The organism is Cryobacterium sp. Y82, from assembly GCF_002929495.1.
Taxonomy (GTDB): Bacteria; Actinomycetota; Actinomycetes; order Actinomycetales; family Microbacteriaceae; genus Cryobacterium; species Cryobacterium serini.
Map to the genome: position 1 here is coordinate 1 of NZ_PJJJ01000020.1, position 57,671 is coordinate 57,671.

Here is a 57,671-nt window from a genome sequence, read left to right on the forward strand (position 1 = left end):
AAATCTGACCAGCACCATTACAACCAACATCGGCATAGCCCCAAGGTCGGCATAGGACATCTAATGCCGACGTCGGCATTAGATGTCGCCGACGAACTTCACTCCGGGACGGTCGGCGGTGAAGTCGCGTTTGACGAGGTCGGGCATGTTCGCGGCCGCCTCGGCATCAGCTTCGGTCGTGATGCGAAAGGGCCGTGGTCGGCAGGCGACGAGGCCGATCTGGCGCATGAGTTGCCGCACCAGCTCGGGCGAGCACCCAGTCTGTTCCGCGGCGAGATCGGCGTGGATTCGGCGGTACCCGTAGGTCCCATCGGACTCCTCGAAGAAGTGTTGTATCCGGGCGATCAGGGCTTCTCGGCGGGCAGAGGTCGCGGACTGCGGCCGGACCGACCAGTGGTAGAAACCGGACGTGGAGACGGCCAGCCAGAGGCACATTTTCACCACCGAATCCCGGTTGGTGAGCTCAGATTTTTGGGAGTCGATGTACTCGTACTTGCTCACTACCGCTGCTCCCGCGCGAAGTAAGCGCTGGCTTTTTTCAAGAATGCGGTTTCCGCTCGCAGCTCTTGAACTTCCCGCTCGAGTTCCTTCAAACGGGCCCGTTCCGACACGGTCAAGTCGGCTTCGGTACCGCCGTTGGCCTCGCGGTATTTGTTGAGCCAGTTCCGGAGAGTCTCGGGGCCGACGCCGTATGCGGTGGCGACGTCCTTGATCGGCTTCGAGGTTTTGATCACCTCGCGGCACAGCTCGTCCTTGAACTCCTGGGTAAATTTTCTCCGCGCTGCGGTCATGCTGAACTCTACTTTCAGTGATCCCTCATTTTAAGAGGGCCCACTGTCCGAGATATCCGCGGCAGGTCATACGGACCTGCTACGTCCCGGTGATTGACTCGCTGGTTGTCATCAGTCGCTCGTCCACATGGAGTCGATAAGGCCGGCATAAGACGATTTAGTGGGATCGGTATCGAATTTGGCTCCTGGATATTCCAAGATAATCCAGTCGGATTGATGGCCGTTCTCCCCAAGGGTTTCCCCGAATTTCTTCGCTTCGTTCGGCGACTCAAAACGGTAAATCGAAATTTCTTCTGACCGTACCGCCGCTATGCAGGCGTCGTTTGTGGCACACGCGTCGGCGGTAATGTCGCGTGGATTCGTCACGGGGAGATCAGTCTGCGCTGTGAAAGCAGCCACCACATCATCGACCCCCATAGTCGACCGAGGCTCAAGCACCGCCTTACACCCGCTAATGGACAAGGCAATCGCAACAACGGTTAAGACTCGAGCTGCTGCGGCTATCCTCATGACTGCATGGTCCCACACCGCTCGGCCGTAGGCTCATCCGCTCCGTGCGTAGTCCAAGACCGGCCTTGATCCATTTCCACAGCGGAACCCCCTGCGCGACGGATCCGCGGCCACTCGGGCCGATTGCCGAGCGCCCAGATTCTGGGTCAGTGGGGGGACCGTAGCTGGTCGCCCGGCTGGAGCGCCGTGCCGGCTGCGCACCCGAACTCTCCGGGCTGAAGCAGAATCTTGGGCACCTGCAACACCTGCACGCCGTCAACGTCTCGTTTCACGAGCAGGCAGTCGTCCCCATCGCCCATCGCGAAGCCGATGTCGCCGTCGCCGTCGACTACCGTCACCTCGGGATCGAACGCGACCTCACGCTCACCGGTCGGCTGCGGCATCCGCTTGACGATCTCGGCGACTATGTCGTCAGCGGATGCCGCGGACGGCGCGTTTGTCAGCACCTCGACGACGAGAGCCTCCGCTCCGTCGGGAACAACGTCAACCAAGCGGGTATCGACCGGAGGGGGGATGCGCTTTGCGTCCGGCGGGCAAGCGATGTCGTGGGCGACCGCTGTGTCGTCGCTCCATTCGCCGGGCTCCTCGGTCGCGACGCCCCAGAAATCAAACTGCGACTCAAAGCAAGCGACGTGCGGCCCTTCGTTCGGGGTGGGCTGCATCGTCGCACGAAACTGCAGCGCTCCAACTGGTTCGCCGTGGATCGCGCCGGGATATGGTTCGTAGCCGATCAACTCGACTACGGTCGATTTCTCGGTGTCGGTGTCAGCCCAGCGGGCATAGTCATCGATCACGTCCGTCCCCTCACGGTAGAGACCCCGAGAGACGTCAGCGACTGCGTTGCGCGCCGACACTTGTGACACCGCGTCCAACGCCGGGACTGCTCCCGCGCAACCAGTGAGCGTGCCGCACACCGCGAGGGACAACCATGCGACGGGGCTCGGATGGTGTCGGTTCGAAACGGAATGGCGCACGTTGTTGATCAAACCACAAGTCGTTGAATCTGCGCCGCGTTGCGGCTGGAACCGATCGCGGTGACTTGCCGACGTCGGCCGTCCCCATTACGGAAGCGCGTCTGCGCCCGGTACCGCCTGCTGCCAAATGCGGTTGTCCAAATCGAGCCGAACGTGTTGATCGGCAGTCGTGGTCGTCCAGCCATGTTCACTCCTTTACTGCGCACGACCCGCATGAGCTCACGCACCTGAGCATGCCGCCTAAGTATCGACCGACTCGCCCGTCGTGCGTCCACGTCAGTACCGAACTCGCGGAGGCGCTTGGTCCCCACAACCGAGGACGATCGAGGTCGCTCGCGGCCACTCGAAATGGATCGAGCACCTTTCGCGTAAACGCCCACAATAAGCAGCTTTTCAGAATAAACGTTGGATAAACGTTGACCGCATCAAATCTCGCCGCACTGCTGACGAAGAAAATAGCCTGATCAGGTGTCTATCCCACAATAAGTGCTGAGACTCGAATCCAGGACCTAAGCCGGATCTTGCGATTTTGACCCCTGAGCAGGCGAACTGAAAGCCTGATCAGATGCTGATTTGACGAGACTCTCGCGATTTGAACCCGGGACCGATGTTCCTATAGTCGAATTACAATGACTTTTGCAAAATGCAATCCCTGATCAAATCTAAATTACAGTAGGGCGGCCGGGACTTGAACCCGGGACCGACGGTTTGCGCCGGGGCCTTGGAGCCGAGACTTGGTACGAAGTCTAAGCTCGACTGAACTCGGCTTATCTCGATCTGATCAGGAGCTTCTTGCGTGAGATGCTGTCACCATTATCTCAACACCTCGGCCCGTCTCGGCGAGTCTTTGCGCAATAAACGGTGAATAAACATGTGTGCGTCAAGTCTCGCATTGTCTTGCCCGCGCACCGCCTCGAGACAAACGTCGTTTGGCAATTTTATCTTGGTCCTGAAGTGACGAGGACCACCGGCCCAGTGCCATCTCCGCCGCGAACGACTTCGCGACCATCGGCGCCGTGGGAGCCGCCACCGCACACGGCCTGCTCGTCGGTCGAGACCTGGCCATCGTGGGCTTCAACGACACCTCCCTCGCCACCCAACTGCCCTCCAGCCTGTCGTCCGAGCGATCTCCTGTGAGCGAAATCGGACGCACCGCCGTGCAGATGCTCCTTGCCGTGATTTACGGCGAAACCGCAGAGTCCGTGCGGCTCGTGCCTACGCTGTGCGTGCGCGAAAGCAGCGCCTTCCAGCAGGTGCAGCCGCTGTCCTCCGATGACGACCCGGGTGGCGGACCGTACCCTGCAGACCTAGTCGATTCTGAAGATCCGACCGGTCTGGGTGCCCTCGACGGACTTCGCGTAGGACTGCGCCACGATCGCCCCGGCCACGGGCACGAAACCCGGGAACGAAGAATGGTAACCGGTCGCCTCCAGCAACACCGTTGGGCTCACGGTATTCAAGCGTATGCCCCGTGGCAGCTCGGTGGCGGCCGAGATGACAAACGACTCCACGGCCCCGTTGGCCATCGCCGCGGCGGCACCGGTCAGGATCGGCTCCCGAGCCAGGATGCCGGTTGTCAGGGTGATCGACCCGCCGTCGCGCAGGTATGGCGTGCCGAGGCGCACCAGGTCCAGCTGACTCAAGACCTTGCCGGTGAACGCCGCGACGTAGTCGTCACGTCCCAGTTCACCGAGTGGCTTGAACGGGACGGAGCCAACGCAGGAGACGATCGCATCCACCTGTCCGATTGCAGTGAAGAAGCCTGCCATCGATTCCGGATCGGTCACGTCGAGCGGGGGCTCGGTGGAGCGGGACGCCGTCACGACCTCGTGTCGCCCCTGGAAGGCACCCACAACCGCGGATCCGACGTGACCGCTGGCCCCGATGACGATGATCTTCATAGTGATGTCCTGTTCCCGATAACCGGTCTCATCATTGATTCATGGTGCACTTTAGAAAGGCAGCCGTTTGCCGCGCAGGTCCATCGCGGCACGCACCCGGGTCTGCGCCAACTTGGTGGCAGCCTCGTGCGTGGTGAGGTCCTGGCGGGCGGCCTCGTCCAATACGGTCAGCGTGTTGGCCCTCAGCTTCGCCGACACGGTCGTGAAGATCTGCTCGGTCTGCGGCCGAAACGCTGAATAGCGGGCATCCATGGCGAACGCAGCGCTCACTACCCCGCCTGCATTCGCAATGAAGTCCGGCACCACCGTGACACCGGCTCGCCGCAACATTTGCTGTGCACCCGCATTCGTCGGAAGGTTCGCGCCCTCCACGAGCAGCGCGCCCCGCACCCGTGACACGTTGGACTCGGTCAGTACGTCCTGCAATGCCGCCGGCACCACGATGTCGGCATCGACGAAGAGTTCGGTGCCGGTCTCAATGGCCAGCTGCGGGAGGTGTGCCACGAGCGAATCCCCCACCTCCGCGCGCAATCGCAACAACACCGGAATGTCCAGCCCGGCTGGGTCGTGAATGGCGCCGTGGGCGGTACTGATGGCCACCACCGTGTAGCCGAGGGCGTGGAGTCGTTCGGCCGTGGCATGGCCGACCGCCCCGAAGCCTTGAATCGCGACGCGCCTGCCCACGAGCCCGAGACTCGCAGCCGCCTCGTCCACCACCTCGGCCACTCCGAACCCGGTCACCCCGAGCTGGTCGTACGGAATGCCGCCCAGGTCGAACGGCGTGCCCACCGCGGCTCCTCTATCCCCCAGCTCGTCGTTGATGATGGCCGCGTCGTTCTCGGTCAGCCCCATGTCCAGCCCGTAGACGTATTCCTGGGGCACCTCATTGCGGAGCGCCCGCACGAAGGCCCGCAGGATCTCCTCCTTATAGGGGGAATGCGGATCCGCGCGGATGCCGGCCTTCGCGCCGCCGAAGAACAGGTCGACAGCCGCCCATTTCCACGTCATCACCCGCGCCAGCCGTGAGATCTCCCCCACGCTCACCGTGGGCTGCATGCGCGTGCCGCCCTTTCCGATGCCGCGCGACGTGTTGTCGATCACCAACACCCCCTTCATGCCGGTCTTGGTGTCACTGACCACCACAACCTTCTCGGGACCCCATTCATCCATCGCGTCAAAGATTGTGGACACAGCAACTTCTCCTTCTTACCGGCGACGCCGATATACAGCTGAGCAATGAATTGCGGGGCCCCGACTTCGAGGCGGATGATGCCGGCATTGCAGGTGATACAGCGCCGCCTAGAGGAACTTCACGCCCTGGGCGAGCGGAAGCAAACCGGAGTAGTTGACGGTGTTCGTGGCTTGACGCATGTACGCCTTCCACGAATCGGAACCGGACTCGCGACCTCCACCGGTCTCCTTTTCCCCGCCGAATGCGCCGCCGATCTCCGCACCCGAGGTGCCGATGTTGACGTTGGCGATTCCGCAGTCCGACCCGCCCACGGAGAGGAAGTGCTCGGCCTCGATCAGGTCGTTGGTGAAGATGGCCGAGGACAGACCCTGCGGCACGCCGTTCTGCAGGGCGAGCGCCTCCTCCAAGGTTGTGTAGGTCATCACAAAGAGGATGGGAGCGAAGGTCTCGTGCTGAACGATGTCCGTTTGGCCGGGCATCCTCACGATCGCGGGTTCTACATAGTAGGCGCCCGGAAACTCGTCTTCCAGCACTCGGGTACCGCCGCAGAGAACCGTTCCGCCCTGCTGTGCGGCCGCCGCGAGCGCGGCCTGCATGGCGTTGAAGCTCCCCTCGTTGATGATCGGACCCACCAGCGTGTCCGCCGCCATCGGGCTGCCGATACGTAGGGTGCCATAGGCGGCAACAAGCTTCTCGGTGAGGGCTCCCACCACGGATTCGTGCACGATCAGGCGCCGCATCGACGTGCAGCGCTGGCCCGCCGTGCCCACGGCGGCGAACACGATGCCGCGCAGGGCCAGGTCGAGGTCGGCAGACGCCGTCACGATGGCGGCGTTGTTTCCGCCGAGCTCCAGCAGGGCGCGCCCGAACCGCTGCGCCACGCGGGGGCCCACCTCACGGCCCATGCGCACGGAGCCGGTCGCCGAGATGAGGGCCACGCGGGGGTCGTCGACGAGCTGCTCGCCGCCGGCCCGGTCGGCGATCAGCAGCTTGTGCACGTTCGTGGGCGCGCCCACATCGGCCACCGCGCGAGCCAACAGGGTGTGCGCGGCGAGGGCGCTGAGGGTCGTCATCTCGGAGGGCTTCCACACCACGGTGTCACCGCAGATCAGGGCCAGGGCCGTGTTCCAGGAATACACGGCAACCGGAAAGTTGAATGCCGAGATGACGCCCACCACGCCGAGCGGATGCCACGTCTCCATCAGACGGTGCCCCGGACGCTCCGACGGCATCGTCTTGCCGTAGAGCTGGCGGGACTGGCCGACCGCGAAGTCGCAGATGTCGATCATTTCCTGCACCTCGCCGAGGGCCTCCGAGGTGACTTTGCCGGCCTCGGCTGTCACGATGGTGGCGAGATCGGCCTTGTGCAGCTGCAGCAGTTCCGCCCACCGCTTCACCAGGTTGCCACGCACGGGTGCGGGCACATCGCGCCAGGCCAGGTAGGCCTCCTGCGCCTCGCCGATGGCCGCGCTGATGTCGGCCTCCGTCGCGAGGGGCAAGGTGACCAGCACCTCGCCGTTGAGGCAGGAGCGTGCTTCGTGCGATCCGCCGAGAGTGGCCAGATCGACCCCGCAGGCCTCGAGAGCCGCTTCGACGGCGGTGATGACGGCTGATCCGGGAAGTGTTGACTGTGGCATGTGCGGGTGTCCTTTACTGGTCGGTGCGGTGGAATGAAAGTGTGTGCGCGCGTTAGCGTTCGATGACGACGTGGAGCTCGGCCGCCAAACGGTCGATCGACGCCTGTTGCTGGCGTCCGTAGAGCGTGTTCGGGTCGAGCACGGTCGTGCCGACGATCTCGGACATCCGCTCGATATCGAAGTCGGTGCCGGTCTGGGCCTCGTCCTTCGTGCCTTGGTCGGTTAGATTGGACTGGAAGATGCCAGCCGCCGAGCGGGGCAGGAAGTCCTCGTACACGATCGGAAGCGGAACGGCGATCCCCGAATCGATCAGCTCTGCGAGGGTCACCGCGGCGGCGAGCGGATGCGCGAGCAGCGCCGCATCATCCATCTGGAAGGTGAAGAACGCGAGGCCCCGCCGGGCGAGCTCCAGCTCCGTGACCGGCAGGCCACGCCGCCAGACCTCGCGGGCGACCTCGACCCGGGTGGCGGTGCCCGGCGCGGCGGCCAGCAACTCGTCGACCTCGGCGACGAGACGGTCGTAGAGGTCGCGACCGGCCGGGGTGAGAGCCAGTCCCCGAGCCTCCACCTCTCCGAAGCGCACGCGCAGGTGCCCCTCGCGCACGCTGCCGTCCGACTGCCGGAAGCTGCGGGTCTCCGCCAGCGCCCGGAAAGACGTCTGCCGCAGCAGCACGTCGGGGCCCTCCCACGCGGGCGGGCCCTGAATCTCGCTGATCATCTCGATGCCGAGCGCCTGCATGCGCCGGTACAGGTCGTCGATGTCGAGCACTCGCGGCGTGAGGTGGTTGATGTGTGTGCTTGTGACGCCGCCGATGTCCGCGGCCACCGCCGAAATGGCCTCGAGGGTCTGGTACCACTCGTAGTCCACCGGTTCCGTCGACAACGAGAACGCCTGCGTGGCGAGGTCGAGCAAGCGCGCGGCATCCGCTGTCGGCAACCCGGCCTGCGCCGTGGCGGAGTCGGCCAGCTCCAGAAGCTGCGGGCTGAACAGCTCCCGGGCATCCAGGAAGTCGGCCAGTCGGTGCTGGAGCTCCGGGGTGAAAAAGCGCGGGTCCTGGGCCGCGAGCATTGAGGTGAACACCCGAAACGGATTGCGTGCGAGTTCTTCGGAATCCAGCGGACGGAAGGCGGTCGCGACCACGGGGACGGCGCTCGACGAGGCATCCCGGAGATCGTAGAACCCGACCGGATACATGCCGAACGCCGCGAAGATGCGTGTGACCTGCCGCATCTCCCGGGGCGAGCCCAGACGGATCGCCCCGTGCCGTTCGGCGGTGACGCGGGAGATGCTGCCGAGTCGCTCGGCGTCGGCGCCGTGCTCCTGCAGAAAATCACGGTTCACGTCGGCAGAGACGTCCACGAGCGTGTTATAGGCCGGCACTTCGTTGCCGTACAGCTCCGACAGCCGACGAGCAAACTCCGCTCGGAGTTCCCACGGTTCCAGGAAGGTCATGACACGGGTCCTTTCGGTGCAGATTCGGTTCGGGTCGGTCGGTTCGCGGCGTTCATTAGATGATGTGAACCTCGTGCAGTTGCTGCGCCAGGCTGAACCGGTCCGCGCTGAAGGCTGTCGGGTCCATGAATGATTCCTGGCCGAGGTAGAGATCCCGCATGAGTTCCCCCACGGCCGGCCCCTGCAGAAAGCCGTGGCCGGAGAAGCCGGTGGCGTAGAAGAATCCGGGCACCTCGTCGGAGGCACCGATGAGGGCGTTGTGGTCGGGAGTGTTCTCGTAGAGGCCGGCCCAGCCGAACTCGAGGTCGGGGTTCACCAGCTCGGGGGCGCACAGGCGAGCCGCGGCGTTGAATTCCGGCAACCATTCGTACGAGAAATCACGGTCAAAGCCCGGTTCCTGCTCGGTGTTGGAGATACCGAGGAGCAGCCCCTTGCGGTAGTTATGGAAGTACAGGGTGGTCGACAGGTCGAGGGTGAACGGCACCGTCGGCAGGGGCTCTGCGCGCTGGCGGGTCATGCCGATCTGGCGGCGAACGGGAGTCACCGGCAAGGACACGCCCACCATGTCGCCGATCGCACGCGACCAGGCCCCGGCGCAGCAGATGACGGCGCTGGTCACGATGACGCCGCGGTTCGTTTCCACGGCGTCGATGCGATCGCCCGTGCGCTCCACGTTGAGCACCTCGGTGTGGCTGAGCATGGTCACGCCGAGTCGGATCGCCGCCTCGGCGTACGCCTCGACTACCTTGGTCGGTTCGGCGAATCCGTCCCGGGGAGAGAACGACGCACCGAGCAGCGCGTCTTGGGCGATGAGCGGATTGTGCGCCCGGGCTTCGGCCGGGGAGATCATGCGACTGTTGCTACCGTGGTCGTTCTGAATCACCGTGCTGCGTTCACAGTCGGCGACTTCACCCGCGCTGCGGCAGAGGAACAGGTAACCCACCTGCTGGAGGCCGATGTCGGTTCCGAATCTCTCGGTGAATCCTTCGTAGGCCGTGAGGCTGCGCTTTCCGAGGATCACGTTGCCTGCATCGGAAAACGTTGCTCGCACTCCGCCGAGTGGCTTCGCCGAGGAGCCGGTGCCCAGATCGCTGCGCTCGATCAGAACAATGTTCGTCACGCCGGCCTCGGCGAGATGGAAGGCGATGCTCGTGCCCATGATGCCGCCTCCGATGATCACCACATCCGCCCGATCGGGCTGGGTGGTGCCGGTAGGGAGCCCGAGCGAAACAACCTGATTTACCATGTGCGCCCCTTGGTCTATGCGGTTCCCGACGCCGTACGCGTGGGGAGCGATTTCTTCTACTGTCGATAATATATAACACGCAACCAGAAAGATCTAGAGATGAGGTGAAATCCCGCTTTCCTTCCTGGGAGCTATGGCGACAAGGCCCGTTGAGGACTCAGAAAAGCCAGCTCCGGAGAGGGGGCTCCGCCTAGAATCTCGCGGGCGATAGTTTCTCCAACGCCGGGAGCGATCTTGAAGCCCCGCCCGGAAAAGCCCGTCGCCACATAAACTCCGGGCATTTCGTCGACCCATCCGACAAGCGGCGCGTCGTCAGGTGAATAAAGCTCCGGGTAGCTGTCTGCCCGCACTGGCGCAGGATGAAGTCCAGGCAGGAACCGTGAGACGGCGTCTATCGCAGCCATATTCTCAACATCGGACAGATCTCGTACGAGCTGGTCGGGATCCTCTATCCTCGTGTGGGGTGTCATGCCCGAGACTTTGACCGTGGCCCCGTCCACCGTCGGTGCGCCATAGATGTGCACTCCGCCCGACTCTCGAATGAAGATGGGAAACCGCTCAGGCAGGTAATCGGCCGCATCCCGGGCCAGGAACCAACTCAGTGATAGCCGGGCTGCGTAAACTCCTAATCGCACGCGCTCGGGCAAGAGGTCGGATGACCATGCCCCACCCGCAATCACCACCGAGGCGAAATGCCATCGCTCAGATTCAGATGAAATCTCGACGTGGTCCCTGTGGGACACCACCGATCGAATGCGGGTATGACTTTTCACGACAGCCCCGGCCTGTTTGGCCAGTTCGACGGCAGTCAGCACGGCCTGGTCTGTTCGAATTGCGCCGGCGTGCGGATCGAAGATTCCGAAATCATTCGGGAGGAGCTGATGCTGCGGATACCGGGCCCCGAGCTCGTCGTGTTCGAGAACAGAATGCTCGGCTGCCGTCTCGCGGATACTTACGCCCAGCGCAGACATGTAGCTCCCGCCGCGTGCACCGATGGACAGCCCGCCGCAGGGAATAAAGGCGGTCCCTCCAGAGTCGTTGAGTTCGAGAAACAGTCTCTCCGACTCGGCGAGGAGGCCTGAATATTTCGCGCCCTCCTGATAAGCCCGGCGAAAAAGCCGAGTATCACCTCCGACGGCCGTTCGGTCGGACGCCGAGTGGGCGGCCTCAAAACCGACCACATCACGCGAGCGCAGGGCCGTGCGCCACAAGGCCATGCTGCCGACGGACCCCACTCCGATGACAGCAACCTGTCCATCGAGCTGCATCAGAGCACCATGCTCAAAAAGTCCTTCGTACGCCGGTGTTGAGGATCCGCAATCATCTCTCGGGGATTGCCGGATTCCACGACCTGACCCTTATCCATGAATGTCAGGGAATCAGCAACCTCCCGTGCGAATCCAATCTCGTGGGTGACGACGACCATGGTCATCCCCTCCTGTGCAAGGTCTTGCATAACGGTCAGCACTTCATTCACAAGTTCCGGGTCGAGAGCGGAGGTCGGTTCATCAAAGAGCAAGACCTTGGGCTCCATGGCCAAGGCACGTGCGATGGCGATTCGCTGCTGTTGGCCTCCCGACAGCTGGGCAGGATAGTGGTTAGCGTGATCGCTGAGACCAACACGGTCCAATAGTCTGCGGGCCCGCTCCTCCACAACGGCTCGTGGTTCATTCTTGACCGCCATCGGTGCCTTCATAATGTTCATAAGAGCCGTCATGTGCGGAAAGAGGTTGAACTCTTGAAAGACCATGCCGACTTTTGCGCGCTGACGTGCCAATGCACCCGGCGAGAGTTCGACATAGCCGTTCTTCGTGGCTCGCCAGCCAATCATCTCGTCGTCAATCCAAACTTCGCCCGAGGTAAGTTTTTCCAGGGCGTTCAAACAACGCAGCAGGGTGGATTTGCCGGAACCACTTGCACCGACGATGCAAGAAACTTCCCCTGATCGGACGGAGAAATCGATTCCCTTCAGCACCACGTGGTCTCCGAAGCGCTTGACGATCTTCGTGGCGTTGATGAGCGGTGTCGATGCGACCGTCTGATTCATGAAGCAGTCCTCGTCTGTAGTGACGGTCCGTCCGTCGGCTGTGGAAGAAGGCCCGTGTCGACGGACTCGGATTCCGGAATCAATCCGCGTCGACTGGACGACCGGTCTGATTTCTTGAACTTTCGCTCGACCAGGAATTGAATCCCGGATAGCAGCGTCGTCATTACCAAATACCAGATGCAGGCGACCACGAGAAGCGGGATCGTTTCGTAATTGCGGGAGTAAATGATCTGAGCGCTATGCAGAAGTTCGGAAACAGCGAGAACACTGACCAACGAAGTGTTCTTGAGCATGCCGAGGGTTTGGTTCCCGGTCGGAGGAATGATGATCCTGAGCGCTTGGGGCAGCACAACGACCATCATCAATTTGAGGGGCTTCATGCCCAGTGCCTGTGCAGCCTCGGTTTGTCCTTTTCCCACTCCAAGCAATCCTCCGCGGATGACCTCGGCCATGTACGCTCCCTCGTTCAGAGAAAGCCCGAGCACTGCGGCAAAGAACGGCGTAATGAGAGCGTTCGGATCGATGCTGAAGAGCTCAGGGCCAAACGGCACACTCACCGACAGGTCGGGGAACAAGGCTGACAGGTTGAACCAAAAGATCAACTGGATGAGGAGCGGAGTCCCACGAAAAAACCACACGAACGCCGCCGCCACGGCACGCACCGGCATGGCATTGCTCTGCCCCATCGCGGCAAGAACAATACCGATTCCGATTCCGATCACCATGCAGACGACAGTGAGCTGCAGCGTCACCAGAATCCCCTTGAGAATGACGGGCGCCGTCAGGTAAAGCGCCACGACATCCCACCCGAAGTTGGGATTCCGCATCACCGATTGAAGCATGCCGATGGCACAAATTGTGATGAGGACGCCGAAAATGATACTTGCCTTACTCCGGTACGGATACCGTCGCAGGGACTCAGGCTTGGGCGTTGCAAGTGAGATCGACATGTATCACCCTCATTGGCTGGAAAAACAGGGAATTTTCGAAGTACACCCGGCCCTGATTACTCGACATGAAGCGTTGCTTCTGAGATCGCGGCTGTATCGATTCCCCACTTGCTCAAAGCCTCCGTGTACTCGGGAAGAGTCAGCACGTGCTGCATGGCTGACTGCACAGCGGCAGTCAGCTCGCTGTTCTTCTTCGTAGCCAGAGAAACCGTGCTTGGATTAATTTCGGCGATCACCTCGAATCGATCGGGCTGCTGCACGGTCGCGTAGCTGAGCACCGGACCATCGGCAATGACGCCGACCACTCGTCCCGCGGTGAGCTGGATAAGCGCATCCTGCTGACTCGGGAGAATCACCATGTTGATTGCGGGCTTGCCCAGATCTTCGCAGGCAGCCTTGGAGAGCGTCGGGATGGTCGTCGACTCCTGGTAGGACCCCATTTGCACTGCGATGTTCTGACCGCAGAGATTGTCCAGAGTAAGTTCATCGGGATTGCCAGACGCGGCGGCAAGCGCACTCCCCCAGCTCGCGTAGTCGATCATGTCGAGCACGCTGATGCGCTCCGGCGACGTCGCCATACTGGAGACGGCCAGTTGATATCGTTCTCCCTCGAGTGCGGGAATGATTCCGTCGAACTGCACGTCGTTGATTTCGACGTCGAGACCAAGAGTCTTGCCGATCAAGCGCGAGATATCTGCGTTCAGGCCGACGATCGTCGAGTTGTCCTCGGCATAGAACTTCGTCGGTGCCGACGAAACGTTCATGACAACGGTCAGCTTGCCGCCGTCGATGACACTCGCCGGGAGGAGATCAACTGCTGCTGCGAATTCCGCTACATCGCCGAACTCCGCGAAATCGGCTCGTTCACTCGTGCCTGCTCCACTCGCGACAGGAGCTGACGCGGGCGGAGTGCTTGCGCACCCCACGAGAACAAGTGCGAGTGCGGCAACCGTGCACGCAAGGGCGGGACGGCCTATTTTGCGTCTCGAAGCGGAAAAAAGTACATGGATCATGACAAACCCTCCAGTGTCAATCACGGACAGCCCCGGCGAGGCAACCGCACATCAGAAACGACGCAATCGAGTTCGATGGTGGTGCGTTATATATAATCGATTGTTAATTACGACTGTGGAGGGTGTTCAGGAAAGTGTCAAGTCTCTACACACAGTTGTTACACAGCAGACACATTGAGTACGCAATCCGGAAGAAGCGAAACTGCCTCAGGCAGTCCAGATTCTGGCCCTAGGAAATGAGACCAATTCCCCAGCCCAGGACGTCGGCCCAGATCGCGCGGGCCGCGGCGACATCGCCCTCGCCAATGCCCGATTCCCCAGCCCCGTGCACGGCGCACGCCTGTTGGATCAGCAGCAGAGCGGTATGCGTGAGGTGCGCGCGCATCGCCTCCTGCGCCGGCAGCGTCTGACCAGCCTCGATCGCGGCCACAATGGGCTCGTGCTCCCGCTCGATGTCGGCCAGCGAGCGGGTCTGACCCGCCGTGTACGGGCCGAGTATCCGGATCGTTTCGCGCAGCTCCGCCACAATACGCCGCGCCCGGTCATTGCCCGCTGCGGCGAGGATTCCGTCGTGCATCAGGAAGTCGTGGCGAAAGAACTCTTCCTCGTCGCCACGCGTCGCAGCCCCGTGCGACTCTGAAATGGCCAACCGCAGGCGGGCGCCGAGCTCCGGGTTCGCCACCCGGGACACCCGCTCGACCGCGGCGACTTCGAGCGCCAGCCGCACGGCGAAGATCTCGGCGATCTCCCGGGGGTGGGGCCGCACCACGACGAAGCCGCGATTGCGCACAATGCGCACGATGCCGGTCTCGGCCATGCGCAGAAGCGCCTCACGCACCGGACTGCGCGACACCTCCAGCTGCTCGGCGACCTGGGCAATCGAGTAGATCGTGCCGGGATCGAGGGCTCCGGTGTGGATCGCCGACCGCAGCAGCTGGAAGACCTGGCTAGCGAGGGATTCCGGCGGCGTCCGCGGAGCGAAGACCGGCGGGGCGTCGTCGACTGTCACGGCTTCGAGTAGTCGAGGTGTTCGGTCATCAGCCTTTCGGCACGAAGGCGATCGCTGGCAAGAATGGCTTCCAGTATCGACCCGTGTTCGGCCGCACTGTGCTGAAGCCTGCCGTGCTCCAACAGCCGGTAGGTGTCATTAATGCGGCTTTGGTCTCGCAGATTCTCGATGATGGCCAGCAACCGACTGTTGTGCAGCATCTCGATGAGGCTGAGGTGGAAGTGCTGGTCGGATTCGAGGAACTCGAGCATGTTGTGCGGATCGGCCTTGGTGACCGTCGCCTGCGCTAAATCGCGCAGCCGCCTGGCATCCGGCTCCGCAAACGACAACTCCGCAAGACGGCCAATCGACCGCACCTCAATGAGCAGCCGGAGGTCATAGACCTCGAGCTGATCCTGCACCGTCATCTCGACAACGCGAAACCCGCGATTGGGCACGACCTCCAGCAGACCTTTGGCGCTCAGAGCCATCATCGCCTCACGCACCGGGCTGTTCGACACACCGAGCTGAACCGCGAGCGAATTGGCGGAGTAGATCTTGCCGGGCTCCATTTCACCCGCCATCAGCGCACGGCGCACGATCGAGATGGCCTCGTCCTTGAGTGTTCCCCGAACGAGCTTGACACCGGACAAGCCCCCGACGAGGGGCGATGATTCGCGCATGAGTCTCCTTGGGACTGGTCAATCAGGATAAGTCACGTCACCGGCATCGGGCGTGAAGTCCGAGCACCTGTCGTGTTTCGGGCCGGATAATTCTTGCGGCTCTTCTTGACAAATACATTACGAGCAGTGCAGATTAGTGATCTACAAGCAGTTGTATATAACACATTATATCCCGGCATCGTCCTCAACCAGTGTTTTCTAGGAGACCTCTCGTGAAGCTGAACAAAGTATTCGCATCTGCAGCCTCAGTCGCATTCCTCGCCGCAGCCCTGGCGGGGTGCTCATCAGATTCCGGTCAGGGAGCAGGCGCAGATGGATGCACTCCGGAGTCCGTGTTCTCCACCCTGACGGAGGGAACCCTCACCGTGTCGGTTCCCGAGTTCCCCCCGTTCTCCTCGGCGAGCGACGGTGTGATGAGCGGTGTGGACGCCGAGATTCTCAACAGCTTCGCAGAACGCAACTGCCTTACTGTCACCACGCAGAGCACCTCCTACGCCGGCACCATCCCCGCCGTGCAGAGCGACCGCGCCGACGTGGCCATCGGTTGTTACTACCGCACGGCCGCCCGCGAAGAGATCGTGGGCCTGTCCGATCCCATTTACACCGACCAGATGGCGTCCATCAGCGCCGATGGCGTTGTGGATGTCAGCGCTATGGAAGCCCTCAAGGTCGGCACCGTCGACGGCTACCTCTGGGTGCCTAACATGAAGACAGTCATGGGTGACAACCTCACGATCTACCCGAGCGCGGTCGAGATGAAGGCCGACTATGAGGCCGGTCGAATTCAGGTGGGTCTCGACGGATACGGCTCCGCAGCCCTCATGTACGACGGTGCAGCCGACGCAACCGTCCAAGCGGTCGCCGCTGACAGCCGCGTCATCGCGTCGCAGGAACCAGCGCAGATCGGCTTCCCGCACACCAAGAGCAATACCGAGCTGACGGATGCCCTCAACACGGCCATCGGCGCCATGCAGACCGATGGTTCCATCGAAAGCATCCTCGTGGCCAACGGGCTTCCGGCAACCTCCGGCGAAACCGGTGAACCGCGCCTCGTGCAGTAGTCGAACCGGCTCCCGTCAACCCGCGCATTCTTCCCCAGCGAAAGGCCGGCCACTCCATGAGTGCCACCAGTACCCTCCCCACGATCAGCGCAGGGCCTCTGTTCGTCGATGGACCGACCATTGATGAATCAATGTCCACCACCCAGGCCGTCAACACGCTCGAAGCGGTCCTGCTTTCCGGCTTCGACCCCGAGCAGGATTCACCGCGATCGCGCGTGGACACCACCTCGGGGCTGCTGATGCAGATGCCGTCCACCCTGGGCGATTACGTGGGAAGCAAACTCCTCACGATCACGCCGGGCAACGCCGACGTGGGAAGCCCCGTCATCCAGGGGCTCTATGTGCTCTTCGGCGGCGGCGACCAGCGCCCGCTGGCCGTCATGGACGGCACGACCCTGACCGGAATGCGCACCGCGGCGGTATCGGCTTTCGGAGCCCTGCAGCTCGCCATCCCCGGACCGAAACGCCTCGTCGTCTTCGGCACGGGGATGCAAGCCTGGGAACATATCCGCGCCTTCACCGCCGTTTTCGAAGTCACCTCCGTGGAGATCATCGGGCGGTCGGGGGAACGCGCGGAAGCGCTGGCCGAGCGAGCCCGATCGCAGGGCATCGAGGCCTGCACGGCCGGCTTCGATGCCGTTCGTCACGCCGACCTGATCGTGTGCAGCACCAGTGCTGCCGAACCGCTCTTCGACGGCGGGCTGGTGGCCGACTCGGCCGTGGTCGTGGCCATGGGATCGCACGTTCCGGGGGAACGAGAACTCGATGACGCCCTGATGAAGCGCGCCACGGTCTGCGTCGAATCCCTCGACAGTGCCCTGCGCGAAGCCGGCGACGTCGTGATGGCCCTCGCCTCCGGAGCCATCGCGACACCGACGGAATTGGTCACCGTGGCGGACCTCGTGCAAGGTCGCGTCACCATCGATCACAGCCGACCAGCCGTGTTCAAGACCACGGGCATGCCGTGGGAAGACCTCGCGATCGCCACGGCCATCTACACCGCCCTCACGACGGATGCCCCGGCCACCTTGAGCCCGCAGGTTTCCGCATGACCCTGCAGCCGGTCACTGTGACGAAGCCAGTCGTCGAGGTGCGCCACCTGGCCAAGGCCTACAGTGACACCGTCGTGCTTCGCGATGTCTGCCTGTCCATCCCAGCCGGAACCGTGACAGCGATGATCGGCCCCAGCGGCGCCGGCAAGAGCACCCTGCTGCGCTGCCTCAACCTTCTCGAACAGCCCGACAGCGGCGAAATAGTGATCGACGGACACCGTCTTACGGCCGGGGAGCGGGTGAACCCCAAGGATCTCGCCGCGCTCCGACGCAGCGCCGGCATGGTGTTCCAGCATTTCAACCTGTTTCCCCATCTCACCGTGCTGCGCAACGTCAGCCTGCCCCAGGAGCGCGTGCTGAAGAAGAGCCGGGCCGAGGCCAACGCTAAATCCATGGAGCTCCTCACCCGTATGGGCCTGGCCGACAAGGCCGACCAGTACCCCTCGCGGTGTTCAGGCGGACAGCAGCAACGCATCGCTATCGCCCGGGCGCTGGCGCTCGACCCGCGGGTGATGCTTTTCGATGAGCCCACGTCGTCGCTCGACCCCGAGGTGGGCGTGGAGGTGCTCGAGGTCATGAAGGAACTCGCCGCCGAAGGGATGACCATGATCGTCGTTACGCACGAAATGGCCTTTGCGGCCAACGTGGCCGACGAACTGGTCGTGATGGCCGACGGCGGCATCATCGAGAGCGGCCCCCCGCGACAGATTCTGCAGGACCCGCAGCACGAACGCACCCGTCGGTTCCTGCGGGCCGTTCTGGACCGGTGAATCATGGACATGTTGCTGGCCATTCTGATCGGCCTGCCGATGACCATCCTCGTGACGGTGCTCGCCCTCCTGATCGGTTCCGTTCTAGCCTTGCCGCTCGTAGCCGGGCTCCGAAGCCACAACCGATTCGTGTGGCTGCTCTGCCGTGGCCTCGTCGACCTCCTGCGGGGCATACCGCCGGTGGTCTGGCTCTTCATCCTGTACTACGGAATCTCCGTCGGAGTCATTCGACTGACCTCCCTGCAGGCCGGAGTGCTGGGCCTGGGCCTGGTGGCCGCGGCTTACCTCGCGGAGATCTATCGCGGCGCCCTCACCGCCGTGCATGCCGGACAGTGGGAGGCCAGCTCGGCGCTGGGTCTTGACCGCGCCACCATCTGGGCGCGCATCATCGCTCCGCAGGCCTGGCGGGCAGCGATTCCCGCGTACACGACCTTCGCCATCGGCCTCCTCAAGGACTCCTCGATCGCGTCCACCATCGGCGTGGCCGAAATCGTGTTCATGTCCAATCACTACGCCCGGCAATCCGGCGGCAGCATCACGGTGTATTTCGTCGCCGCCGCCGTGTACATCGTGCTGAGCGTTCCGTTGGGAATGCTGTCACGCAAGATTGACATCCGCATGAGAAAAACGGTGACGCGATGAATACGTTCTTCGAAGATTTCGCCACCTTCGCTCCCGCTTTGGTGGGCGGCCTCCGCATCAGCCTTTTGCTCACCGGAGCCAGCCTCTTGTTCGGGCTGCCGATCGGCCTGATCTTCGCCTTCGGGGTCACGGCGAAGAACAAGATCTTGCGCTTCGTGTCGGTCTTCTTCGTGGAAGTGGGCCGCGGTGCCCCCGCCCTAGTGCTGCTTCAGCTGATGTACTACGGCCTGCCGAATGCGAACATCACCCTGAGCTCCCTCGCTTCGGCATGCCTCGCGCTCACCTGGACCACCGCGGCCTACTCCGGGGAACTCATCCGCGGCGGTCTGCAGGCCGTGCCTGAAGGCGAAATAGAAGGGTCGGAGGCGCTCGGCATGAGCCGCGCGGACACGATGCGTTTCGTTATCATCCCGCAAGGAATGCGCATCGCACTACCGTCCCTGATGGGCTTCGCCGTTCTGCTGTTCCAGACGACGTCGCTGGCGTACTCCGTGGCGGTACCCGAGTTGATGAGCCAGGCCTATTCCACCGGTTCCTCCACCTTCAAGTACCTCACGGTCTTCATCGCCGCGGGCCTGCTCTACGCGGCCATCTCGATCCCGGCCACCTGGTTGTCCGTGTGGCTGGAAAAATCCATGAGCAAGCACCTCTAGACAGGACGCACGCATGACCACCTCTGCACCAGAGTCCATCCTCGTCGTCGGCGCCGGCATCATCGGCCTGTCACTCGCGTGGCATCTGCAGGAGCAGGGCGCCCGGGTGACCGTGCTCGATCGGGGAATCGTCGGGCAGGGGGCGAGCTGGGGAAACGCGGGCTGGGTCTCCCCGGGCCTCGTCACCCCGCTCGCCGAGCCCGGTGCCTGGCGCCACGCGCTCAAGGGCCTGGTCGACCGCGACGCACCCCTATCCATCCCCGCACGGCTGGACCCGAAGCTTCTCCGGTTTCTGTTGAGATTCAGCCACAACATGACGGCCGCGCGGTGGCTGAAGACGCTGACTGCCCTGCAGCCCCTCACCCACCTCGCGGAACAGGGCTTTGCGGAGCTGATCGCCGCGGGTGTGCATGCCACGCTGACGCCGGCCCCGATCAACCTCGGATTCACCAGTGCGTCGGCGGCGCAGGCCTACACGACCGAGCTGGCACACCTCCGGCACCTCGGCCAGGACCTGTCTTTCACAACGACCAGCGACCCGAACGACACAGCGCTCTTCGCCCCCGCCATCATGCACGCCGTGCGCGTCGACGGCCAGAGCTACATCGACCCGGGCGCATTCGTGCTGGCCCTCGCTCAGTCCGTTCGGGACCGCGGCGGACAGATCGTCGAGAACTGTGCCGTGACAGACGTTCAGGACGATGCGGTTTCCGCATCGGTGCTGACGGCTGCCGGAGAAACCATGAGAGCGGATGCCGTTGCTCTCGCCACGGGCGCGTGGTTGCCCCGCCTGTCGCGCCGCCTCGGCGTCAAGGTGGGTGTGCAGTCGGGGCGGGGGTATTCGTTCACCGTGGACACGGCCCGCCAACCGACCGGGGCACTCTATTTTCCGACCCAGCGCGTGGTGGGCACGCCCTACCGGGGCGCGCTGCGCATCGCCGGCACAATGGAGTTTCAACACCCCGACACTCCCCTCAACTCCCGGCGGGCGAACTCGGTGCGCAATGCGGTGCATCCGCTCATGACCGGTGTCGACTGGTCCAGCATGCGGGACGTGTGGGTGGGCGCACGACCGGTGACACCGGACGGGCTTCCCTTGATCGGTCGCACCCATTCCAGCCGCGTTTTCGCATCCGGGGGGCACGGCATGTGGGGCGTCGTGCTCGGACCGGTGAGCGGGCGTCTGCTCGCGCAGCAGATCATGACGGGAAGCGCACCCGACGAGCTCACGCACTTCGATCCCACGAGGCGATAATGTCCTCCCCGATGCCTCACGAGAGACCCACTATTCATGCCCGTTGACGTAGCCCTCCCCCGCTCACTCGCTTCCGCCCTGCACACCGAAGGCGTGCAGGACCTGCGCGCGGATGCCACCACCCGCGCCGCGTATTCGAGTGACGCCTCCCTCTACCGCGTGGTGCCGTCACTAGTGGTCTTCCCGCACGACGCAGACGAGGTTCTCGCGACGCTCGCGGTGTGCCGCAGCCGAGGGATCGCACTGACCAGCCGCGGCGCCGGCACATCCGTGGCCGGCAACGCGATCGGCACCGGGGTGATCCTGGACTTCAGCCGCCACATGAACCGGGTGCTCAGCCTCGACGTCGAGGGCAAGACCGCCGTCGTGCAGCCAGGAACCGTGCACGCCACCCTGCAGAAGGCTGCCATGGCGAACGGCCTTCGCTTCGGCCCCGATCCGTCGACCCACACCCGCTGCACCATCGGCGGAATGATCGGCAACAACGCCTGCGGGTCGCGCACTCTCGCCTACGGGCGCACGGCCGACAATGTGACCCACCTGGACGTCGTCACGGGCGGCGGCCAGCGACTGCTTCTCGGCGCCGGCGCTCCCCCGGAAACCCCGCTGACCGAGGCGCTCCGGGCCCTCGTGCGCTCGGAGCTCGCGACGATTCGCACCGAGCTCGGAAGTTTCGGCCGCCAGATGTCAGGGTACGCCCTCGAACATCTGCTGCCGGAGAACGATTTCGACCTCCGGCGCGCCCTCGTGGGCAGCGAAGGCACCCTCGCGGTGGTGCTGGAGGCAGGGGTGAGCCTCGTCGTCGACGCCCCACACAAGCTCTTGGTCGTGCTCGGGTTCGCCGATATCGGCTCGGCCGGTGACGCAGTCATGCAGATTCTTCCGCTCACCCCCACGGCCTGCGAGGGACTCGATTCCCGGATCGTCGACGTGGTTCGCGCCCGCCGGGGGCCCGCCGCGGTGCCGGACCTGCCCGCCGGCAACGCGTGGCTGTTCGTGGAGGTGTCCGGAAGCGACGCCGCCGAGGTCGCGAGCCGGGCCGAGAAACTCAGCCGTCTGGCATCCGCGGGTCGCACCCGGATCGTGACGGACGCCCGTGAGGCGAGCGCGCTCTGGAAGATCCGTGAAGACGGCGCCGGCCTCTCCGGGCGATCGCCCGCCGGCGCACCGGCGCACTCCGGGTGGGAAGACGCGGCTGTGCCGCCCGACCGCCTCGGGGATTATCTGCGAGCCTTCGACCTGCTGCTAATCACGCACGGGCTGACCGGTTTCCCCTATGGCCACTTCGGCGACGGATGCGTGCACGTGCGTCTCGACATTCCCTTCGTTCGGGCCGACGGTACCGCGGTGTTCCGCGCCTTCGTGACCGAGGCCGCGAGGCTCGTGGCGTCTTTCGGGGGGTCGCTCTCGGGCGAGCACGGCGACGGCCGGGCGCGCAGCGAACTGCTGCCGGCTATGTATTCCCCCGACGCCATCACCCTGTTCGGCAAGGTCAAGGGACTGCTGGACCCGGACAACATCCTCAACCCCGGCATCGTGGTTGAACCTCGACCGCTGGACGCCGACATCCGCGTGGCCCAGGCTTCCCCCCTGAAATCAGGACTGGCACTGAGCTACGCCCACGACGGCGGGGATTTCAGCCAGGCCGTGCACCGCTGCACCGGTGTGGGCCTCTGCCGCGCGGAGAACACCGGGAACAGCGTGATGTGCCCGTCGTACTTGGCTACCCGGGACGAAAAGGACTCAACCCGTGGCCGCGCCCGGGTGCTGCAGGAGATGATCAATCAGGGCGGCACGAACTGGCGATCACCCGAGGTGCACGACGCGCTCGACCTGTGCCTGTCGTGCAAGGGCTGCGCCTCGGACTGCCCCACCGGCGTGGACATGGCCGCGTACAAGGCCGAGGTGCTGCACCAGAGCTTCAAGAGACGCCTACGGCCGCTCACCCACTACTCGCTTGGCTGGCTGCCGCGATGGGCCCGGCTCGCCGCAGTGGCACCCCGGCTACTGAACCGCCTGGTGACGTTGCCGGGCATCGACCGTCTCGCCCTGCGACTGGCCGGGGTGGACCACCGCCGCAGCATTCCCCGCTTCACCGAGCAGACCTTCCATAATTGGTTCGCCGCCCGATCGACGAGGCCGCCACGCCCCGGTACATCACCGGTGCTGCTGTGGGTCGACTCCTTCACGAACTCGTTCAACCCCGAGGTGGGGAAATCTGCCGTGAGGGTGCTCGAATCGGCGGGATTCGACGTGCGTGTTCCCCAACAGCCGCTCTGCTGCGGCTTGACGTGGATTTCCACCGGGCAGCTCGACGGTGCCCGCCGGATTCTGGGAAAGACCGTGGACACCCTGACCGAGACGGCGGCGGCAGGCATCCCGATCGTCGGCCTCGAGCCCTCCTGCACGGGAGTATTGCGTTCGGACGCCCTCGAACTTCTCGGCGAAGCGCGAGCCCGCCCGGTCGCGCGCGCCGTGCATACGCTGGCCGAGCTCCTGGCCACCCAGCCGAATTACACCCCGCCCTCCCTGGCGGGAACGACCGTTGTCGCGCAGCCGCACTGCCACCACCACGCGGTAATGGGGTGGAGCCCCGATGCGGCCCTGCTGAAGGCGGCCGGCGCCGACGTGCAACAGCTGGGCGGATGTTGCGGCCTCGCCGGAAACTTCGGCGTGGAACGCGGGCACTACGACATCTCTGTCGCCGTTGCTGAGCAGCAGCTGCTGCCAGCCGTGAGGGCTGCAGCTGCCGATGCGATCGTGCTGGCTGACGGCTTCTCCTGCCGAACCCAGCTCGAAGATCTGAGCGACCGCCACGGCGTTCATCTCGCCCAGCTGCTCGACACGCGTCTGGACGCCAAACGGGACTAGACGATATGAATACGGCCTGACCTCTTGAGGCTGGGGCCTCTGTTCGAGTAGGCGTGGGTTACCAGCCCCTCAAGGTTGGCCTATCCACAGTCGAAATTGGGAGGCCCCAGTTGATTTTACATCGTAGTTTTGTTGGCCTGGATGTGTGCACTCGCACGCCCCAGGGCTGCCTTATCGATGCTGACACCGGCGAGGTTCTGCATCGAAATTGTCGGCCAGCACGCCCGACATTGTCGCGTGGGTGGCGTCGCTACCGGGCCCGCATTTGGTGACGTATGAGCCTGGCCCGACCGGGTTCAGTCTCTACCGACATCTCATGTCCGCCGGAATCGAGTGCCAAGTTGCGGCACCGTCAAAGCTGCAACGCCCCGCCGGTGACCGGGTGAAGACCGATGCCAGAGACGCGGAATACCTCGCCAAACTGCTGCGGTTAGGCCAGATTGTGGTGGTGACGGTTCCATCGGCACAGGCCGAGACTGTCCGCGATGTGGTCCGCGCCGGAGAGGACACCCGCCAAGTATTTATGAGCAACCGACACCAGCTGTCAAAACTATTGCTGTGCCACGGGCATGTCTATGACTGCGGAGAAGCCTGGACAGGTAAACACGACCGGTGGCTGCGGGACCACCAAACTTCTGGGGACACGGCGTTCACCCCTTGATTTGATGCCGACTACGCGGCCGTCACCCAGACCGTCGAACGCAGGGACCGGCTCGACAACGTCATTGAAGACCTGGCCGCTCACTCCGACTTCACCCCGATGGTCAACAGACTCGGCTGCCTGCGCGGGGTGTCCGCGCTGACCAGGTTGGCGTTGGCGGTGGAGATTGGCGATTGGCGATTGGCATCGTTTCACCGGAAAAACCATCGGATCGTTCGTCGGTCTGGTGCCGTCCGGATACTCATCCGGGCAATCCCGCGTTCAAGGCGGCATCACTAAAACGGGCAACAGTCACGTCCGTCGTCTTCTGGTCGAGGCCGCCTGGCAGCACCGGTGATGCAGCAACGCTGGGACCGCGCCCCGATGGACGCACGGCTGCGCGGACAAGCCGGCAACACACGCCCTCATGACCAGTGGATCGCGTTCACCGCCCGCCGGAAACGCCCCGTCGTGGCCAATACCGCCATCACCCGCGAACTCGCCGGCTGGTGCTGGTCCCTGGCCGTGATGGACGACTAACCCAGACCGCTGGTTGTCCGGCGTGAGATGTCGGCGAACACGTGGAGTGACCCGCTATACAGCTATGAGCAGCACTCGCAACACGGTGCTACGCCCGATTTCTAGACCTGCGGCACCGCTCCAACTCGAACACTTCGCCCTGCGGTAAACCAACCCGCTTGTATCAGCCTGACCGTGAACATTGATACGACACGTTCGACACCTCACCGCCCAACAACCAGCAGAAGCGGCGCCCGGGAACGATCATCCCGAGCGCCGCTTCACCCTGCTCACTTGACAAAACAACTACACATCAGCTGTTCACGGCCCAGTGAGCGCCATGAACGCGAGGGGAAACGCATCAGAGGTCGGTACATTCGAACCCGGAGGGCATGGACGCCTCACGAGCTCAATCAGACGCCCGGCATGGTTCCTGCCTATAACAGCAGCGGCAGATGGAAGAGCCCGGTTTGCTCGGTTCTTTGGTCGCTATCGACTACGAGAGCGCCCGTCGATACAACGATTTGTCGACCACGTCGCGAGATTCGAGCGAACTCGCGATGTGCAGGCCCGCGATGCGGAGGGCGGTCCGAGCATCCGCTTTGGTCAACCTGCTCGTGGGCACGCGCTCGATGACGTCCTGCAGCGCAAGCTGCACCACCAACGACTTGGCCGGCACTCGCGGCATCCCACGATGTGCCCGCGCCCGGTTCTCTACCTCTGCCTCGGCGTCCAATCGCCCACTGTCTTGGTGAAAATGCACCACGATAGCCTTCACAAGTTGATCGAACTGCTGTTGGCGGCCCACCCGCTGAACCTCGGCTTTCGTGCTTCGCAGGCCGCGGCGACCTCGCGGCCCGTTAGCAGGTCGACCCGGCGCATCCGCTCTGCGACGATCTCGACAGCTCGGGCATAGACGATGTCATCCGCCGACACCGGCGGAAGCCCGATGCGCGCCCGTGACGAGACGTACGCCTCGGCGAACTCGCGCATGCGGGAGCCATTCTTGAGCATGTGCTCGGTCAGCGACTCGGCGAACACAGTCACTGCCGCAGATGCTCCGGCCGCGAGGGGTCGTTGAAATAGGCGTCGGCCTCCCGCTCATTGGCCCGGCGCTCAGCCGCAGTCGCCACATAAATCCGCTTGGGCGGAAGACCTGTCCGACTCAGGCTGCGCTTCAGCCGTCTCGCCGCCGCGTTGGCCTCCAGCTCGGACTTATAGATCTCCGGATCGCTGCGCCGGTTGCGCTGCAGCTCGGCACGGCGCTCCTTGTTGCGCTCGGCCCACTGCCGGGTGATCTGCTTCGTGCGCTCGGGGTCCGCGTCCCGTCTGGCTGCCGCCCGGGCGTTCACCTCGTCGCGATGCGCCTCGTAGTAGCGGTTGTAGTACTCGCGAACCTTCTCGCGATTCTCCGCCACTCACCGCTGCTGATACTCACGCCTGCGCTCCGGATGCTCCACTCGCCAGCGCTTCGCACGCTCCCTCCCCCGCGCACGCACCTCCGCCTCGCGATGCCGGCTGGCCGCGGCGCGACGCATCGAATCCCGATTGAGCTCCCGGGTCCGGTCGAGGTGCTCTGCACGCCAGAGACGGTTCAGCTCGCGGATCCGGTCGCGGTTCGCCGCCACATACTGGCGCCGCTTCTCCGCCGCGTCATCACCAGACGGATGCTCCGCCAGCGTCTTCCGCGCCGCGGCGGCTTCCTCAGATGGGTCGTTCATGATCGTGGCTACGCGGCCGGCGGCGGGGCCAGCTCGATGACCAAAGCAAGCAGGTCAGAGCGATGCGCCGTCGGATTCGTGATCACACGCCCGACCACGACACGGAGCCGCTCGGCATCCTCGTCTCCGATCCCGGCGACGGCCTCCAAGCAGTACGCGATGTCATTCTGCAGGTTGCCGCCGTCGTCGTCGACGGCGACCTCCGGATAGTAGAACAGCGCAGCGCGCGCGGTGCGGTTAAGTAGGTCGTCGAACTGCTCCTGCGGGATCGTCATAGTGAAGCCTCCTGTGCGCGGACGTGTGTGAGCTAATCATGCCGCTACCAGGGAGGTACCCCAGCCGAAACGTACCGTCAGTGGCGCGTCGATACGAGTACGGGCTCGTCCAAGCGCTCGACGCCATCAGCGCGCAGCACCCGCGTCATTCGTCGACGACTGACGCCTTCACGAACGCGCACCGCGATCAACTTCAGCAGGCTGATGGGCCCAACCAAAACAAACTTGAGTGTGTTCCAGAGAAACAGCAGCACGAGCAGGTTTAACCAACCAGGGCCACCGGCTTCGATCTGCCCTCGGCAATACACCGCAGCAATCGCATACGGAACGGCGAGCAGCATCGCCGGCACACCCCACTTCAGCCCACGCCGCGTATTGATTGCGTCGATCACGATGGCGGTCGGCATGAACCGGCGCAGTAAGAAGTAGCTGCTGCGGGCGGTGGCGGCCAGAATGAACTCGAACATGTTGAGGCCTTTCAGATGTTCGGCAACAAGAACCTGAAGGGACTGGAAGTCATACTTAACAATGGAACGACAACGCCTTGCGCGTTGTCGTTCCACAGCAGAGCAGTTCATCAGCGTCAGCGCTACCGTGTTCCCGGAATCCTGCTACCGGGTGCCTGGACTAGCGCTACCTTCAAGGGCTACTCGCCATTTTGCTTACAGGGCCGCACGCCGATCCTCCTCACAGGCATGTGTCAGGGATTCGAGCGTTTCCGGCGCGGACGAAGGCAACGCGATTGGAGCGATACTGCTCATAGGCCTTGAAATTCCCAGGGAGAGTTGGCGTTGAGAAGTTGTCGAACGTAGTGAAGAATTCGACGGTCGAGCATCTCTGTAGAGAGTGAAGTCCGCGTATCGTGCGAGTGCTTCAATGAGCTGGCTGAGTTCGCCGTGGTAACAGCGGCGGATGCATTCAAGGGTCAAATCAAATCGGTCGCGAATCCGCGGATGCACACCGCGCGGACCGTTGATCGTCAGCTTTCCCCCTAGCCGATTACCCGTAAGTAATATCGTGCCGCCGATCGTGCGCCCGATTCTATGAAAGCCGCCCGGTCCTCCTCCTCCACCTGATCGATAATTTCCGCCAACCGAATCCAAGATGCGAACGTGTGAATAATCGTGTCGCTCGCCAGAAAGAATTCTTAGACGCCGGGACTATGGCGCAGGTAGGAGCCCGCAGTGGACATGTCCAAAGTAAACAAGGCGCCGCCAGGCAGTTGCTTGCTCCATAGGAGCTGGTGATCACGCCGCAACGTTGGGCTGTGTTGGTCGGGGTCACGTCCGCCAGCATCCGATCGCACGTCGAAGCCAGTGTCGATCTGGCAATGTTGTGTCATGACGTCGAGCCGAGAAGAATGGCCCTAGAGCGACGTTGCACGCCCTGTTTTGAATTCCCAGGTCGCCGTGTGCCGATAATCGCGACCTCATTCACCCGACTCGAGTCAGAACAGTTCACTTGTCCGTTTGCTTGACGTCGTCGCTTGCCACGAGTTGTGCTGACGCAACATCAGCGTCGACATTCAGTACGTTTTCCTCACCGTCAAGTTGAGCGAGGAGCACTGCCGCGTTTTCCGCAAGTCGCCTGGCAGACTTCCACCTCAAGTCGACCGGATCTCCGTCAATGCCGAGGATGACATCCGTGGCAATCGAAAAATGAACTTCGCCTCCAACAGAAAGATGACGGACCAATTCCTTGTGAATGCGGCGACTCGTACGTTGACTTGAACGATCCGACTTCGCGTTTCGGTAATCTCTACTCCGCCGGGCGAGACTAACGGACTCACCGATGTAGACAGTGCCGCGCCCACTCGAATCGAGCGGCAAAAACGTGAAGCGGTAAAGCCCCGGCTCCTGAGGAAGAGGTGGAAAGACTGGCCAGCCCTCACCGTCCAGGATAACCCCGCCAGCGTAAAGCCACGTGAAGCTCGTCGTGGCCGAGACCGAACCAGCTTCACCTAGCAGACTGGCATCGAAAGTGCGTGAGCCGCCAGCGGACGATATGGGCAGGATGGCAGAAGCGGATTGCACGGAATCGGTCCGGTAACCCAGTCTTCGCAGTTGACGCCGCGCGACTTGAGAAGTGAAATCGCTGTGAGGCAAGCCAACCGCAATGCCAAACGCCTGTTTGACGGGCCAGGTCTGTCCATCGATATCAACCGAGTACTCGAAGATGCGATCCGGTGTGTGTCCGCGGAGGCGAGCGCTTACTTCGAGCGCAGTTAGGTCACGCCGAGACCCGTTGACAATAAACTCCACGCGCGCATTCCCCCACTGATAGTTCAGAGATGAGACTATCCCGCCCATTCGGATTCGACGAACGCGAGGACGCTGCTCAGCGGTAGTTCGTCCGTCGCATCGGCTGACATCAGAGGGAATCACACGTAGCGCTAATCGACCCGGCCATCGGAAGCACCTCATCTATCACTACGTTGTTTCGAGTTAAACGGCAACCCACGATGTCGCCGTCTTGGGTGTAGGACGCGCCTCCTGAGAGATAGGGATTTCCAGATATCGCACTTGGCCCGCTATTCAAAACAACTTCGTAGGGCAGAGTGACGACTTCTTGGATGATCTGGGACCCATCGCGAACGTAAACGATGTTGGCCGATCCTTCCCCTAGAAACTCATACTTGGTTACGAACGTTACGGCAATAGGGTCCGGCTCCGCGGTGGGTTCTTCAGCCTCCGGTATGGGAGTCGTCGGCGTCGTTGGAACATCGGTTCTGGTGTCAGACGGCGTTGATAAAACCGGTCTTGGCTCGGCGGCACCGGCACATCCGGTTAGGAAGAGCGAGGCTGCACAGAAAAGAGCCAGAAACACCGTTCGATGAATGGTTTGCATAGTCTCATGATGCTTCGTTGGCCTGTCCTGAAGCAAAAGCACCGGCCTAAACCGTTGCACTTTTTCCTCACGTCGGTGGCGCCAGCCGCTGCATCACCTCCGCCGGCTCCGACTTCACGGTACGGTCCGGCTCGGCGTAGTGCGCCTTCGTCGTCGACGTTGACGTGTGTCCGAGCATGTCGGCGGCCGCCTGCATTCCGAGCTCGTTGGCAAGCAGAGTCGCCCCGGTGCGTCGGAAGGAGTGCGGAGTGATGTCCATCCCCTCGAGCCCGGCATTCCGCAGTATCCCCCTGAACGTGCGCCGAACGTTGTACGGGGTGAGCGGAGTGCCCACCCGGGAGTAGAACAGCAGATGCTCCGCATCCTCCGGGTCGAGCAGTGCCAAGCGCTGGCGAATCACGTCGGCCGCGAACGGCGGAATGCCAATGACCCGGTTCGACTCATGGGTCTTGGGGTGCTCCTGCCGGTGAACGCCGGCTTTGTTGTGCACGACGAGGGTGCCGCTGATGTTCACCTGTGGCGGGTTGGCATCCAGGTCGATGTCGCACTGCCGGAGCGCCAGCACTTCGCCAATGCGCGTCGCCGTGCCGAGCATCACCTCGATGATGTCTCGCGCCTGGCCGTCTGACTGCGGCCCCATCCTGCCCGCTTCAGTGCGCCACTCTCGGGCGGCGAGCCGGATGGCTGCGATCTGATCGCTCGTGAGCGCCTTCGGCGTGTGCGAGGGCCTCTTCATGCGCGACGTTTCCTTCATAGGATTTCGCGGAATGATCTCCCGCCGCGTTGCGAACGCCAGGATCATGCCGAGGATTGTTCGAGAGTGCTTCGCTCGCGTAAACGACTGCGCGCGCTGCTGCCTGAGGAAGAGCTCGATACGACCGACGGTCACCTCGCGAATCGTGAAGTTCTCGAAGTAGGGCAAGACCAGCACGCGCACCTGGCGCTGGTACGTATCTTTCGTTCCTTGAGCGCGGTCGACATCGAGCATCACATCCTCCAGCCATGCCTCCGCGAGCAGCAGAAACGGTGAGCTCGCGGTGAGTGAGTCGCCGCTGCCGCCGGCTCTCAGGCGGGCCGCTAGTTCTGCCTTGAGCGATGCCTGCGCAGCGTTACGACTCGGTCCGGTCGCCGTCACTCTCCGCGTTTGACCATCCCAGTCCCGGAAGCGAGTAATCGCCCGGAAGATCCCTGGACCGACCTGTTGAGTCGTGATGGCACCGAACGTGCTGACTGGCAGTCGGGGTCGCCCGGCCATCAGCGTTTGGCCTCGTGGTCGATGACCGGGGTCTCTGGCTCGTGGAGCCCGTCGAGCCATCGCACCACGTCGGAAACGCGGTAGCGGATCTCTCGGCCTACTCTGATGCCGGAGGGGCCACGGCCGCCGGCACGCAGGTCGTAGATCGCCTGTGCTTGCACGCCAAGATATTCGGCGAGCTCGCTTGTCGTTAAAACGGGCTCAAGGCCGAGCCCGAAGTGTCGTTCGCTGTCCATAACCCATAGGTAATCGAGGTCACTCCAGATGACTCGAACTGGGTCGCGCACCTTCTCTACGAACACCCGGAGAAGGCGGAAATTTTTGAATAAACGGTTAATAAACGGATAGTGCGTCAAGTCTTGCCCTTTCGGTGAAGACAAGAAACCCTGATCAGATCAAATTTACAGTAGGGCGGCCGGGACTTGAACCCGGGACCGACGGATTATGAGTCCGCTGCTCTAACCAGCTGAGCTACCGCCCCAAAAGGGAACGACCGAACGGTCGCACCCACAATTACGTGACTATTCCGGCGTCTGCGAGGAGGCCCCGTTGGTGACCAGATCGCTCACCGGCTCCCCACGATACAGGCATTCGAACGTATTTAAAGTGCGCTTGATATCGTGCGCGGCGATGAGCTTGAGTGACTCCCGCTTAAGTGCCTCCAGGCGTTCGGGGGTAGCCGTCAGTACCACGGTCAGTTTGTCCGCCAGATTCTGCGCGTCGCTCGGCTTGAACAGGTACCCGTTGGCCTGGTCATGCACGAGGTGTGGAAGTGCCATGGCATCGGCGGCCACAATCGGCAATCCCGACGCCATGGCCTCCATCGTGGCGATACTCTGCAGCTCGGCAATGGACGGCATGGCGAAAACCGTAGCCCGTGAGTAGGCCGCGCGCAGCTCGTCATCCGTCACATAACCGGTGAACGTGACACGCGAGCGGATGCCGAGGGTGTCGGCAAGGTGCTCCAGGTTGCGTTTCTGGTCGCCCCCACCGACTATCTCGATCCGTGCGTCGAGGTCGGGTGACAGCAGCGCTGCCGCCTGCAGGAGCACGTCGATCTGCTTCTCTCCGGTGACTCGACCGACGAAGAGGATGCGGTTCTCTGTGCGCGGCTCGAAGTTCGGTGCGTAGTTGTCAGCGTCGATTCCGCAGGAGATCGCGTGGACACCGGTGAGACCGGTGTATTTCTCCAGGAACTGTGCGGCACGTCTGGTCGGGGTGGTGACGGCTGCGGCACGGCCGAACGTGCGCCGGGCAGCGCGCCAGGCCGCTTTAATGACGCGATCCTGTAGGCCGACCGGCACGAGGGAAAACTTCACCATGTTCTCAGGCATAAAGTGATTTGTGCCGACCAGACGAATGTTGCGCTTGGCCGCCTCGATCGATACGCCGCGGCCAACGTTGATGTGGGATTGAAAGTGCACGACGTCGGGATGAAAAGAGTCGAGAATGCGCCGGCTTTCACCGCGAACCAGCCAGGGCAGGGCGAAGCGTAACCAGTCGTGCGGGTACCAGCGCCAGCTGTGTAGGCGATGCACGACCATCGGCTGTCCCTCGTGCATTTCGGTGCCACTGCCGTGCTTGCGCGACGGCGCCGGGGCCATGATCTGGACCTCGTGGCCGCGTGCCACCAGGCCTGAGGCCAGTCGCTCGGCAAAGCGAGCAGCACCGTTCACATCGGGTGCAAAGGTGTCGGCGGCGATGAGAACACGAATCCGCGGCTTTTGGCCCGGCGCACCCCCGTCGCGCTCGGGCGCATTGCCCGGGATTGGGCTGCTCAGCGAGTCGGTCGAATCTGACAAGTGGAGTAGTCCCTACGTTGTTGGGCCGGGGATCATCACCCGGCAGGAAATCTTGGGTGCACATGCTGATAATGACGCGTTGCACTCGAACCCTATTCTAAACCGTGCCCACAACGCGGTGTCCCGCACCGTGGCGACCCAAAATTTTTCGCGAGTCAGCGGTCGAGTTGGGGATGGTAGCGCGCGAGCAGGAAAACGCCCCAAATGGCGATCGCCCCGGCCACAACGAACGCGATCGCCGCTGCCGGCGGTGCCTGGCTGGCTTCGCCCAGCACGACGATTCCAATGCCTACAGCGACGAGCGGGTCAACCACGGTGAGCCCGGCAATCACGAGATCCGGTGGTCCCGAGGCGTAGGCGTTCTGCACGAAGTACGCCCCCAGCACAGCGGCGAGCAGTAGACCGAGCACACACGTTAGAGTGAGCCACTCGAAGTTTGCGTTCTGGGTGCGATTGATGACGACCTTGGCCAACGTCGCGACGAATCCGTAGAGCACGCCGGCACCAAGAATGTAGAAAATTGCCTGCGACCGGCGGCGCAGAAACCCGAAGGCAAGCGCAAAGGCCAGCAGCACGACCGCGAGAACGATGAGAATTGTCACCAGGTTTTGATCGGTGACCGGCTTGTCGACAGCGGTGAACGCGGCCACGGTCACGAACAGGCCTACCCCGCCCACGCACATGGAGATGGCGATAACGCTCGCACGATTGAGCTTGACCTTACTGACTCGGGCGTTCAAAACAGCGGTGATGACAAGGGCGACGGCCCCGAGCGGCTGCACGACAATGATGGGCGCGAAGGCAAGGCTGGTCAGTTGGAACACAACGGCCAAGCCGAGCATAAGCGAGCCAAATACCCAGGACGGTCGGGCCAGCAGCCGGGTCAGCTGGCGCACACTGAGCCCGCCGGTGACCGCTCCGGTGAGCGCCTCGACCTTATTCACGCCGCGATGCTGAAATTGAGCACCGAGGGAGAGAAAGACGGCGCCGACCAAGGCCAGCGGAATCCCGATGGCCTGCCGCGGATCAATGGCAATTTCAGTTGCCAGATCGGTTAGGTCAGAGGTCACTCGACGACCCTATCGACAAGCTTGACGATATTCTGGAGAAATGGCCGTACGCGCGATAGTAATTTCAGGTGACCCCGTTCTCCACTCCCCCGCCGCTCCCGTCGTCGATTTCGACGATGATTTGCGCGAGTTGGTGCGAGACATGTTCGAGACGATGGATGCTGCGCCGGGAGTCGGGCTCGCCGCCACGCAGGTGGGAGTCGGGCTGCGCATCTTCACCTACAGCTACCAGGACGACGATGACGTGTCATGGCGGGGCGTCGCGATCAACCCGGAACTTTGGATCACACCGGTGTCGGCCGAGCCCGTGGACGACGAAGATGTCGACGAAGACGAAGGATGCCTGTCATTTCCGGGTGAGCGGTTTCCGCTAAAGCGAGCAGAGTCGGCCATTTTGCGCGCCGTCGACGCCGAACAACATCCATTTGAGATTCGAGCGGACGGCTGGCTCGCCCGTATCTTTCAGCACGAGTTCGACCACCTCGACGGCACCCTGTATGTTGATCGCCTCGAGCACGTCTACGCGAAGGTAGCCGCCAAAGTCGAACGTAAGAAAAGTTGGGGCGTGCCCGGCCTGAGCTGGACCCCCGGCGTCGACAACCTCGAGGGTTGACAGCCCAGCGCGAGTCTAGGTAAGCGCGCGCAGGCCAGCGGCAACCAGCGCCGCGACCAGCACCACGACAATGAACGGTGTTTTGATCGCAAATAGCCCGGCTGCCACGATAACGGCCGGGATGCGCGCGTCAACGGTGAGTGCCTGCCCGCTGCCCAGTGTTTGCACGGCAATGAGCGCCGCCAGCAAAGCCACCGTCAAAAGGTCGGCGATGCGGGAGGGCGTCGGTCTCTGCAGCAGGGCTGGCGGCACCAGGTAGCCGGCCAGCTTAAGCGCGAGTACGGCGATCGACGCCAAAATGATGATCTGCCAGACGGTCATGGGCCCAGCCCCGATCGAGCGGATGCCGCACTCGTATCGGTCGAACCGCCCAGCCAGTTGAACAGGCCGACTACCACCGCGACGAGGGCTGCAACCAGCACGGGCAGTCCCGGCATGAGTATGGGGGTCAGCGTCGCGGCGACGACCGCAGCCGCGACGGCCACCGCGACTGCCTGCATCCGCTTGAGGCGAGGCCAGAGTAGACCTACAAAGGCCGCTGCCGCGGCAGCATCGAGCCCATACGCCCGAGTGTCGCCGAGGGCATCACCGATTACCGCTCCGACTAACGTGGTGATGTTCCAGCCAATGAAGACGGCCAGGCCGGTAACCCAGAATCCGACGCGTCGGCTGCGTGGGGTCGGTTGGGCGAGGGCGACCGCGGTGGATTCGTCAATGGTGATCCAGCTCGCAGCCAGGCGCTTCCAGGCGCCTTGGCCGATAATCGGTGCGGTGCGCATGCCGTAGATGCCGTTGCGCACGCCGAGCAGCGCCGCGCTGGCGATGGCCGCCGGGCCGGCAGCTACGCCGCCAGCGGCGAGCACACCGACGAGGGCGAATTGGGAGCCTCCGGAGAACATGACGATGCTGATGAAGCTGGTTTGCCAGATATCTAAACCCGCTGCGACCGACAGCGCCCCGAATGACACACCGTAGGCGGCGGTGGCGAGCCCAACGGCAGCACCTTCACGAATGGCCAGGCGTTGCTGAACCGCCTCGTCGTCGGGATGGGTCGCTGGCACTGCGAGCGATGCCGAAGTCACCGACTGAGGTCTACGCCGTGCACGCCGTTGTGAAAGCGCAGGGACGGGAACACGGCCGACACCGAGAAGCCCAGCCCGGGCACCGTTCCGGCGTTGAAGATACCGCCGAAGAGCTGCGCGCGCTCCCGCATCTGCGTGATGCCGGGGCCGGCGATGCTCTCGCTGAGGGCCTTGAGGTCGTCCTCGATCGTGTACGGGGTGCGTGCGGCTTGTTCGCCGGCTTCCTTGCCGTCCCGACGGGCTGCCGCGCGGATACCGTCATCGTCGACGAGCAGCTGCAGGCCGTCCCTGGTCCAGGTGAACGATACGCGCGCTTCGGTACCGACGCCGCCGTGCTTGAGCGCGTTTGACAGGGCGCTCTGCAGAATTCGGAAGATGGCCAGCTCGGCACCCGCCTTGAGCGCGAATCGTTCGCCCAATTCGATGAAGCTGACCACGAGCCCGGCGTCGCGCATGACGCGAAACAGGTCGCGCGTTGACTGCGGGCCTGGCTGCAAGGCTCCAACGGTTTCGCCTTCGCGCACGATCGTCAGCACGCGGCGCATGTCAGCGAGGGCCACCCGGCCATCGTCAACGAGCGCTGTGGCGGCACGCACGGCCGTCGAGGGATCGCTCTCGGCCGTGTAGCGGGCGCCCTCGGCCCGCGTGACGAGGCGGGCGATGGTGAGCACTGCGCCATCCTGCAATTCCCGAATGATGGCCAGGCGTCCCTGTTGCTCGGCGAGGGAGAGTTCCAGTTCGATACGCACACGTTCAGCGGCATTGCGATCGAAGATGACCCGACGTGAGCGCAGCAATGAGATGGTCCACAACACGAGCAGCGCTCCGGAGAGTACGCCGAGTGCCGGTACCAGAAGTTGCGAGAAATCCATTGCTGACCGCCGTTTCTTGTGTCGAAACCATGGCGCACTTTATGAACCAGGAGAGAATCTTCTGTCGAATCAAAACGTGCCGACAAAAAAGGCCACCCGGGGTGGAGCCCTGAGTGGCCTTTCGCTCCCCGACTTGGACTCGAACCAAGAACCTGCGCATTAACAGTGCGCTGCTCTGCCAATTGAGCTATCGAGGAATACTGGAACAGCGTTGTTACTTTACCAAGGTTTCTTGCTGTGCCAAAACCACGACGACTGCCGATCGACTCTGACTGTGCATTTTGCGCCATCGAAAAGCCTGTGAAAGCCTCAAAACGTGGGCCATCGGCAACAATTGAGCAGTCTGGTGCGCCAAAAGCCGGTCGGGCGTGTCGGACCGGTCGCGACCGATCACGCTTCACAGCGGATGCGACCGGTCGCGACACGGATCACTTCACGGCCCCGGGCCCCGTTTCATCGCTGATATTGCCAATCTTCACGCTGGCCACATCATCGACCACGGCAGTGTCTGCGGGAGGCTGCAAAGCTGCGGCAAGTCCACGGACGTACGGGTGCCAGGGATCTCGAAAGACGTCGTCGATGGTGCCAAGACCCACCAGTACGCCCTGGTGCATGACCCCGATACGACTGGTGACGCGCTGCAGCACGGCCAGGTCATGGCTGATCACCAGGGCGGAGAAGGACCGTTCCTGCTGCAACTCGCTGATCAGGTCGATCACAGCATCACGCACCAGTACATCAACGCCCGCTGTGGGCTCGTCAGCGATCAACAGCGCCGGGCCGAAAACGAGCGCCCGGGCCAGCGCCACTCGCTGCCGCTGACCGCTGGAGAGCTGATACGGATATTGGCCGAGAACGGCCAACGGCAGGCGCACCGCGTCGATCATGGTGGCCACCCGTGCACCAAGCGCGCGACGGTTGTAGCGCCGATCCCGTTCGAGCACCGGCTCGGCCACGATTTCGGCTACCGTCATGGTCGACGGCAGGGTGTCTGCGGCGTCCTGAGCCAGCAGTCCGACCCCGAAAGTGAGCCGCCCCAGCTTGCGCTTGCTGATGCGGCGCAGACCGAACCCCAGCACGGTCGCTTCTCCCCCGGTGATTTGCGGTCGGATACCGGCGGCATCACTGACGAAGGCATCACCGGAAAGCACCCGGGCCAGCGTGCTCTTGCCCGAACCGCTCTCGCCGAGCAGCCCCACCACCTCGCCCGGCGCGATGCGCAGGGTAAAGCCGTGCACCGCGACAAAGGCCGGGCTCGCCCCGTGCGGCGGGTATTCAATGGTCAGATCGCTCGTTTGGATCGGGAAAACGGATGCCGCGCCATGCCTCATAAGGTCTATCCTGCCGCACGCAGAATGCGGAGTTCATCCCTCCGCAAAGCCTGCGCCGCCGGATCCGGAACCGGCAGCGAGGCGAGCAGCCGCTGGGTGTAAGCATCCTTCGGCGCACCGAGCACCTCGGCACCGGTACCCTCCTCGACCAGCTTGCCCTTGTACAGTACGGCAATGCGGTCAGCGAGAATATCAACGACGGCGAGATCGTGGCTGATGAACAGCGCCGCGAAACCGAACTCTTTCTGCAACTCGGCGAAGAGCTCGAGCACCTTGGCCTGCACCGACACGTCGAGAGCGCTGGTCGGTTCGTCCGCGATGAGCAGGCTCGGCTCCAGCGCGAGTCCGCGGGCCAGGCTCGCGCGCTGACGCTGGCCACCGCTGAGCTCGTGCGGGAACCGATCACCGAACGCGCGCGGCAACTGCACCGCCTCGAGCAGCTCATTGACGCGTTTGCGGGCAGCCCGGGGATTGGCCGCTCGCCCGTGAACAACGAGCGGCTCGGCCACGCATTCAGCGATCGTGAGCAGCGGGTTGAAGCTCGACGCCGGGTCCTGAAAGACGAAACCGATGTCACTGCGCACCTTCTTGAAGGCGCGTTCCTTGAATCCGTGCATCTCGTGACCGAGAACGGTGAGGGATCCCCCGGTCACCCGGGTCAATCCGGCCATGGCGCGGCCGATCGTGGTCTTGCCCGATCCACTCTCTCCGACCAGGCCGAGTACCTCGCCGTGACGGATGTTGAAACTCACGCCGTCGACGGCGGTGAAGCCGGGCTTGCCGAGCCGACCCGGATACTGAATTTTCAGGTTGTCGGCGACAACGGCCGGCATGGCCGCTGCCCAGTCGGCCTCGCGAGCCTCGAGCCGCGCGGTAGCCCGCGCCGTGCCCTGACCGACGTGCGGCACCGAGCCGAGCAGTCGTTTGGTGTAGTCGTGCTGCGGATTCGAGAACAGGGCCTGGGCGGGGGCCTCTTCAACAATCTTGCCCTCGTACATGACGACCACTCGATCGGCGAGGTCGGCGACCACACCCATGTTGTGGGTAATCAGCACAATCGCAGTGCCGAACTCGTCGCGGCAGCGCCGCAGCAGGTCGAGAATCTCGGCCTGAACCGTTACGTCGAGGGCTGTCGTCGGTTCATCGGCGACGATCAGCCCTGGGTCGAGCACTAGGGCCATGGCGATGACGACTCGCTGTTTCTGACCGCCGGAGAACTGGTGCGGGTAGTAGTCGACACGGCTTTCCGGGTCGGGGATGCCGACCCGGCCCAGAATTTCGATCGCCTTGGCGCGTGCCTGCTTCTTGGTGAATTCACCGTGGGCTCGAATGCCCTCGGCGATCTGCCAGCCGACGGTGAAGACGGGGTTCAGGGCCGTGGACGGCTCCTGGAACACCATGGAAACATCTGTTCCACGCAGCTGGCGCAGCCTCTGCTTACTGACGGCGAGAACGTCGTTGGAGTCGGCGCCGTCTTTGCTGCTCAGGATGACGGCGCCGTGGGCGATCGCGGTCTCCGGGAGCAGGCCCAGAATGGTCTTGGCGGTCACGGTCTTACCGCTGCCGCTCTCCCCCACGATGGCGAGCACCTCACCGGGAGCAACGCGCAGCGTGACCCCATCGACGGCTTTCACCGCGCCGCTATCGGTGGCAAAGGTCACATTAAGGTTGTCGATGCGTACGACGTCGGGCAGGGAGCTCATTATTTGGCCTCGAATGGGTCGTCGTTCGGGTGTTGGTCGGGAGCCAAAGAGCTGGCCTCGAGCCCGTCGATGCCGCCGGGGCCGGCCGTCAGGGTTCCGCCAGGGACCACGCTCGTCGCGGCGACACCGGCGGTCTTACCCGGGGCGCGCCGGCTGCGCAGGCGCGGGTCGGCGAGGTCATTGAGGCTTTCACCGACGAGGGTGATTCCGAGCACCACGAGCACGATGGCGAGGCCCGGGAACAGGCTGGTCCACCAGATTCCACTCGTGACGTCGGAGAGAGACTTATTAAGGTCGTAGCCCCACTCGGCTGCCGACGAGGGTTCGATGCCAAAGCCGATGAACCCAAGCCCGGCCAGGGTAAGCAGTGCCTCGGACGCGTTGAGCGTGAAGATGAGGGGCAGGGTGCGGGTCGCATTACGCAGCACGTGGCGGAACATGATGCGTCCATTGCTGGCACCGAGCACCCGAGCCGACTCCACATAGGCCTCAGCCTTGATGCGCACGGTCTCGGCGCGAATGACCCGAAAGTACTGCGGAATGAAAACGACAGTGATCGAGATCGCGGCAGCGAAGATTCCGCCCCACAGGCCGGAGCGTCCGCCGGAGATGACGATACCCATGACGATCGCGAGGAGCAGCGCCGGAAAGGCGTAGACGGCATCGCAGATGACGACGAGCACCCGGTCAAGCCAGCCGCCGAAGTAGCCGGAGACGAGTCCCAGTGCCACGCCAGCGAAAATCGACAGGACGACGGCGATGACCATCACGGTGATGGCGGTCTGCGAGCCCCAAATGACGCGGGAGAGCACGTCGTAGCCGCCGACGGTGGTGCCAAGCAGATGCTCCCCGCCGGGCGCCTGCTGGGCGCCGAAGGTGCCACTGTCGCCGCGCAGCTGGCTGTAGCCGTAGGGCGCCAGGAGTGGAGCGAAGATTGCAGTCAGGATGAAGATGCCGGTGATGACGAGGCCGACCACGAGCATTCCGCGTTGCAGGCCGATGCTCTGGCGGACTTGATGCACGACGGGCAGTCGGGTCCAGAGCGGAGCTTTATAGGCGTGGGTGGTTTCAACAGTCATGGCTAGTACCGCACTCTCGGGTCGATGAGCGCGGCGATGATGTCCACAATGAAGTTGGAGAGGGCCACGATGACGGCGAGCAGCGCGACAATGCCCTGCACCGCCACGAAGTCGCGGGCCTTGATGAATTCGATGAGCATAAAGCCGAGGCCCTTCCACTCGAAGGTGGTCTCGGTGAGCACGGCACCGCCGAGTAGCAGTGCCACCTGCAATCCGATGACGGTGATGATGGGGATGAGCGCTGGTCGGTAGGCGTGCTTGCTGACCAGGCGGAACTCGTTGACACCGCGCGAGCGGGCAGCGGTGACGTACTCGGTTCCCAGCGTGCCGATGACGTTCGTGCGCACGAGGCGCAGAAACACGCCGGCCGTGAGAAGTCCGAGTGCCAACGCGGGAAGTACTGCGTGCAGTAGGACATCCCCGAACACCGCAGGATTACCGGTCTTCAACGCATCGATGAAGTAGATGCCGGTCTTATCCGGCAGAAACTGCATCTCCAATTCCGAACCGACCGTCGCGCGGCCAGCCACCGGCAGAACCTTGAGCCAGACCGCGAAAACGAGCTTGAGCAGTAACCCGGCGAAGAACACCGGCGTGGCGTAGCAGAGGATTGCGAAGACGCGCAGGAAGGCATCCGGTGCCTTGTCCCGCCAGTACGCTGCGACCATGCCGAGCGGAATACCGACGATGAAGGCCACGATGAGGGCGTAGAAGACGAGTTCAGCCGTCGCCAAGCCGTAGGTGAGCAGCACTTCGGACACGGGACGATTGGTGCTGATGGTCGTGCCAAAGTTGCCGGTGAAGACTTGCCCAAGGTACTCGAAGTACTGAACAAAGATCGGCCGATCATAGCCGGCCTCATGGATAAGAACGGCCAGCTGATCCGGGCCCAGCTTGCCGCCGAGGGCAGCGGTGATCGGGTCACCCGTCGTGCGCATGAGCCAGAACACCATCGACACCAGAATGAAAATAGTGGGGAAGATGAGCAGGAATCGTATAAGGAGGTAACGGCCTATGCCACCGCCCGGGCTGGCTTTCTTCTTGGGACTACGCCCGGCCGCCGGTGCGGGCGGCTTCATCGCCACAGTGGTCATTACTACCTCACAATTGCACAAAGAATCGGGGGCATTCAGCGATCGTGTCGCTGAACACCCCCGGTGATCAAACTAGAAAAAATTCTAGTCGCTGTCCGGTCTAGCCCTTGGCCAGCGCGCCGTAGCGAAACTTGAAGGACGCGTCGAGCGTGTCCTGGGTTCCCGTGATGTCTGTTCCGGTGATGGCAACCTGGGCGCCCTGGAGCAGCGGCACGGTCGACAGCTGGGCCGCCACCTTGTCCTGGATTTCTTCGATGAGCGCGGTACGCTCCGCGGGGTCGGTGGTGACGGCCTGCTTCTGGATCAGGGCAGTAACGTCGGCATCGTCGAAGTGGTTCTTGAGGAAGTTACCCTCGGCGAAGAACGGTGCCAGGTAGTTGTCAGCGTCGGAGTAGTCCGGGAACCAGCCGAGCTGGTAAGCGGGATACACGTCGGCGACGCGGTCCTTGGAGTACTGCACCCATTCGGTGGACTGCAGGCTGACGGTGAACAGGCCGGAGGCATCCAGCTGGTCCTTGACCAGCGCGTATTCGTCGCTCGAGCCGGGGCCGTAGTGGTCGGCGTTGTACTGCAGGTTGAGTGCGATCGGTGTGGTCACGCCGGCTGCGGCGAGGTCAGCCTTGGCCTTCTCGACGTCCGGCCCGCCCTGGCCGTCTCCGTAGAGACCCTTGAGCGACTCGGTTGCACCGGTCATTCCGGCGGGAACGTAGGAGTACAGCGGGGTGTATGTGCCCTTGTAGACCTGATCGGCCAGCTCGGCGCGATCAACAACGTCGGCAACTGCCGCACGAACGGCGAGGGCCTTGGCCGGGTCGGCGTCAGCGGTTGTCATGCCGAAGGGCTGCGTGTTGAAGTTGAAGGTGATGTAGCGAATTTCTCCACCGGGGCCGTCAACGACCTTGACCGCGTCGTTGCCGCGCAGGTCGTCGATGTCGGTCGCGGAGAGGCTACGCCACGCGACGTCAATGATCCCTTCCTGCACTTCGAGCTTCAGGTTCGAGGCGTCGGTGTAGTACTTCACGTTGATGACATCCGTCTTGGGCGCGCCGAGCAGGCCTTCGTAGCCCTCGTACGCCTTGTAGGAGAGGAGGTTGTTGAAGTCGTAACTTGCCAGCACGTACTGGCCCGCGAAGGCTTCAGCGGCAACGATGTCATCGTCGGACGTGACCTCGGTAGCAGAGAAAGAGTCTTCATCCACGATGACTCCAGCGGGGCTGGACAGAATTTGCGGGAAGATCTGGTCGTTCCCGGCCTTGAGCGTGAAGACAACCGTGGTGTCGTCCACGACAGCCGTGCTGTCGAGGTTGTAGAGCAGCGACGACGGGCCGGTATCGGACGCGATGGCGAGCTGACGGTCGAAGCTGAACTTGACGTCAGAGGCGGTGAGCGCATTGCCGTTGGCCCATTTCAGGTCTGGCTTGAGTACTACGGTATACTCCGTCGGCGAGCTGAACTCGGCGCTGACTGCGATGTCGGGTTCGACATCCGCTGTGCCATATTTGCTGCTCATGAGGAATGGGAAGACCTGGGTCTGCACAGAAAAGGAGCCGTTGTCGTAGGAGCCAGCCGGGTCGAGGGTGGTGACCTTGTCGGTGGTTCCGATGAGGATCGGGCCACCCGTGGATGCGGCGTCGTCGCCGCCGCCGGCGGCGCACCCGGAAAGTACCAGTGCTGCGACCGCGAGGCCGGCTGTGGCAACGAGAGCGCGCTTGCCGTTAGTGAATGCGGATGTCATATCCGTCGTCCTCTTCCTATAGAAGTCCTATGATCAGGAGCACTCGAAAAGAGCGCAGCTGTTCATTGCTGTTAGCCAAGAGTTAGCACAGAATTCGCAGATAGCAACGATCAGCCGCAGCTTCTTTACAGATCTGCAACAAACTCGGGCTCAGGTGTTGCAGTGTGACCTTCGCGGTTCAGATGTTGCCGGCGCTGATACGAAAAATACCGGTTACAGAGTTATTCCTCGCGGAGGGCGCGGCGCTCGGCCTCGACCCGCACGAGTTCCTTCTGGAGGGTGCGGTACATTTCGGTGTCGGCGGCATCCGCTCGCTGGAGGCGCCCGAGCAATTCGGCCTTGAGCCTGAGCAGGTCTTTGTCAATGAGCACGATCGTGATGTCCCGTACGTAACGGGCGACATCTTTCTCGGTGCGCTCGGGAAGATTTGCCATGGCGAGTTCCTGCACGAGGTTCTTGAAGGTGTCAGGCACCTCGGCGACCACCCGATCGAGCCAGTCGGTTGCTTCGAAATGAGCGAGATTCGCGGCGATGGCGTCGCGCACGACCGCGAGCGAGGTATTCGCAAAGGATGTCTGCACCGCGCTGTCGAGAATGTCCCGCCCGATCAGTGTCGGTCGCTGGAGCATCGCCATGAGGCCGTCACGCTCGAGCCGGGTGACCGGGTCACCGGGCAATTCGACCAGCGAGAACGGGCGCTCAGGCAGGACTTCGATCGCGCCGGCGTGGCGCGGCGCGTTCGGTCCGCCGCTCGCCGAGGCGCGTGCCCCGGACTGGGCGTTCGTGACCGCCCTGGCCACTTCGCCCATGTCGACTCCCAGCATGCGGGAGAGTTCGCGGGTATAGCCGGGGCGCAGCACGGGGTCGCGAATATCGCCGACCACGGGGGCCGCTGCGCGCAGGGCTGCCGTTCGTCCCTCGACGGTGTCGAGATTGTACTGCGAGAGAATCTGCCGAATCATGAACTCGAACATGGGCTTCTTGGAGTCGACCAGCCGCCGTACGGCATCGTCACCGCGTTGCAGCCGCAGGTCGCAGGGGTCGAGTCCTTCCGGGCCGACGGCCACATAGGTCTGGGCGGAGAACCGCTGTTCCTCGCTGAAGGCGCGCATCGCGGCCTTCTGGCCGGCGGCGTCCGGGTCGAATGTGAAGACGACCTCGCCAACACCGGAATCATCACCGAGCACACGGCGCAGCACCTTGATGTGGTCGACACCGAATGAGGTACCGCAGGTAGCGACAGCCGTGGTGATTCCGGCCAAGTGGCAGGCCATGACGTCGGTGTAGCCTTCGACGACCACGACCTGGTGACTGCGCGAGATGTCGCGTTTGGCCAGGTCGAGGCCGTACAGCACCTGGGCCTTGTGGTACACGGGAGACTCGGGCGTATTGAGGTACTTGGGGCCCTTATCGTCGTCGAGCAGTTTGCGGGCGCCAAAGCCAATGGTCTGCCCGGTGATGTCGCGAATGGGCCAGACCAGGCGACCACGGAAGCGGTCGTAGATGCCGCGGTCGCCACTGGAGACCAAGCCGGACAGGGTGAGTTCTTCGCTGGTAAAGCCGCGATCACGCAGGTGATTGGTCAGTTCGTCCCAACTTTTCGGGGCGAACCCCACCCCGAATCGAGTTGCGGCGTTGGCGTCGAATCCGCGCTGACCCAGGAAGGCGCGGCCGACCTCAGCACCCGCGCTGCCGAGCTGTTCGATGAAGAAATCGGATGCGGCCTGATTGGCAGCGAGCAGCCGCGCACGATTACCGTGGTCGGGTGCTGCGCCAGAACCGTCTTCGTAGTGCAGGTCGAGGCCAACCCGGCCGGCCAGGCGTTCGACGGCCTCACTGAAGCTGACGTGGTCCATCTTCTGCAGAAAGGAGTAGACGTCACCGCTCTCACCACAGCCGAAGCAGTGGTAGAAACCGACCTGGGGACGCACGTGAAAGCTCGGGCTGCGTTCGTCGTGAAACGGGCAGAGACCCTTCATCGAGCCGACACCGGCGGACTTCAGGGTGACGTAATCACCGACGATGTCGGCGATATTGGTGCGGGCCTTGACCTCTTCGATGTCACTTTGTCGAATCAGTCCAGCCATGCCTAAATTCTATCGTCCCGGGGCGGCGGGCTTCGTCGCGCGGCCCCGGGGCCCATGTTCGGAAACCGGGCCCATGATCTATCGTGGGCCCAGTTTCCGGGCCCGGGCCCGGAGAGTGGAGGGGCTCGTTAGCCCTGCACGAGGCGCTCGTACCAGGCCAGGGCTGACTGGTCGGTGAGGCTGGCGACCTGATCGACGATGACACGCTTACGGGCGGCATCATCGGCGGCAGCCTGCCAGTCTTCGCGAAAACCAGGGTCGAGATGTTCGTCGCCAGACTGGTGCAGGGTGTCAGCCAGCAGGGTGAGCACCTGACGCTGCTGCACGTAGATGGGCTTGCGGGTGTTACGGGTCATCACGAAGGCCGCCACGATGCCTTTGAGTACAGCAATTTCGGCCTGGATCTCGCGGGGCACGATCACGTTGGCCCCGAAGCGCAGCATATTTGCGCCCGGGTGCGCCTCCTTGGTGGCGTGCACGGCTGCTCCACTGAAGCGGCCGATGAGTTGGCTCGTGAGGTTCTTGAGGCGACCCTGGTCACGGCGCCCGGCGGTCCAGGAGCCCATCCAGCCATCCAAAGAGTCGAGGCGATTGAAGGCCGTGGCGAGGTCGTCGGCGCTGGTTGCGTCGCCGATCCACTCCGACATGGTGGCGAGGAGTTCGTCGTGGTTGGTGCGGCTGCTCAGGGCGGCGACGTCGACGTAGCCGTTGACGATTGCGTCTTCAAAGTCGTGCACGCTGTAGGCGATGTCGTCGGAGAGATCCATCACCTGCGCTTCGATGCAGAGCTGGCGGTCGGGCGCTCCGTCACGCAGCCACTCGAACGCGGCGATGTCATCCTGGTAAAACCCGAATTTGGCGCGCCCACTCGGGTCGAAAACCGACGAGCCCTCGGGCCAGGGATATTTGCAGCTCGCGTCGAGGCTGGCCCGGGTGAGGTTCAGGCCATAGCTGTGACCATCGGGCCCGAACACCTTGGGCTCCAGCCTGGTGAGCAGGCGCAGGGTCTGGGCATTGCCTTCGAAACCGCCGATGTCTTCGGACCACAGGCTGAGTGCCTTCTCGCCGTTGTGCCCAAAGGGCGGATGCCCGATGTCGTGTGCCAAGCAGGCCGTATCGACGATGTCGGGGTCGACGTTGAGGCGCGATGCGATCTCTCGCCCGACCTGAGCGACCTCGAGCGAGTGGGTGAGCCGATTTCGAGCGAAGTCGAGCCCCGCCGTAGGACTGAGCACCTGCGTCTTGGCCGCGAGGCGGCGTAGCGCGCTCGAGTGCAGCAGGCGTGCCCGGTCGCGGGCGAAGTCGCTGCGCCGCGAATAATGCTCTTCGGGAAGCCAACGCGCCTCGTCGGTCTCGCTGTATCCGGTTTTGTTAGCCACCGCTGGTGTCCCCTTCGCCTTCGGTCAGATTCAGTCGTTGCGCACCGACGAGATCCTGCGACTCGAGCCAGTACTCGGGCAATGAAGGCTTCTTCGGTGTTCCCGCGCGACCACGCGGTCCCTCGACATCGGCGCCCGGGTAGGGCAATGAGGCGTCGAGGGTGCCGAGCAGGTCGTCGAGCTGCGCGAGGGATTGCACCATGGCAAGGCTGGCTCGCAGGTCGCCGCCCACCGGGTAACCCTTGAAGTACCAGGCAACGTGTTTGCGAATGTCGCGGCAGGCGCGGTCTTCGCTGTCGAAGTATTCGGTGAGCAGTTCCGCATGGCGGCGGAAGGCGTTGATGACCTGGCCGAGGCCGGGTTCAGCTTTGAGTTCCTGGCCGCGGAACGCCGCAGCGAGGTCACCGAACAGCCACGGACGGCCCAGGCACCCGCGCCCGACAACGACACCATCGCATCCGGTCTCACGAACCATGCGCAGGGCGTCGTCGGCCGACCAAATATCGCCGTTACCGAGCACCGGCACGTCGCTGATGGCATTCTTGAGCTTTTCGATGGCCGACCAGTCGGCCTGGCCGGAATAGAACTCGGCTGCTGTGCGCCCGTGCAACGCGATAGACGATACGCCCGCTCCTGCAGCGGCCTTGCCGGCTTCGATATAGGTGAGATGGTCGGCGTCGATGCCCTTGCGCATTTTCACGGTGAGGGGAATTGGGCCGGCCGCGGTGACGGCGGCTTCGACGATCTGGCGGAACAGGCCGATCTTCCAAGGCAGCGCCGCTCCCCCGCCCTTGCGCGTGACCTTGGGTACCGGGCAGCCGAAATTGAGGTCGATGTGGTCGGCGCGATCCTCCGCGACGAGCATGGTCACGGCCTCGGAGACGGTTTTCGGATCGACGCCGTACAACTGAATGGAGCGGGTGGTTTCGCTCTCGTGGTGGGTAATCAGCCGCATCGTCTCGGTATTGCGTTCGACGAGCGCGCGGGAGGTGATCATTTCGCTGACGAACAGTCCGGCGCCGTATTCGCGGCAGAGCCGACGGAACGCCGTGTTGGTGATACCGGCCATCGGCGCCAGCACCACGGGCACGTCGAGCGTGAGTGGACCGATTCTCAGCGGTTCGAGCGCCGGCGGCGCCGGTTCACCGATTATGGGGGTGCGTAAAGTCATGTTGAGTCAATTCTCCCAGAAAGCGCAGGATCCGCGAATCGATGGCGGCGGCAGGCCAGACGGCGCACAAAAGCGCAGCTGCCGCACGGAATGGACCGTGCGACGGCTGCGCCTGGGTGAGATGCGTTTAGATCAGCTGCAGCAGCCGCCACCGCAGCAGGAACCGGCGGCCTCGTCGGTTGTCGCGTCGGTAAGCCCTTGGAGTTGGATGGTGGGTCGACCGGCTGCATCGGTGTACACCGGCGGGATGATGGTGGTGTTGGTGTCGCTCATGCGATTTTCTCCTCTGATCTTTCGGTGAGTATCTGGTTGAAAGCCTGGGTAAAAGTAGCAGGATCCTGCGCGCCGGAGATGCCGTACTTGCCATCGATGACGAAGAATGGAACGCCCTGGATGCCGTATTCATTGGCCTGCGCGACATCCGCCTTGACATCGGCCAGAAAGTCATGCGCGGTCAGCGCCCGCACCACGTCCGCACGATCCAGGCCGATTTCTGCGGCCAGGTCGGCCAGATCCTCGATCCGGCCGACGTGACGCCCATCGATGAAGTAGGCCTTCAGCAGACGCTCCTTCATGTCGAGTTGGCGACCGTGTGCCTTGGCGTAGTGCAGCAACTCATGGGAGATGACCGTATTGGTCTGGTGCACCGAATCGTAGTCGTAGTGCAGGCCCACGCTCTCGGCGATGCCGGTGACGCGCTCGAGCATCTCGGCGACCTGCCCGGGAGACATGCCTTTTGCTTCGCTCAGGTACTCAGACGGCGTGCCGGCGTAGTCGACCGGGGTGTCGGGCGCGAGCTCGAAGCTGTGATATTCCACCTCGACGGTACCGTCGAATTGGGCTGCGCCGGCCTCGAACTTGCGTTTGCCGATGTAGCACCAGGGGCACTGCACATCAGACCAGATATCGACCTTGATCGGGTCGGAATTTCGGGGTGCAGTCGCTGCGGTCGTATTCGTATCAGTCACCTTCGTCACAACGGAGGGCAGTGTCTGTGTATTCCCCGCTCGGAATATCGGCAGGCGGTATTCAGACCGTTGGAGTATCGACGGCGCCGCCATAGCGGCGGTTGCGTGAAGCGTAGAGCTCGATAGCGTGCCAGAGGTCGACGCGGGTGAAATCCGGCCACAGCGTGTCGAGAAAGACCATCTCGGCGTAGGCGCTCTGCCAGAGCAGAAAGTTGCTCGTACGCTGCTCCCCCGAGCTGCGCACGAACAGGTCGACGTCGGGCAGCTCCGGCACGTACAGCTGCCTGGCGATGGCCTTCTCGGTGATACCGGACGGCTTCAGCCGGCCAGCGGCGATATCCTCGGCCAGCGCCCGCACGGCATCCGTTATTTCGGTGCGACCGCCGTAGTTCACGCACATGGTGAGGGTGAGCACATCGTTGCCGGCGGTGAGCCGCTCGGCGAACTGCAGTTCGTTGATAACGGATGCCCACAGCTTCGGTTTGCGCCCGGCCCACTTGATACGTACGCCCCAGTCGTTGAGTTGATCACGGCGGCGGTGCAGTACGTCGCGGTTGAAGCCCATGAGAAAACGCACTTCCTCGGGCGAACGCTTCCAGTTCTCGGTGGAGAAGGCGTACACACTGAGCTGCTTGACGCCAATCTGGATAGCGCCGGCGACGATGTCGAGCAGGGCTGCCTCGCCGGCCTTGTGTCCCTCAATGCGGGTCAGGCCCTGGCCGTTGGCCCAGCGGCCGTTTCCGTCCATGACGACGGCGACGTGCTCCGGTACGACCTTGCGGGGCAGTTCGGGCGGATACAGACCAGTCCAGTCAAGCGGTTTGAACGCGACGGCGTCGCGGTGAGTGAACGGGGCGTGCGATGAACCTTTGAGACCGAACAGACTCGCCATCATCGAGCGACGTGTTCCAGCGAGCGAAGCCCGCGGCCCAGGTGCCACTGGGTGTAGGCGGCAACGACGCCGGCCGCCTGACTCTGGGTGCGTTCGGGCGATTCGGCAGCGTGCTCCCAGTCGCCGGTCAGCAGCGCACTGAGCAGGTCGATGGTCGCCGCATCCAGCCGGGGCGATCCGGGTGCGGCGCACTCGTCGCAGACGATGCCGCCCATCTGCACGACCATGGCGCTGTGTCGACCACCCGCGCTGAGCTCGCCGCGCGCGCCGCACCGGGCGCAGTCCTGAAAGCTCGGTGCCCAGCCAGCCATTGACACGGCGCGCAGCAGGTAGGAGTTGAGAGTGAGGTGGGAACCGTGTTCCTGTCGGGACAGTGATCGCAGCGCGCCGACGAGCAGCAGGTATTGCTGCAACGACCCCTCGGATTCGGTGAGTTTGTCGGCGGTCTCGACCATCACGCTCGCGGCGGTGTAGCTGCCGTAGTCGGCGGTGATCAGGGCGCCGTACGAGCCGAGCGACTCCGCCTGGGTAATGATATCGAGGCTGCGGCCCTCATAGAGCTGCACGTCGGCGACCATGAACGGCTCGAGCCTGGCCCCGAATTTGGAGCCGGTGCGGCGCACACCCTTGGCGACTGCACGCACCTTGCCGTGTTGCCGCGTGAGCATGGTGACGATGCGGTCGGCTTCACCCAGCTTGTGGGTGCGCAGCACGACGGCTTCATCTCGATAGACAGGCACACACAATTATCCCACTCTGCCGCTGGGAGTGCGGCCACGGCGCGGGTACCCGCAGAACGAATGCCGCGCTTCACCGATTTTTTATCACTAGTCGCTGCTGGCTATGGATTTTCGGACCGGACGGGGGGAGACTTGTTGGCATATAGTCCCCGTGGTATGGAGGTTTTCATGAAACCAGTCCAGGGCAGCCTGCCCGACATTATGCCTGTGCTTTCGCGTGGCAAACATCGCTCTCCCAAAAGTGGTGGATGCTTCATGGAATTCGCTTCCTACCTCGCTGGCGAGTCCTGGAGCGACCACCCCGCGTGCACCCACCCGGAACTCGCCTCGCTGGCGCGAATGGTCAACGACTGCAGTTCAGACGAGGCCAGGTCGCGCCTCGCGCTGCTCATTCCGTCGGTCATCGGCCTGGCCGGATCCGACAAGAGGATCGAAGTCGTGGTCGCGCTGCGGGCCGGCTGCGAAGCGCTTCCGGTGGCCAGCCTGGAACGCCAGCGCGCGCTCGCGGTGGGCGTGCTCACCTGTGAGCGCACCGCATCCGTTCTCGATCCGGCGCTGGCCGAGCGGATGCGCCCTCTCATTCGGGCCGCCCTCGATGAAGCGACCGATGCCGAGCGCTGGGCTCGCGGCTTCATCGGCAGTGTGCATTCGTGGTCGCGCACCAAGTTCACTCCGCGTACCGCCGACACGATCATTCGCGTCGCCGTGCAGGGTATCGGAGAGGCCTGTATCGGCGACCCGGACGCCCGGTTGTATACCCTGCTTGATCACGCGATCAACGATTGCAGGGAGCTGCTGGGAACGCGCCGCCCGAACCGAACGGTGTATCTGCCCGCGCTGGCCTGATCACCCGCTCACCGCCCGCATCTAGATGGTGCTACAAAAGCCCAGACCCGCACCGACGGGACTGGGCTTTCGTGTGTGCAAAAAGCGGATGCTGCGGTGTCAGACGGCGGCCAGCTCCAGGTCGCCGACCTCGGCACGGATGCCGCGGTTGACGGCGGAGACAACCGACTTGAGCGACGCGGTGGAGATGTCCGCGTCGATGCCGACGCCCCAGTACCGCTTGCCGTTCACGTCGAGCTCGACGTAGGCGGCCGCCTGCGCGTCGCCGCCCGCCGAGAGGGCGTGCTCAACGTAGTCGTACAGCGTGATCGCGATGCCGCGCTCGGCCATTACCCCAAGGAACGCGTTGATCGGGCCGTTACCGTAACCGGTGGCCTGCGCCACGGTGTCACCGTCGCGCAGTTCGACCGAGAGATCAACAGTGCCGGAGAGGTCGCTTGAGGTGCGGGTGGAGTGCAGTTCGAACCTGCCCCACTTGGCTTCGGGATTCTTAATCGTGGCCGGCAGATACTCGTCGTTGAAGATATCCCAGATCTGCTCGCTCGTCACCTCGCCGCCCTCGGCATCGGTTTTGGCCTGCACAACGCCGGAGAATTCGATCTGCAACTTGCGGGGCAGGTCGAGGGCGTGGTCGGTCTTCAGCAGATATGCAACGCCGCCCTTGCCGGACTGCGAGTTGACCCGGATCACGGCTTCGTAGCTGCGTCCGAGATCCTTCGGGTCGATCGGCAGGTAGGGAACGGCCCAGACCAGGTCGTTGACGGTGCAGCCCCGCTTGGCCGCGTCGGCATCCATCGCTTCGAAGCCTTTTTTGATGGCGTCCTGGTGCGATCCGCTAAAGGCGGTGAAGACCAAATCGCCAGCCCACGGGTTGCGCTCCGGTACCGGCAGCTGGTTGCAATACTCGGCCGTACGTTTGATCTCATCGATGTTGCTGAAGTCGATCTGCGGGTCGATGCCCTGCGTGAACAGGTTGATGCCCAGGGCGACGAGGTCGACGTTTCCGGTGCGCTCTCCGTTGCCGAACAGGCAACCTTCGATGCGGTCGGCGCCGGCCAGGTAGCCGAGTTCGGCGGCGGCGATGGCGGTGCCGCGGTCATTGTGCGGGTGCAGCGAGATGAGGATGTTCTCGCGCTGGGTCAGATGACGGCTCATCCACTCAATGGAGTCGGCGTACACGTTGGGGGTGGCCATCTCCACGGTGGCCGGCAGGTTGACGATGACCTTGCGATCCGGGGTGGGCGCGAGAATCTCGACGACCTGGTTCGTAATGTCCACGGCGAAATCGAGTTCGGTGCCGGTAAAGCTCTCCGGGGAGTACTCGTAGTAGATGGTCGTGCCGGGAATGGTGGCTTCCATCTGCTTGCAGAGACGAGCTCCGAACAGGGCCAGGTCGATGATGCCCTGCTTGTCTTCGCGAAAAACGACATCCCGCTGCAAAATGCTGGTCGAATTGTAGAAGTGCACGATGGCCTGTTTGGCACCCGTGATGGACTCGTAGGTGCGCTTGATCAAGTGCTCGCGTGCCTGGGTGAGCACCTGGATAGTGACGTCGTCGGGAATGGCGTTCTCGTCGATGAGGCTGCGCACGAAGTCGAAGTCGGTCTGGCTCGCCGAAGGAAAGCCCACCTCGATCTCCTTGTAGCCCATGCGCACGAGCAGATCGAACATGATGCGCTTGCGCTCGGGGCTCATCGGATCGATCAGCGACTGGTTGCCGTCACGCAGGTCGACCGCGCACCAGCGCGGGGCAGCCGTGATGTGTTGGCTCGGCCAGGTACGATCGCTCAGTTCGACGGCGAACTGCTCGTGGTACGGGCGGTAGCGGTGGATCGGCAGGGTGGATGCGGTCTGATTGTTCTTCATGATCCTGTTCCTCGTGGTGTCGTACAGCCAACGACAAACGCCGCGACGAGGGAGGCCTTTAGATTAGGACTCGTCGCGGCAGCTAAGGAGGAGCGACCCGTTCAACACATTTTTTAGGCTAGCACCGTTTGGCGTGGTTGCGACCACGTGCCGAATATGGCTCCGGCGAGCGGATGCTATTGGCCGAGTCCGCGCACCAGGGTCACCACTTCTCGCACCGACAGACTGGGCAGGTAGGCCCGAACCAGCGCGAGACCGATCTCGGGCAGAGCCACCGGGTCGGGGTACGCCATGAAGACCGGCGCAAACTCTGGCTGGAACTTGCTCTTGAACGCCAGGAGAGATCGAAACCCGTACACGGGCTCGAGTGTGCGACCGAGGTACTGGAGCAGACCGGCGGCGATGCCGCCCTGTCGCGGGTCGGACGATGGGGCGAGCGGCGCTACCGACAGGCTGAGAAACTCAATCTCCGGGCGTTCCTGCATACGCTGCGCAGTTTGGGCGATCAGAAATTCCATGACGCCGTTGATGCTGTCGGGACGGCGACGCATGAAGTCGAGTGTCCAGCCGACTATCGCGCCGTCCCGGTAGGTCGGCAACCAGCTGGTCACGGCGTGCACGCGGTCTGCGCTGTCAACGGCGAGCATGAGACTCACGGCGGGGTCCCGCAGTTCGTCGAGGCCGCCGAGTGTGAACCCCAGTTCGGGGAGTTCCTTCTCCTGGACCCACTGCTCCGAGATCTCCGCGATTTGTGTCATCACCGCTAGCGACAAGGCCGGGTAGCTGGTCCAGAGCGCCCGTACCCCGGCACGGTCAGCGCGATTGATCGACGAGCGGATGTCCTGCCATTTCTTTCCTGTCGTGCTCCAGCTGCTCGGCCGCAACAGCGTCTCCTCCCCCACTTGCATGGTCGGCCAGCCCATCGAGGCGAAAACGGCCTGCCAGCTCTCGTGCACGCTGTAAAAAACCGGAACCCAGCCGTTGTCGTCGCACATGCGAGCAAAGAAAGCGACGGCCTCAGCGGCCTCGGAGCGCGGTCCGATCGGCTCGGAGGTCGTGATGGCGATGCCGTTGACTACCCGGTAGGCGATGGCCGTGCGTCCGCTCGCGGTGAACCATAGCGAATTGCCGGTCCAGGTGGTCATGTAGCCGAGCGATCCGCCGCCAAAGGTGTTGAGCACGCTGCGCAGTCGTTCCGACGCGTCGGCGGTGGATCCGGTCACGACGCTGCGTAGGCAGACGATTGCGCCAACGAAGACGACGATCCAGAACATGGCGCCGACGCTGTCGTAGAGGGCGGCGGCCACCGAATCAATCGGGAGAAAAGAGACCCGTTCGAGCCGCAGAAAACCGACCGGAATAAACCGCTCCGGAACATCCGCTATCAAATCGAGCAGCGTGACGGCGGGTCGAAAATGTGCCTGGAGCAGCCAGCCCAGACCCACGTAGGCTGCGGCGAGTCCGATCAGGCTGCCGAAGGTGACGAGCAGAAACCGGCGCTGCTGGCCGGTGCGGGAGGCGACGGGAAAGTGACGCAGATTTGTGAGAATGGTCACCGCTACGAGGAGCGGCACGAGCACCGACACCCCGAGGATGAAGGTGACCTCCCAATACCGGCCGGACTGCCATTGCCAGACGTAGGGTTGCCCGGAGATGGGCAGCAACCCGAAGTACCAGCCGGCGAGAAGAGCCAGCCCGATGTTGATCGTGATGGCGAGCCAGGCGGCGAAGCGGCGTCCGCGAGCCAGCCCGAACGCTGCAACGACGAGGGTCAGCAGGGGAATCAGGCTCACGAGTACCGGGCCGGCACCGCCAATGCGTTCGAGGCTGAGTTCCTGCACACACTGCCGGGTGACATCCCCCAGCAGGCAACGATCGACAACTTCGCCCGCGGTCGGAACGTCCTGTGTGAGCAGCAGGCCGAGCGGGGCGAGCAAGCCGAACCGGGCGCCGGAAAAGATCGTGATCACCGGACCAACGGCGACCATGCCCACGATCGCCGCGAGCAGGGTGCGGGTTTCGTGATCAGAGCTGCGTCGCCAGCCGCTGACTCGCGGCGTCGGCCGCCCGCGCCATCCGATACCGAGGCCGACCAGCGCGGCGAGCAGGCGATACAGGTCGGACGGTTGGCCGGAGTACAGTGCGAGCACGAGCACGGTCGACAGTCCGAGCACGCGGATTCGGCGGCGCCAGAGCGGCCCGGCGAAGTAACTGGCCGCCATCGCGCTGCCAAAGATCGGGGTGAACGGATCAATTGCCCAGAGTTCGCTGACTTCACGCGACCACATCTCACCGCCCGCTACGCCGAGGTATTGCGCGCCGATCCCGATGAAAGCTCCGAAAGTGGCTGTGACGAGAAAGGCGACGGCGGTGCGCCGCGTACCCATCAGGCGTTCGGCAAACCCGAGCACGCTCAGCGCTCCGGCCAGCGCGAGCAGCAGTTCAGCGCCGTTGTCGACGAAGAACACCGAGGTCAGCGGCGACCACCAGTGGCCGTGGTCGATAACCGACTCGTAGCCCGTACCGACTAGCAGACGGATGCCGCGCGCCGGTCCGGAGGCTGCTCCCGTCGCAAGGCCCACCGCGAGCAGGGCGACGGCATAGCAGACGGAGAAGGGTCGCTGGCCGGCCCATCGGAAAAGCGAGTGCCAGTTGGAGCCCCTCGCGGGCTCGCGCCCCGGCGGGTCGAGCGCGATTGTGTCGCTCGTGATGTCGTTGGTGGTCACCGCGTCATCGCAATCACGGTCGGCGCGAGCAATGCGGTACGTGCGGCGATGATTGGCAGGGCCGTGGTCCAGGCATACTCAACGGTTCGCCAGTCGTGTGCGGTACCGGGTGACTCGAAGAGGTGGGTATCGACGCCGGCGCGCTGGGCGGCATCCGCTAGCCCGCGCAACCCCGGCAGAAAGCGCATATCGTCGTCACCGACCACAAAGATGGCGCCGAGATTGGCATAGGGCTGGTGGGCGGCGAGAATAGCGGAGGGCGCAGCGGCGGCGTAGCGGGAGGCGCTGCCACCGAAACCGGATTGCACGGTGTGCGCTTCATTTCCGTTGCTGGGAACGAGCTCTCCCGAGATGTCCAAGATCGTACTGTAGAGCTCTGGATGCGCAGCGCCGAGTTGAATGGAACACGTGCCGCCCTGCGAGAAACCCGCGATGGTCCACCCGGCGGGTTTGGCAGTGACGTTCAGGTGCGACCTGATCCAATCCGGAACGTCGACGGTGAGGTAGCTGGCTGAATTGCCAAGCGCTGAGTCGACACACATCGGGTTGTTGCCTGGCGCGCCGAGTTGATCGGGAACGACAACGATGGGGGCGAGACCGGAATGCGCCCGCGCATAAGTGTCGAGAATATCCGCCAGCCGGCCGGCCGTGAACACGTCGCTCGGGCTGCCCGGCTGCCCGGAGAGCATCTCGACCACGGGCAGGGCCGGCGGGTTCGCGTGCTGCGCCGCCGGCGGCAGATAGACCAGCGCGTCGCGGGAGACGAAACCCGAGATGGTGGCCGGGATGGTAACCGTGCCGACGACGCCGGATTCGTTGGATGCCGTGTTGGTTGCGGCATTCGCTGAGTCGGGATGTACGGCCGCAGTCTGGGCAGCGTGTGCCTGCGCGGTTGCGAGGGCCGCATCAAGTGGCGGGTAGCTTGCGAGCCCAAGGGCGACACGCAGGGTGGGAAATTGACCGACGTCTGCGTTGATTCCCGCCGCAGTGCTGAGCAGGCAGAGCCCGATGGTGCCAACGGCGACGCCACGGCGCCATCGCACCTGGCCGCCGAGATTCAGCACGACCACGGCAAGGCTCGCCCCGAGGGCTGCGGTCCAGAGGCGGGTGCCGGTGGAGAACGAGACACCCCACGGGTCCCAGACGTCAGTGATAAACCAGGCCAGGGCCCAACCGCCGCACGCACCGACGAAGGCACCAAGGACGGTGGCCACAGCGCGACGCACGCCGGACGGGCTGAGCAGCACGAGCAGCAAGGCGAAGCCGGTGACCGCGTAGAGCGTTCCGAGCAGGGGCGCGTCGATGAGGCTGATATCGAGCGGGCTGAGAGCCGAAAACAGCGAGTCCATCGAGAGCCTCCGTCATCACTCTTGCACCACCCGCTCGTTTCGTGGGCGGGCATCGCTGAGTTACCAGCCGGCACTCGGCCAAGTCATGGCCGAGTGATAGCCCACGCACAGCGGGCGAGCGGATGCCCGGCGGTGCGCGCGCTGCGAGCTCGAGACTCGACCCGATCAGGATAACGACGAGCGCGATGATGATCACCAGGATCGCTCGCCAGGTCTATGGGTCGGTAAAGGTGGCCAGGACCGACGCCAACAGCAGGGTCACGATGCCCGGGGCGAGCAGAGGCCACGAGCCGTTCCACGCACTGGCCAGCTGTTGAGCG

General features: G+C 63.4%; 55 protein-coding genes, 2 tRNA genes and 2 pseudogenes (1 of these 59 running past the window's edge). 13 read left to right on the forward strand and 46 right to left on the reverse strand.

The annotated features are described in order from the left end of the window. Window positions 1-81 precede the first annotated feature (81 nt). The 3 genes and pseudogenes from CXY70_RS01530 to CXY70_RS01540 form a co-directional block, all read right to left on the reverse strand. Window positions 82-791 (reverse strand): annotated as a pseudogene (locus tag CXY70_RS01530) (IS3 family transposase); the annotation flags it as partial. Window positions 792-902: 111 nt separating this feature from the next. Beyond that, window positions 903-1,208 carry a hypothetical protein gene (locus CXY70_RS01535; RefSeq protein WP_104190644.1) on the reverse strand — a complete coding sequence of 102 codons (306 nt, stop codon included), beginning with the start codon at window positions 1,206-1,208 and terminating at the stop codon, window positions 903-905. A 239-nt stretch (window positions 1,209-1,447) separates the two neighbouring features. Next, complete coding sequence (locus tag CXY70_RS01540; RefSeq protein ID WP_146066024.1) at window positions 1,448-2,095, reverse strand: hypothetical protein; 648 nt, start codon at window positions 2,093-2,095, stop codon at window positions 1,448-1,450. A gap of 1,160 nt (window positions 2,096-3,255) precedes the next feature. On the opposite strand from CXY70_RS01540, the pseudogene CXY70_RS18130 reads away from it, so the two are divergent. Continuing rightward, a pseudogene (locus tag CXY70_RS18130) lies at window positions 3,256-3,504 on the forward strand (substrate-binding domain-containing protein); the annotation flags it as partial. 78 nt (window positions 3,505-3,582) lie between these two features. On the opposite strand, the gene CXY70_RS01550 reads toward CXY70_RS18130, so the two are convergent. The 11 genes from CXY70_RS01550 to CXY70_RS01600 all read right to left on the reverse strand — a co-directional run bounded on the left by CXY70_RS01550 (window position 3,583) and on the right by CXY70_RS01600 (window position 15,385). Then, entirely contained in the window at window positions 3,583-4,176 is a 594-nt protein-coding gene (locus CXY70_RS01550; RefSeq protein WP_104190646.1) for a short chain dehydrogenase, read from the reverse strand. A 51-nt stretch (window positions 4,177-4,227) separates the two neighbouring features. After that, on the reverse strand, window positions 4,228-5,367 hold the full coding sequence (locus tag CXY70_RS01555) for a Glu/Leu/Phe/Val dehydrogenase (RefSeq protein ID WP_233205672.1): 1,140 nt from the start codon (window positions 5,365-5,367) through the stop codon (window positions 4,228-4,230). A gap of 108 nt (window positions 5,368-5,475) precedes the next feature. Continuing rightward, window positions 5,476-7,005: an aldehyde dehydrogenase family protein gene (locus CXY70_RS01560; protein WP_104190647.1), complete on the reverse strand. Its 1,530-nt coding sequence runs from the start codon at window positions 7,003-7,005 to the stop codon at window positions 5,476-5,478. Window positions 7,006-7,057: 52 nt separating this feature from the next. Further along, window positions 7,058-8,458, reverse strand: a complete 1,401-nt coding sequence (locus CXY70_RS01565; protein ID WP_104190648.1) for a VOC family protein — start codon at window positions 8,456-8,458, stop codon at window positions 7,058-7,060. A 55-nt stretch (window positions 8,459-8,513) separates the two neighbouring features. Beyond that, on the reverse strand, window positions 8,514-9,704 hold the full coding sequence (locus CXY70_RS01570) for an FAD-binding oxidoreductase (RefSeq protein WP_104190649.1): 1,191 nt from the start codon (window positions 9,702-9,704) through the stop codon (window positions 8,514-8,516). Window positions 9,705-9,835: 131 nt separating this feature from the next. Beyond that, the gene (locus CXY70_RS01575; protein WP_104190650.1) at window positions 9,836-10,972 is read right to left on the reverse strand and encodes an FAD-dependent oxidoreductase; all 1,137 of its coding nucleotides are present in this window, start codon (window positions 10,970-10,972) and stop codon (window positions 9,836-9,838) included. Next, window positions 10,972-11,751 (reverse strand): amino acid ABC transporter ATP-binding protein, encoded by a 780-nt coding sequence (locus CXY70_RS01580; RefSeq protein WP_104190651.1) that lies wholly within the window; start codon window positions 11,749-11,751, stop codon window positions 10,972-10,974. Before CXY70_RS01580 ends, CXY70_RS01575 begins: the two co-directional genes overlap by 1 nt. Continuing rightward, complete coding sequence (locus CXY70_RS01585; protein WP_199183336.1) at window positions 11,748-12,701, reverse strand: amino acid ABC transporter permease; 954 nt, start codon at window positions 12,699-12,701, stop codon at window positions 11,748-11,750. Before CXY70_RS01585 ends, CXY70_RS01580 begins: the two co-directional genes overlap by 4 nt. Before the next feature lie 56 nt (window positions 12,702-12,757). Then, window positions 12,758-13,714 (reverse strand): transporter substrate-binding domain-containing protein, encoded by a 957-nt coding sequence (locus CXY70_RS01590; RefSeq protein WP_104190652.1) that lies wholly within the window; start codon window positions 13,712-13,714, stop codon window positions 12,758-12,760. 229 nt (window positions 13,715-13,943) lie between these two features. Next, window positions 13,944-14,723 (reverse strand): GntR family transcriptional regulator, encoded by a 780-nt coding sequence (locus tag CXY70_RS01595; RefSeq protein ID WP_104190653.1) that lies wholly within the window; start codon window positions 14,721-14,723, stop codon window positions 13,944-13,946. Then, window positions 14,720-15,385, reverse strand: a complete 666-nt coding sequence (locus CXY70_RS01600; RefSeq protein ID WP_233205673.1) for a GntR family transcriptional regulator — start codon at window positions 15,383-15,385, stop codon at window positions 14,720-14,722. The genes CXY70_RS01595 and CXY70_RS01600 overlap by 4 nt, the downstream gene beginning before the upstream one ends. A gap of 212 nt (window positions 15,386-15,597) precedes the next feature. Here CXY70_RS01600 and CXY70_RS01605 point away from each other — a divergent pair, with 212 nt between their 5' ends. The 10 genes from CXY70_RS01605 to CXY70_RS18145 all read left to right on the forward strand — a co-directional run bounded on the left by CXY70_RS01605 (window position 15,598) and on the right by CXY70_RS18145 (window position 24,869). Beyond that, window positions 15,598-16,446, forward strand: coding sequence for an ABC transporter substrate-binding protein (locus CXY70_RS01605; RefSeq protein WP_158250878.1), 849 nt, complete (start codon window positions 15,598-15,600; stop codon window positions 16,444-16,446). A 56-nt stretch (window positions 16,447-16,502) separates the two neighbouring features. Beyond that, window positions 16,503-17,498, forward strand: coding sequence for an ornithine cyclodeaminase family protein (locus tag CXY70_RS01610; RefSeq protein ID WP_104190655.1), 996 nt, complete (start codon window positions 16,503-16,505; stop codon window positions 17,496-17,498). After that, window positions 17,495-18,268 carry an amino acid ABC transporter ATP-binding protein gene (locus CXY70_RS01615; RefSeq protein WP_104190656.1) on the forward strand — a complete coding sequence of 258 codons (774 nt, stop codon included), beginning with the start codon at window positions 17,495-17,497 and terminating at the stop codon, window positions 18,266-18,268. The genes CXY70_RS01610 and CXY70_RS01615 overlap by 4 nt, the downstream gene beginning before the upstream one ends. 9 nt (window positions 18,269-18,277) lie before the next feature. Then, entirely contained in the window at window positions 18,278-18,910 is a 633-nt protein-coding gene (locus tag CXY70_RS01620; protein WP_233205674.1) for an amino acid ABC transporter permease, read from the forward strand. Then, on the forward strand, window positions 18,907-19,563 hold the full coding sequence (locus tag CXY70_RS01625) for an amino acid ABC transporter permease (protein WP_104190658.1): 657 nt from the start codon (window positions 18,907-18,909) through the stop codon (window positions 19,561-19,563). Before CXY70_RS01620 ends, CXY70_RS01625 begins: the two co-directional genes overlap by 4 nt. A gap of 13 nt (window positions 19,564-19,576) precedes the next feature. Then, window positions 19,577-20,818, forward strand: a complete 1,242-nt coding sequence (locus tag CXY70_RS01630) for an FAD-binding oxidoreductase (RefSeq protein ID WP_104190659.1) — start codon at window positions 19,577-19,579, stop codon at window positions 20,816-20,818. 36 nt (window positions 20,819-20,854) lie between these two features. Further along, window positions 20,855-23,689: an FAD-binding and (Fe-S)-binding domain-containing protein gene (locus tag CXY70_RS01635; protein ID WP_104190660.1), complete on the forward strand. Its 2,835-nt coding sequence runs from the start codon at window positions 20,855-20,857 to the stop codon at window positions 23,687-23,689. A gap of 316 nt (window positions 23,690-24,005) precedes the next feature. Further along, the gene (locus CXY70_RS18135; protein WP_233205675.1) at window positions 24,006-24,350 is read left to right on the forward strand and encodes a transposase; all 345 of its coding nucleotides are present in this window, start codon (window positions 24,006-24,008) and stop codon (window positions 24,348-24,350) included. Window positions 24,351-24,576: 226 nt separating this feature from the next. After that, the gene (locus CXY70_RS18140; RefSeq protein WP_233205681.1) at window positions 24,577-24,687 is read left to right on the forward strand and encodes an IS110 family transposase; all 111 of its coding nucleotides are present in this window, start codon (window positions 24,577-24,579) and stop codon (window positions 24,685-24,687) included. Continuing rightward, entirely contained in the window at window positions 24,684-24,869 is a 186-nt protein-coding gene (locus CXY70_RS18145) for a transposase (RefSeq protein WP_369851387.1), read from the forward strand. The genes CXY70_RS18140 and CXY70_RS18145 overlap by 4 nt, the downstream gene beginning before the upstream one ends. 475 nt (window positions 24,870-25,344) lie before the next feature. Here CXY70_RS18145 and CXY70_RS01645 read toward each other — a convergent pair whose 3' ends face one another. From CXY70_RS01645 to CXY70_RS01700, 12 genes are all read right to left on the reverse strand, one after another. Then, complete coding sequence (locus CXY70_RS01645) at window positions 25,345-25,626, reverse strand: hypothetical protein (RefSeq protein WP_146066025.1); 282 nt, start codon at window positions 25,624-25,626, stop codon at window positions 25,345-25,347. Then, complete coding sequence (locus CXY70_RS01650; RefSeq protein ID WP_146066026.1) at window positions 25,623-25,895, reverse strand: hypothetical protein; 273 nt, start codon at window positions 25,893-25,895, stop codon at window positions 25,623-25,625. The genes CXY70_RS01645 and CXY70_RS01650 overlap by 4 nt, the downstream gene beginning before the upstream one ends. Next, window positions 25,892-26,266, reverse strand: a complete 375-nt coding sequence (locus tag CXY70_RS01655; protein WP_104190663.1) for a hypothetical protein — start codon at window positions 26,264-26,266, stop codon at window positions 25,892-25,894. The genes CXY70_RS01650 and CXY70_RS01655 overlap by 4 nt, the downstream gene beginning before the upstream one ends. Beyond that, entirely contained in the window at window positions 26,267-26,569 is a 303-nt protein-coding gene (locus CXY70_RS01660; protein WP_104190664.1) for a hypothetical protein, read from the reverse strand. Window positions 26,570-26,577: 8 nt separating this feature from the next. After that, window positions 26,578-26,844 carry a hypothetical protein gene (locus CXY70_RS01665; RefSeq protein ID WP_104190665.1) on the reverse strand — a complete coding sequence of 89 codons (267 nt, stop codon included), beginning with the start codon at window positions 26,842-26,844 and terminating at the stop codon, window positions 26,578-26,580. A 77-nt stretch (window positions 26,845-26,921) separates the two neighbouring features. Further along, window positions 26,922-27,407 (reverse strand): sulfate permease, encoded by a 486-nt coding sequence (locus tag CXY70_RS18150; RefSeq protein ID WP_233205676.1) that lies wholly within the window; start codon window positions 27,405-27,407, stop codon window positions 26,922-26,924. A gap of 894 nt (window positions 27,408-28,301) precedes the next feature. After that, the gene (locus CXY70_RS01675; RefSeq protein WP_146066027.1) at window positions 28,302-29,105 is read right to left on the reverse strand and encodes a hypothetical protein; all 804 of its coding nucleotides are present in this window, start codon (window positions 29,103-29,105) and stop codon (window positions 28,302-28,304) included. A gap of 653 nt (window positions 29,106-29,758) precedes the next feature. Then, window positions 29,759-30,826, reverse strand: a complete 1,068-nt coding sequence (locus tag CXY70_RS01680; RefSeq protein WP_158250880.1) for a site-specific integrase — start codon at window positions 30,824-30,826, stop codon at window positions 29,759-29,761. Between the two features lie 119 nt (window positions 30,827-30,945). Then, window positions 30,946-31,182 carry an AlpA family transcriptional regulator gene (locus CXY70_RS01685; protein WP_104190691.1) on the reverse strand — a complete coding sequence of 79 codons (237 nt, stop codon included), beginning with the start codon at window positions 31,180-31,182 and terminating at the stop codon, window positions 30,946-30,948. A gap of 171 nt (window positions 31,183-31,353) precedes the next feature. After that, window positions 31,354-31,427: transfer RNA gene (locus CXY70_RS01690), tRNA-Ile, on the reverse strand. A 40-nt stretch (window positions 31,428-31,467) separates the two neighbouring features. After that, window positions 31,468-32,748: a glycosyltransferase gene (locus CXY70_RS01695; protein ID WP_369851395.1), complete on the reverse strand. Its 1,281-nt coding sequence runs from the start codon at window positions 32,746-32,748 to the stop codon at window positions 31,468-31,470. A 155-nt stretch (window positions 32,749-32,903) separates the two neighbouring features. Next, window positions 32,904-33,818, reverse strand: a complete 915-nt coding sequence (locus CXY70_RS01700; RefSeq protein WP_104190668.1) for a DMT family transporter — start codon at window positions 33,816-33,818, stop codon at window positions 32,904-32,906. 40 nt (window positions 33,819-33,858) lie between these two features. Here CXY70_RS01700 and def point away from each other — a divergent pair, with 40 nt between their 5' ends. Continuing rightward, window positions 33,859-34,431, forward strand: coding sequence for a peptide deformylase (gene def, locus CXY70_RS01705; RefSeq protein WP_104190669.1), 573 nt, complete (start codon window positions 33,859-33,861; stop codon window positions 34,429-34,431). Window positions 34,432-34,446: 15 nt separating this feature from the next. Here def and CXY70_RS01710 read toward each other — a convergent pair whose 3' ends face one another. The 16 genes from CXY70_RS01710 to recO all read right to left on the reverse strand — a co-directional run bounded on the left by CXY70_RS01710 (window position 34,447) and on the right by recO (window position 50,564). Then, complete coding sequence (locus CXY70_RS01710; RefSeq protein WP_104190670.1) at window positions 34,447-34,752, reverse strand: AzlD domain-containing protein; 306 nt, start codon at window positions 34,750-34,752, stop codon at window positions 34,447-34,449. After that, on the reverse strand, window positions 34,749-35,513 hold the full coding sequence (locus CXY70_RS01715) for an AzlC family ABC transporter permease (RefSeq protein ID WP_369851399.1): 765 nt from the start codon (window positions 35,511-35,513) through the stop codon (window positions 34,749-34,751). The genes CXY70_RS01710 and CXY70_RS01715 overlap by 4 nt, the downstream gene beginning before the upstream one ends. After that, window positions 35,510-36,385 carry a sensor histidine kinase gene (locus tag CXY70_RS01720; protein ID WP_104190671.1) on the reverse strand — a complete coding sequence of 292 codons (876 nt, stop codon included), beginning with the start codon at window positions 36,383-36,385 and terminating at the stop codon, window positions 35,510-35,512. The genes CXY70_RS01715 and CXY70_RS01720 overlap by 4 nt, the downstream gene beginning before the upstream one ends. 124 nt (window positions 36,386-36,509) lie before the next feature. Then, window positions 36,510-36,582 (reverse strand) — tRNA-Asn (locus tag CXY70_RS01725). 231 nt (window positions 36,583-36,813) lie between these two features. Then, on the reverse strand, window positions 36,814-37,716 hold the full coding sequence (locus tag CXY70_RS01730; RefSeq protein WP_104190672.1) for an ATP-binding cassette domain-containing protein: 903 nt from the start codon (window positions 37,714-37,716) through the stop codon (window positions 36,814-36,816). A 5-nt stretch (window positions 37,717-37,721) separates the two neighbouring features. Continuing rightward, window positions 37,722-39,419: an ABC transporter ATP-binding protein gene (locus CXY70_RS01735; protein WP_233205677.1), complete on the reverse strand. Its 1,698-nt coding sequence runs from the start codon at window positions 39,417-39,419 to the stop codon at window positions 37,722-37,724. Continuing rightward, on the reverse strand, window positions 39,419-40,498 hold the full coding sequence (locus CXY70_RS01740) for an ABC transporter permease (RefSeq protein ID WP_104190673.1): 1,080 nt from the start codon (window positions 40,496-40,498) through the stop codon (window positions 39,419-39,421). Before CXY70_RS01740 ends, CXY70_RS01735 begins: the two co-directional genes overlap by 1 nt. Before the next feature lie 2 nt (window positions 40,499-40,500). Beyond that, on the reverse strand, window positions 40,501-41,592 hold the full coding sequence (locus CXY70_RS01745; RefSeq protein ID WP_104190674.1) for an ABC transporter permease: 1,092 nt from the start codon (window positions 41,590-41,592) through the stop codon (window positions 40,501-40,503). Window positions 41,593-41,692: 100 nt separating this feature from the next. Then, window positions 41,693-43,327, reverse strand: coding sequence for an ABC transporter substrate-binding protein (locus tag CXY70_RS01750; protein ID WP_104190675.1), 1,635 nt, complete (start codon window positions 43,325-43,327; stop codon window positions 41,693-41,695). 221 nt (window positions 43,328-43,548) lie between these two features. Beyond that, window positions 43,549-45,414, reverse strand: coding sequence for a DNA primase (gene dnaG / locus CXY70_RS01755; RefSeq protein WP_104190676.1), 1,866 nt, complete (start codon window positions 45,412-45,414; stop codon window positions 43,549-43,551). A gap of 128 nt (window positions 45,415-45,542) precedes the next feature. Next, the gene (locus tag CXY70_RS01760; protein WP_104190677.1) at window positions 45,543-46,793 is read right to left on the reverse strand and encodes a deoxyguanosinetriphosphate triphosphohydrolase; all 1,251 of its coding nucleotides are present in this window, start codon (window positions 46,791-46,793) and stop codon (window positions 45,543-45,545) included. Continuing rightward, window positions 46,786-47,964: a tRNA dihydrouridine synthase DusB gene (gene dusB, locus CXY70_RS01765; protein WP_104190678.1), complete on the reverse strand. Its 1,179-nt coding sequence runs from the start codon at window positions 47,962-47,964 to the stop codon at window positions 46,786-46,788. The genes CXY70_RS01760 and dusB overlap by 8 nt, the downstream gene beginning before the upstream one ends. 132 nt (window positions 47,965-48,096) lie before the next feature. Next, complete coding sequence (locus CXY70_RS17690) at window positions 48,097-48,237, reverse strand: hypothetical protein (protein ID WP_158250881.1); 141 nt, start codon at window positions 48,235-48,237, stop codon at window positions 48,097-48,099. After that, window positions 48,234-48,932: a DsbA family protein gene (locus CXY70_RS01770; protein ID WP_233205678.1), complete on the reverse strand. Its 699-nt coding sequence runs from the start codon at window positions 48,930-48,932 to the stop codon at window positions 48,234-48,236. Before CXY70_RS01770 ends, CXY70_RS17690 begins: the two co-directional genes overlap by 4 nt. Window positions 48,933-48,993: 61 nt before the next feature. Next, window positions 48,994-49,827, reverse strand: coding sequence for an isoprenyl transferase (locus CXY70_RS01775; RefSeq protein WP_233205679.1), 834 nt, complete (start codon window positions 49,825-49,827; stop codon window positions 48,994-48,996). After that, window positions 49,824-50,564 (reverse strand): DNA repair protein RecO, encoded by a 741-nt coding sequence (gene recO, locus CXY70_RS01780; RefSeq protein ID WP_104190680.1) that lies wholly within the window; start codon window positions 50,562-50,564, stop codon window positions 49,824-49,826. Before recO ends, CXY70_RS01775 begins: the two co-directional genes overlap by 4 nt. A 255-nt stretch (window positions 50,565-50,819) precedes the next feature. Between recO and CXY70_RS01785 the strand changes: the two genes are divergently transcribed. Further along, window positions 50,820-51,410: a hypothetical protein gene (locus CXY70_RS01785; RefSeq protein WP_199183337.1), complete on the forward strand. Its 591-nt coding sequence runs from the start codon at window positions 50,820-50,822 to the stop codon at window positions 51,408-51,410. Window positions 51,411-51,509: 99 nt separating this feature from the next. Here CXY70_RS01785 and leuA read toward each other — a convergent pair whose 3' ends face one another. From leuA to CXY70_RS17455, 4 genes are all read right to left on the reverse strand, one after another. Then, window positions 51,510-53,276 carry a 2-isopropylmalate synthase gene (leuA, locus tag CXY70_RS01790; RefSeq protein ID WP_104190681.1) on the reverse strand — a complete coding sequence of 589 codons (1,767 nt, stop codon included), beginning with the start codon at window positions 53,274-53,276 and terminating at the stop codon, window positions 51,510-51,512. A 176-nt stretch (window positions 53,277-53,452) separates the two neighbouring features. Then, window positions 53,453-56,002 (reverse strand): bifunctional lysylphosphatidylglycerol flippase/synthetase MprF, encoded by a 2,550-nt coding sequence (locus CXY70_RS01795; protein ID WP_233205680.1) that lies wholly within the window; start codon window positions 56,000-56,002, stop codon window positions 53,453-53,455. Continuing rightward, window positions 55,999-57,351: an esterase family protein gene (locus tag CXY70_RS01800; RefSeq protein WP_104190682.1), complete on the reverse strand. Its 1,353-nt coding sequence runs from the start codon at window positions 57,349-57,351 to the stop codon at window positions 55,999-56,001. Before CXY70_RS01800 ends, CXY70_RS01795 begins: the two co-directional genes overlap by 4 nt. An 83-nt stretch (window positions 57,352-57,434) precedes the next feature. Beyond that, a protein-coding gene (locus CXY70_RS17455; RefSeq protein WP_146066028.1) for a hypothetical protein crosses the window boundary here: on the reverse strand, window positions 57,435-57,671 show its 3' end. Its footprint extends 477 nt past the window's final position; 237 of the gene's 714 nt are visible here — the last part of the coding sequence; its start codon lies off the right edge, out of view — the gene reads right to left on this strand; it ends in the stop codon at window positions 57,435-57,437.

Coding starts and splice junctions, on each gene's coding strand:
- CXY70_RS01665 (WP_104190665.1), bottom strand. CDS start 26,844: ATGACGATCCCGCAGGAGCAGTTCGACGACCTACTTAACCGCACCGCG.
- CXY70_RS01590 (WP_104190652.1), bottom strand. CDS start 13,714: ATGATCCATGTACTTTTTTCCGCTTCGAGACGCAAAATAGGCCGTCCC.
- CXY70_RS01580 (WP_104190651.1), bottom strand. CDS start 11,751: ATGAATCAGACGGTCGCATCGACACCGCTCATCAACGCCACGAAGATC.
- def (WP_104190669.1), top strand. CDS start 33,859: ATGGCCGTACGCGCGATAGTAATTTCAGGTGACCCCGTTCTCCACTCC.
- CXY70_RS01560 (WP_104190647.1), bottom strand. CDS start 7,005: ATGCCACAGTCAACACTTCCCGGATCAGCCGTCATCACCGCCGTCGAA.
- CXY70_RS01740 (WP_104190673.1), bottom strand. CDS start 40,498: ATGACTGTTGAAACCACCCACGCCTATAAAGCTCCGCTCTGGACCCGA.
- CXY70_RS01610 (WP_104190655.1), top strand. CDS start 16,503: ATGAGTGCCACCAGTACCCTCCCCACGATCAGCGCAGGGCCTCTGTTC.
- CXY70_RS18135 (WP_233205675.1), top strand. CDS start 24,006: ATGTCCGCCGGAATCGAGTGCCAAGTTGCGGCACCGTCAAAGCTGCAA.
- CXY70_RS01615 (WP_104190656.1), top strand. CDS start 17,495: ATGACCCTGCAGCCGGTCACTGTGACGAAGCCAGTCGTCGAGGTGCGC.
- leuA (WP_104190681.1), bottom strand. CDS start 53,276: ATGAAGAACAATCAGACCGCATCCACCCTGCCGATCCACCGCTACCGC.
- CXY70_RS01720 (WP_104190671.1), bottom strand. CDS start 36,385: ATGGATTTCTCGCAACTTCTGGTACCGGCACTCGGCGTACTCTCCGGA.
- CXY70_RS01745 (WP_104190674.1), bottom strand. CDS start 41,592: ATGACCACTGTGGCGATGAAGCCGCCCGCACCGGCGGCCGGGCGTAGT.
- CXY70_RS01570 (WP_104190649.1), bottom strand. CDS start 9,704: ATGGTAAATCAGGTTGTTTCGCTCGGGCTCCCTACCGGCACCACCCAG.
- CXY70_RS01635 (WP_104190660.1), top strand. CDS start 20,855: ATGCCCGTTGACGTAGCCCTCCCCCGCTCACTCGCTTCCGCCCTGCAC.
- CXY70_RS01750 (WP_104190675.1), bottom strand. CDS start 43,327: ATGACATCCGCATTCACTAACGGCAAGCGCGCTCTCGTTGCCACAGCC.
- CXY70_RS01685 (WP_104190691.1), bottom strand. CDS start 31,182: ATGGACAGCGAACGACACTTCGGGCTCGGCCTTGAGCCCGTTTTAACG.
- CXY70_RS17690 (WP_158250881.1), bottom strand. CDS start 48,237: ATGAGCGACACCAACACCACCATCATCCCGCCGGTGTACACCGATGCA.
- CXY70_RS01735 (WP_233205677.1), bottom strand. CDS start 39,419: ATGAGCTCCCTGCCCGACGTCGTACGCATCGACAACCTTAATGTGACC.
- CXY70_RS01630 (WP_104190659.1), top strand. CDS start 19,577: ATGACCACCTCTGCACCAGAGTCCATCCTCGTCGTCGGCGCCGGCATC.
- CXY70_RS01800 (WP_104190682.1), bottom strand. CDS start 57,351: ATGGACTCGCTGTTTTCGGCTCTCAGCCCGCTCGATATCAGCCTCATC.
- CXY70_RS01600 (WP_233205673.1), bottom strand. CDS start 15,385: ATGCGCGAATCATCGCCCCTCGTCGGGGGCTTGTCCGGTGTCAAGCTC.
- CXY70_RS01730 (WP_104190672.1), bottom strand. CDS start 37,716: ATGAGGCATGGCGCGGCATCCGTTTTCCCGATCCAAACGAGCGATCTG.
- CXY70_RS01550 (WP_104190646.1), bottom strand. CDS start 4,176: ATGAAGATCATCGTCATCGGGGCCAGCGGTCACGTCGGATCCGCGGTT.
- CXY70_RS01585 (WP_199183336.1), bottom strand. CDS start 12,701: ATGTCGATCTCACTTGCAACGCCCAAGCCTGAGTCCCTGCGACGGTAT.
- CXY70_RS01620 (WP_233205674.1), top strand. CDS start 18,278: ATGTTGCTGGCCATTCTGATCGGCCTGCCGATGACCATCCTCGTGACG.
- CXY70_RS01575 (WP_104190650.1), bottom strand. CDS start 10,972: ATGCAGCTCGATGGACAGGTTGCTGTCATCGGAGTGGGGTCCGTCGGC.
- CXY70_RS01660 (WP_104190664.1), bottom strand. CDS start 26,569: ATGAACGACCCATCTGAGGAAGCCGCCGCGGCGCGGAAGACGCTGGCG.
- CXY70_RS01785 (WP_199183337.1), top strand. CDS start 50,820: ATGGAATTCGCTTCCTACCTCGCTGGCGAGTCCTGGAGCGACCACCCC.
- CXY70_RS01535 (WP_104190644.1), bottom strand. CDS start 1,208: ATGGGGGTCGATGATGTGGTGGCTGCTTTCACAGCGCAGACTGATCTC.
- CXY70_RS01565 (WP_104190648.1), bottom strand. CDS start 8,458: ATGACCTTCCTGGAACCGTGGGAACTCCGAGCGGAGTTTGCTCGTCGG.
- dnaG (WP_104190676.1), bottom strand. CDS start 45,414: ATGGCTGGACTGATTCGACAAAGTGACATCGAAGAGGTCAAGGCCCGC.
- CXY70_RS01625 (WP_104190658.1), top strand. CDS start 18,907: ATGAATACGTTCTTCGAAGATTTCGCCACCTTCGCTCCCGCTTTGGTG.
- CXY70_RS01775 (WP_233205679.1), bottom strand. CDS start 49,827: ATGATGGCGAGTCTGTTCGGTCTCAAAGGTTCATCGCACGCCCCGTTC.
- CXY70_RS01710 (WP_104190670.1), bottom strand. CDS start 34,752: ATGACCGTCTGGCAGATCATCATTTTGGCGTCGATCGCCGTACTCGCG.
- dusB (WP_104190678.1), bottom strand. CDS start 47,964: ATGACTTTACGCACCCCCATAATCGGTGAACCGGCGCCGCCGGCGCTC.